A 55616-nucleotide genomic window follows, 5' to 3' on the forward strand; every position below is an offset into this window, starting at 1 on the left:
CGACCGTGACGCGTTGCGGGGCCGAGCAGGAGACTGCGGCGCGCAGTCGCCCCTCCGCCTTGCCATGCCATTTTTCGATCAGGTGCGCGTACAGCGACAGCAGCTCCAGCGAGGACTGGCGCGGCGCGGCGTCCATCGCGGCACGTTGCTCGGGCGTCAGCAGCTCGGCGAGGAAGGGGTACTTTTCGTACTCGACGACGTTGGGTTGATCGATGGCGACCGTGGCGCGGATGCCCACATCGGCATAGGCCTGCATGATGGCGTCGATGCTGCCTTCGCTCGCGATCGGCACATGGTAGGCATCGTCATGCACCGCCGTGATGCCACGCTGGACCATCTCCAGTGCGCCCAGCGCCGTGCGCACGTAGATGAGTCGATCACTGTCGCCGCCACTGGCGAGCGGCGGCACCTCGTGCAGCATGAAGAGTTCGAGCGGCAGCCCGTCCAGGCTGCCTTTCATGAGATTGCCGGGCGAATGGAAGTGCGCGTTGATGAGCCCCGGCATCGCCAGCAAACCCTCGGCATCGATCACGCGTGCGGCACCGGCGAGGTGCGGCAGGCCGGCATCCGGCCCGATGGTGGCGATGCGATTGCCGGTGATCACGATGTCGGCGCAGGGCCATTCGCGATCGGCCGTATCGAGGCACAGTACGCGGGCGTTACGGATGACGATGCTGCTCATGCGAACAGTGAGCCCCAGCGCGGCGCCGCGCCACGCATGTCGACGCCAATGGCGTTCAGCGCGGCCCACACACCCAGCGCCGTGCTGTCGATGACGGGGATGCCCAGCTCGGCTTCAATTGGCGCGGCCAGCGTGGCGGCGGGGAAGTTGGTGCACAGGCTCACGATGGCCTGCGGTTTCGCGGCGCCGACCTTGCGCATCATCGCGGCGATGCGCGGCAGCGGCACGCTGGCGTAGCTGAGGTTGTCGCTCAGATTGTCGCTCGGGTCTGCATGCACTTCGGCGATGCAGTCGAAGCCTTCGCGTGCAAGGCAGTCCAGCGTGGCCTGCTGGCCTGAGTCCTTGTAAGGCGTGACCACCGCAATGCGCGTGATGCCGCGCGCAGCAAGCACAGCCTTCAAGCCGAGTATCGAAGTCGTCGCCTTGATTCCCGTTGCGGCGGTGATGGCCTCGGCCAGGGCCGCATCGTGCGCGATGCCGATGGTGGCGCCCTTGCTGCCGTTCCACACGATCACCTCGGGCTGCATATGTGCCAGCAGCGCGGCGGCGGCGAGTGGGCCGTCGTGGTTGTAACTGTTCGGGTACGGGTCCGTGCTGCCGAACACCGGCGTGCGCGAGAAGTGCGGCGACACCTGAGGCAGATCACGCAGGATGCCCAGCGTGATGCGCTCGACCACGGTGTTGCCCGAAGGCGTGATGACGCCGACGAAGCGCTGCTGCGCGGTCCAGGCCTCGGCGGCAGTGGGGGTGTTGGTAGTCATGAGTCCGAGAAATCCAGAACTGGCTCCGATTCCGTCATTCCCGCCTGGCGGGGTAAGCAGGCATTTCGGCGAATGCCGAAAGCACGCAAAGCGGGAATCGCCGTGAACGCGAAGCCTTGCTTATTGATCCGGGCAAGTGAAGCTTGTTTTTTTCAGAGGTGGCAAGAACAGCCCTCACCCGGCGCTTCGCGCCACCCTCTCCCAAAGGGCGAGGGGTCTTGCACCCTTCTCCCCTTGGGAGAAGGGCAGGGGATGAGGGAGGTTTTGCGCTCACAAGGTTCAAACTGAATCTGGTCGGATCAACAATCACATCGAAGTGGATTCCCGCCTTCGCGGGAATGACGGCATTACTTACTCCTTCCAGCGATACGTGGTGTAGCCCCAGGGCGCAGTGACCAGGGTGATGTGGTAGCGCGTCGCGAGTGTCGGGATCTCGAAGAAATGCACTACGCGGTCAAAGAAGGCCGGCGCGGGCAGGAAGGCGCTGCGCTTGAAGTAATCCGAATGGAAGAACTCCAGCATGTAGCGCCCGGTCTTCAGCGAGTCGCCCGACATCAGGGGCTCCAGCGGGCGGCCGGTCTCCTGCGTCACGGTGCTCTTGATCACCTTCCAGCCCGTGCCATCGGGTACCGAGAGGTCGACGCGCATACCACCACCGGGGCGGCCGGCGTAGGTGTCGAGCACGTGACAGGTGAGCTGACCCGGGCCAGCCGGCGTCTGCGCGCTGGCACTCTCCGGCATGCCCATCAGCGCACCCATCGCACCCATGGCCATGGCGCCGCCGAGGAAGTCGCGACGGTCCATCTGTACATCGTCGAGCAGGCCGCGGAAGAGGAAGTCGCGGCGCGAATCTGTGTTGTCGTTCATGGTCGTGATCTCCGCTTACTGGCCGCGATAGGTGGTGTAACCCCAGGGCGAGAAGAGCACCGGGACGTGGTAGTTCTGCGTGGCATCGAAGACCGTGAAGCGCACCGGCAGTTTGTCGAAGAAGGGGCCGCTTTCCAGCTTGATACCCTTGGTCGCGTAGTACTCGGCCACGTACACCTCGAACTGGTAGCTTCCGGTCGGGATCGTGTCGCCCGTGAACAGCGGCTCGGCTGTGCGGCCAACCTCGTTGGTAGTGATCGTGCGGATCAGCTTGTAGCTGCCGCCTTCGAGTTTCGAGAAGTCGACGCGGATCTTGCCCGCGCCTTCGCCGGACACGGTATCCAGCATGTGCATTGACAGCCTGGCCATGTGGGTGCTCTCTCTGTGAGGTTTTTCAGTAACCCAGCGCACGCGGCAGCGTGAGCACGAGTTGGGGAACAAACATGCACACCAGCAGCAGGGCGTACATGAAGGCGATGAAGGGCCATACGTGTTTTGACAGTTCGCCGAGCTTCAGCCCGCTGACGCCACAGATGACGAACAGCACCACGCCCACTGGCGGCGTGAGCATGCCGATGACGAGGTTGAAGACGAACAGGAAGCCGAAGTGCAGCGGGTCAATGCCGAACTTGAGGGCGATGGGGTGCAGCAGCGGCACGAGCATGATGTAGGCCGCGTTCGATTCGAGGAACATGCCGACGATGAGCAGCGCAACCGCCACCAGCAGCAGATAGCCCGTCGGCGAGCTGGTCAGCGACTGGATGAGCTCCAGCAGCTTGTGCGGCAGCATGTCGATGGTGAGCATGTAGGTCACCACCGAAGCGAAGGCGATCATCGCGCCGACCACTGATGAAGTGATGGCGGTGCGGATCAGGGCTTCAGGCAGATCCGAGATCTTCAGTTTGCGGGTGATGAAGAAGCCGATCACCAGCGCGTAGACCACCGCAATGGCCGAGCCCTCGGTCGCCGTGAAGGCGCCACCGACGATGCCGCCGATGACCACCACGGGCATCATGAAGATGATGATGGAGCGCTTGAGCTCACGCAGCACCGGGCCAAACGAAAAGGGCTCGCCGGTGAGCGGGAAATTGCGTTTGCGCGCAATCCACCAGCACATGAACATCATGCCGATCACGAGGAGGATGCCGGGCACGACACCCGCCATGAACAGCCCGCCGACCGAGACGGTGGGCCCCGCCATGAAGGCATAGACGATCATCGCGCCCGAGGGCGGAATGATGGGGCCCAGATTTGCGGCAGCGGCACACAGGGCCGCCGAGAAGCCCACGCCATAGTGTTTTTTCAACGAAGGCAGCAGGGTCGAGCCCAATGCGCTGGCGTCCGCCACGGCAGCGCCAGAGACGGTGGAGAGGCCCAGCCCGGCGAGAATGGTGACGTGCCCCAGCCCGCCGCGCATGCGCCCGACGATGGTGTTTGCCAGATCGATCAGCCGCTCCATCATGCCGGCCTTGAGCATCAGCTCACCGGCCAGGATGAAGAAGGGGATGGTCATCAGCGGAAAGGCGTTGACCGCACTCATCATGCGTGAGGGCAACAGGTTGAATTCGACATCGCTGGCGATCAGGCCGCCGATGGCAGCCAGACCGAGCGAGAGGGCCAGTGGCATGCCGAACAGCGCGATGCCGAGGAATACGAGAATGACGAGTAGGCTCATCAGGACAGCTCCGCCTGCAGTTCGGGATTGACGTGTTGTGCGCCGGTGATGGCCTGCCAGATGAGGTGCAGTGCGCCATGCACACCACACACTGCCAGCGGCACGATGAACCAGGCCGCGCTGGCGGGCATCGATGCCATCAGCTCGTCCCACTGGTCCCACGCCATCACGGCCGACTCCCAGGCAACCAGCAGCAGCATGGCCGCACCGAGCAGCGCAACCAGCCGCGCTGTGGCGCTGCGCAGGTGGGCCGGGAAGCGCACCACCAGCATCTCGATGCCGATGTGCGCGCCGCCCTTGAGCCCAAGGGGAATCGCCGTGAAGATCGACCACACGAAGCACAGCCTCGCCAGCTCGTCGGCCCAGTTGATCGAGCTGTTGAACAGGTAACGCAGCGCGACCTGGATGGCGACGACGGCCACCATGACCACGATCTCGGCCACCAGGGCCCAGCCCACGGCGACGTCGAAAGCGGCGATGAGCAGGGCCAGCGGGCGCAGCGGCCCGCTGTCGACCATGGGAGTGAAACGTGTTGTGCCGTTCATGGAGATGTCCTCGTGCGAGTAGACAGAAGATCGGTCAGAAGATCGGTCAGGCGATCAGTTGCTGGCCTTCTTCACTTCGTCCAGCACCTGATCGACAAACGCGGCACCGAGGCGCTTCTTCACGTCATCCACCACGTGGGCGGTCGCAGCCTTCATCGCTGCGCGCTCGCTTGCGGGCAGTTCGGTGTAGATCATTCCCTTCTTCTGCAGCTCGACCAGCGAATCCGCATCGGCCTTCACCGACACGCTGCGCTGCCATTTGATGGCGTTGGTCATTGCGGTGCGCAGGATCTTCTGGTGCTCGGGCGAGAGCGCTTCCATCTTTTTCTTGTTGGCGACCACCGAGATGAAGTCGAAGAAGTGGCCCGTATTGGAGACGTACTTCTGCACCTCGTAGAAGCGGCTGGCGAGAATCAGCGCGAAGGGGTTGTCCTGCCCGTCGATGACCTTCTGCTCCAGCGCCGAGTAAACCTCCTTGATGTCCATCGGCAGCGGGTTGGCGCCCAGCGCGCGGAAGGTGGCGAGGTGGGTCTCGATCGGCTGCATGCGGATCTTCAGGCCCTTCAGATCAGCCATGGTCTTGATCGGCTTCTGGCTGTTGGTCACCTGGCGCGAGCCCAGCTCCATGAAACCCAGTGAGGTGAATCCCTTGTCAGCCATCTTGGCTTCGATCAGGTCGACCGTCGGGCCATCCATCACCTTGTAGGCCACTTCGCGGCTCGGGAACATGAAGGGCAGGCTCACTGCTTCGAGCTCCGGCACCGTGCGCGACAGGAAGGCCATGCCCACCCAGCACATGTCGATGGTGCCCGAGCGTGTCTGCGTCACGTTCTCTTGCGCGCCGCCCAGTTGCTGGTTGTCGAACACCTCGACGATCAGCGTGCCCTTGCTGGCCGTGTCGACTTCCTTCTTGAACATCTGCATCGCCATCGACGACGAGTGGTCCGGCGCAAAGTTGCCGGCGATGCGCAGCTTGGTCTGCGCGCTGGCGAGGCCGCTGAAACAGGACAGGGCGAGCGCAAGAACGAGGGCGCGACGGATGGGCTTGTGATGCATGGCGATACTCCTTGACGGGTTGTTGGTGGCGGCGTTTAAAGATTGTATGCAATCTATTATGTCCGCCGTATGCAGCGAGTCAACGTAAAATTTGCTTTATTATCAATATATTATGAGTATAAATGGTGCATGACGTGGTGCATGAGCCCGCTTTTGGTGCAAGATGCAGACGGGCTTGCGAAAAGTCGATGTATGCAATATGTTGGGGTGAAGACAGGGGCATTTCCTGCCTGAGAGCAGCGTCGCGAGGCAGCGACGTCTGCGTGCTTCCACGTCCGACAGCTGTGCGCACTGCCGATGCCGTGCGCCATGGAGACAACAGATCGTGATGCCCACCGGCACAGACCAGCCGACTCAAGCCACCCCACGGAGCCCTCGTGGCCCTCGTGGTAATGGGGCGCTGAGTTCAGAAGCCATTCACCAGCGCATCCTCGCGGCCGTCATGGAGCACAAGCTGCCGCCCGGGACCCAGCTCGTCGAAGAGCGCCTTGCGCGCATCTTCAGCGTCAGCCGCACCAAGGTACGCGAGGCCATCGGCCGCCTCGTGCATGACCGCATCGCCACCAACATCCCCAATCGCGGCGCCTTCGTCAGCAGCCCCACGGCAGACGAAGCGCGCGAGGTCTTCTTCGCGCGCCGCCTCATCGAGCCCAACCTGATACGCACCGTCGCCCGGCTCGCCACCCCGCGCCACATCCAGCAGCTGCGCGCCCACGTGGCCCGCGAGGCCGAAGCGCGCACCACACCGGGCAGGGAGCACGAGCTGATCACGCTGACCGGCGACTTCCACATCCTGCTGGCCGAAATCTCGGGCAACAGCTTCCTCGTGCGCACCCTGCGCGAACTCGAATCGCTCACCGCCCTGATCATCCTGCTCTACGACGCCCCCGACGAGCAGCACTGCGCGCACGACGAACACCCGCGCCTCGTCGACGCCATCGAAGCGCGCGACGGCGAGCGGGCCGCCCTGCTGATGCACACCCACCTCGAACACGTCGAGCATTCACTCAAGCTCGCGCCGCCCGAGGCGGGTGAGGTGGATCTTGAGAGTGTGTTTGCGTGATGGGTGAGTTGGGGCGGGTGCCCGCCATCTGCCCTCACCCGGCCCTGACGGGCCACCCCCGCTTCGCGGCCCACGTCTGGCATTGCACTGCCAGACGGCTGCGCAAGCGTGCGGCATGCCGCACGAAGCCCTTGCTCGCCCCCAGGGAGAGGGGACTGCAACGACCTCCACGGGATCGAACCGGCACGCTCCGCGCCGTTCCCTCTCCCTCGGGAGAGGGTGGCCGTAGGCCGGGTGAGGGTAAATCGTCCCCCTTCAGCAAGCGCCCCTTCAGCGACGCCACTATAAAACTTGATCAAGCCCCGAAAGCCCCCACATGCGCATCCTGCTGATCAACGCCAACACCTCCGACTACGTCACGCAGAAAGTCGCCAGCGTCGCGCGCACCATCGTCTCGCCCGGCACCGAAGTCATCGCCGTCACCGGCGAGTTCGGTGCGAACGTCATCGCCACGCGCACCGAGCTGGCCATTGCCAATCACGCCTGTCTTGATCTTCTCGCCAAGAACGCAGAAGGTTGCGACGCTGTCGTCATTGCCGTCTCATACGACGTCGCCCTGTGGGCCGCACGCGAGATGCTGACCATCCCCGTCATCGGCATCACTGAAGCCGCGCTGCTCACCGCCTGCCAGCTCGGCACGCGCATCGGCGTCGTCATGTTCGGCCCGCGCGTGCTGCCGGTGTATCAGGAGCTTGCCGCGTCCTACGGCTTCGCCTCGCGCATCGCCGGCTGGCGCGGTGTCGACACCAGCGCGCCCTATGCCGCCGGCAACCAGGACGAAGCTGACCGCCTCGCCATCGCCGCCGCCAATTCGCTCGTCGAGCAGGATGGCTGCGAGGTCGTTGTGCTCGCTGGCGCCGTCATGGCCGGCGTGCCGCAGCGCCTGCAGGCACAGGTGCCCGTGCCCCTGCTCGAAGGCGTCAGCTGCGCCATGCTGCAGGCCGAATCCCTCACTCGCTTGAAACCCATCAAGCCGCGCGCCGGCAGCCTCGCCGCGCTGCCTGCGCGCGCGCAGGTCGGGCTCAGCGATGCGCTGGCTGCGCAGTTTGGAAAGAAGGAGTCTGAATACGGCAATGGGGCATGAGTTCGCAATACCCACGAAACTTCGTCATTCCCGCGCAGGAGCACTGCTGTCCGTAATAAATCCAGAAAGACGTTTTTGCTGGGGAGCGAAAAGCTGGCCCTCATCCCTAACCCTTCTCCCGTGGGGAGAAGGGGACAAAAGCCCTCTCCCTATGGGAGAGGGTTGGGTGAGGGCCGCTGCCCGGTCCATTCGACAAGGCGTTCTCGCAAACGCAGCAGCCTTCAAGCTTTCAAAGCAACTTCAAAATTTATTACAGGCAGCGATGTGCGCAGGCGGGAATGAAGACACATCGCAACGCTTCGTAGCCGACGGCACCAAAAAAGGACACCCCATGAAATTCACCAAAGAACCCATGCCCCTGCCGCTGCGCCAGCACGGCCGCTACGACTACAGCCCCATCACCGAGCGCCCCGATTTCAGCTGGCCCGGCGGCAAGCGTCTCGCCGTCTTCCTCGCGCTCAACCTTGAGCACTACGCCTTCAACGAAGGCATTGCCGAAGACCTCGTGCCCGGCATCCCCGCGCCCGATGTGCTCAACAACTCCTGGCGCGACTATGGCAACCGGGTAGGGGCCTGGCGCCTGCTCGATCTGTTCCGCGAGCTCGACCTGCCGGTGACCCTGCTCATCAACTCCGCGCTCTACGACGCCTGCCCGCAGCTCATCGCCGCCTTCCGCGAGGCCGGTGCCGAAGTCGCCGCGCATGGCCGCACCAACTCCGAACACCAGGCCGGCTTCGACGAAGCCACCGAGCGCAGCCTCATCTGTGACGTGCGCGACAGCATCGCCGCGCACGAAGGCACGCCGCCTGCCGGCTGGCTCAGCCCGTGGATTGCCGAGACGGCCGTGACGCCCGACCTGCTGCACGAAGCGGGCTACCAGTACCTCATGGACTGGTGCATGGACGACCAACCCGTCTGGCTCAACACGCGCAGTGGCCGCATCCTCTCCATGCCTTACCCGCAGGAGATCAACGACAGCGCAGCCATCATCGGCCGCCAGATCGGCGCCGAAGAATTTGCCGACATGATCGTCGACCAGTTCGACGAAATGACGCTTCAAGCAATAGACCAACCCCTCGTGATGAGCGTCGCGCTGCATTCCATGATCATCGGTCAGCCTTTCCGCATGCGCCACCTGCGACGGGCGCTCGGCTACCTCGCGTCACAGCGCCAGAATTGCTGGATTGCACGTGCCAGCGATATCGCGACACACTTTGTGGCGCAGTCGGGCCGCTGAGTGGGGCGCTATGGGCTGCACGCTTGCGGCATCATGCCGCGTGTCTACTTCAGTGTGCGCCCATGAAAGCTGTTTCCCGAACTTGCGTCGTGAAGTTGTGACTTGCCTCGTGAGCTGATGCGCAGGCGGCGGATGCGGCAGGCGAGTGGATAATCGGCATCCGGGGCGGACATCAGGCCGACGGTGACTGGCCCGCATTCGAAGGGCGCCAATGCGTGCGCCCAATGCCGGCAGCTATGGCCATGGCTGCGCCTGCATCAAGCCGGACGGCTTCAAGGCTGCGCGCATTGTCAGCGCACGTGCTGCGCGAGCGGTCTATGCGCATGATCGTCGCGCATGAACGGGCCCCGCGACGCGAGCACCGGCACGACAAGGCGCTCTACCCGACGGGGCAAGCGAATTGGATGTGATGCAGTGTGCACGTGACCGCCCGGGCCGCCTTGCCCGGCGAGAGAGGGTGGAGGAACTGCAATGTCGATCTGGATGCTGATCGGAGGGCTGCTGTTGCAGGGCATGCTCGGCTACATGCTCTTCATGGTGGTGGTGTTCTGGGGCGGTGGGCTCGCCAATGGCCGGTCCTTGGCTCTCTGGCAGATCCGCGTGCTGGACCTGTTCATGTTCATCGTGCCCGGTGCGTCGTTCGCGCTGGGTGTAGTCCTCGTTGTGCGCTATGCGCTCGACCTGCCAGCGTTCAGCGGCTGGTGGCATCTGTTGCCGCTGATGCTTTTCCTGATATTCGCTGTCTATGCGGCACGCCTGCCAAGGCGATGATGCGAGGCGGAAGGATGTAGTCCGCTGCGCGTGTGGGCGTGTGCTCAGACAGGCTGATCAGTCGATGGTGGTTGTGTGCGACGACGCGGCAGAAAGCCGCGCACCTTGCAGAAATGGATGCGGATGTCGAAAGTGGAGCGAGGTCAGGGCGCGCCATCCAGCCAGGAGAAGATGGGCGCCGCCGGGGCCTCCTCATTCGTCATCACGGTGACCGGGGTCAACCATTGTCACCTTGTGCCACGCATGGCCTGCCCGATCTGGCGCTGTACAGGGTGACCGGGCGGGGCTATTTTGTGGGCTTGCTCCGCTGGAGAAGCGCCATGAAACGCTCATTCACTGCTGCCGAACTGCAGGTCGCGCAAAGCGTCTTCCAGAAGACCCTGCCGTATGACCGCATCGCCATCTCAGACCGCGCCGGCCTCGACGGCAAGCCCTACACCATGGGCGGCGGGCGGGGCGACCCGGACTGGGAGCGCGCGCCCAGCTTCACGCTGAACGTCGGTCCCGCGCACTACAGCAACGGCATGCACACCGGGCCAAAGCCGGCACCTGCGGCGAGCGGCACGCGTATCGTCGGTGTGAGCGTGGCCGTCTCGCCGAGCGCGACGCCGGCGTGGTGCCTGATTCACGAACTCACCCACGTCTGGCAGAGCCTCAACAGCAGCTGGCCTGCGTCCTACATTTTCGGGTCAGCCATCAACCAGCTGGCCTCCGGCGCAGCGGCCTACAGCTATCAGGCTGGCGCACCGTGGGAGAGTTACAACGTCGAGCAGCAGGCCAGCCTCATCGCTGACTGGTACGGGCAGGGGGCGAGTCCGGATTCCGCGCTGTTTCCCTACATCCGCGACAAGATCCTGCAGGGCAAGATCTTCTGACGGTGGCGTTGCGCAGCCGGCCCGATTGTTACTTCAGGCCGATGGGCGGGCGTGGCTGCGTCAGCACCTCGGGTTTGAGGATCTGGTCGAGCTGTTCCCTGGTCAGCAGCTTTTTCTGCAGCACGAGTTCGTAGACGCTGCCGCCGGTGATCAGCGCTTCCTGCGCGATTTCGGTGGCGTTGGCGTAGCCGATGTAGGGATTGAGCGCGGTGACGAGGCCGATGGAGTTCTCGACGCTGCGGCGGAGCAGCTCGCGGTTGGCAGTGATGCCGCGCACGCAGCGCTCGGCGAGCGTGAGGCAGCCGGCGCGCAGGTGGGCCACGCTCTTGAACAGGCTGTGCGCAATGATGGGCTCGAAGGCGTTGAGCTGCAGCTGGCCGGCTTCGGCGGCGAAGCTGATGGTGACGTCGTTGCCGATCACTTCGAAGGCGATCTGGTTGACCACCTCCGGGATCACCGGATTCACCTTGCCGGGCATGATGGACGAGCCGGCCTGGCGCGGCGGCAGGTTGATCTCGCCGAGCCCGGCACGCGGGCCGGACGAGAGCAGGCGCAGATCGTTGCAGACCTTGGAGAGCTTGACCGCCACGCGCTTGAGCACGCCCGAGAGCTGCACAAAGCTGCCGCAGTCCTGCGTGGCTTCGACAAGATTGGGCGCGGTCAGCACGGGAATGCCGGTGATGGCGGCGAGGTGCTGGCGCACCAGGCCTGCGTAGTCGGGGTGGGCGTTGATGCCGGTGCCGATGGCGGTGGCGCCGAGGTTGATCTCGCAGATCAGCAGGGCGGCCTCGCGCAGGCGGGCGATGTCTTCGCCAAGCATCTCTTCGTAGGTCGAGAACTCCTGGCCCAGCGTCATGGGCACGGCGTCCTGCAGCTGGGTGCGGCCCATCTTCAGCACGTCGGCAAACTCGCGTGCCTTGTCGCCAAAGGCCTCGCGCAGGATCTGCATGGCGTCGATCAGCTGATGCACGCCGACGTAGCCGGCCAGCTTCAGCGAGGTGGGGTACACGTCGTTGGTGCTCTGGCTCATGTTGACGTGTTCGTTGGGGTGCAGGTGGGCGTACTCGCCCTTGCCATGGCCCAGCAGTTCGAGTGCGCGGTTGGCAATCACCTCGTTGGCGTTCATGTTGGTCGAGGTGCCGGCGCCACCCTGGATCACGTCGACGACGAAGTGTTCGTGCAGGGCGCCAGCGCGGATCTCTTCGCAGGCGCGCACGATGACATCGCAGAGCCGGGCATCAAGCAGACCCAGATCACGGTTGGTCAGGGCCGCCGCCTGCTTGATGGCCGCGAGGGCGCGCACCAGCTCGGGGTAGATCGAGATCGGGGTGCCGGATATCGGGAAGTTCTCGACGGCGCGCAGGGTGTGCACGCCGTAGTAAGCCTCGGCGGGCACGGCGCGGTCGCCGAGCAGATCGTGTTCGATGCGATGTGGAAGTTGCGACATGGCGTGCTCCAGCGGGCGGATCAGGGGATCTGCCGACGCTACCAGCCACAGTTGCCGATGGCACTATCGGTAAACCGCGGCTGGCGTTCGGCCCGCAGTAGACACGGCCTCGTGTCTGTGAGTTGCGTGTTGCCCGCTCAGAGCATGCGCGAGAGGTTGAACACCGAGATGGCGCTGATCAGGCTGCCCACGAGGATGAGCAGCGTGCGTGTCTTGAGGTGGCGCGTGATCAGGGCGGCGAAGGGCGCGGCGAAAAGGCCGCCCACGGTGAGCCCGGCCACGATCAGCCATACCGAGTGATCAAGCACTGCAAAGAAGGCGGCAGCGACGCTGAGGGTGAGGAAGAACTCCGCCAGATTGACCGAGCCAATGGTGGTGCGCGGATCCTGCCCGGCACCCACCAGCGAGGTGGTGACAATCGGCCCCCAGCCACCGCCGCCGGTGGTGTCCATCAGGCCGCCGACGAGGGCCAGCGGTGCGACGCGGGCGGCGCTGATCTGGCGTGCGGCCGCGCGCTTGCGAAAGGCTTTGGAGAGCACGTAAAGCCCCATCAGCAGCAGATAGCCGGTCACGAAGGGCTTGAGCGTCTTGCCGTCGATGTTGGTGAGCACCCAGGTGCCGATCAGGGCGCCGGCAATGCCGGGCAGCAGCAGCGAGAGGAACAGGCGACGGTCAACGTTGCCCAGCTTGAGATGCGAGATACCCGACACGCCGGTGGTGAAGACTTCGGCCAGATGCGTGGCGCCGCTGGCCATGGCGGGCGACACGCCGGCGGCGAGCAGGAAGCTCGACGAGGTGATGCCATAGGCCATGCCCAACGCGCCATCGACGATCTGCGCCAGCAGGCCCACCGCCAGCGCGCTCCAGAACACGGGGCTTTGCAGCGCGTCGCGCACCAGATCCACGCCGGAGCTCACGCCGTTCTGGCCGAACAGCCGATAGAGCAGGTAGGCCGCCATGCCGATCAGAAAGGTGACGACGAGGTAACCTGCAATGCGCAGCACGGGGTGCTCGCCCGCGTGGGTGACGGCGTATTCGACAGGCGGAATGCCCAGTGCCTCATGCTCGGGGTTGATGGTCTGGTCTTGCAGGTCGGGGTAGCGCAGTTTCATCGGTTCAGCGTTCGTGTGCGAAGGAGGCCACGAGCCTATACAGACCACCCTGCGGTGTCACGCATCTGCAGGAATATTCCCCAGACAAACGTTACGTAAGGCTGCGCATGTGCAGTGAAATCGCTCACCTTGCCGGGGTGTTGCGAGGTGAGGCGGCGGTAAGCACCGCCCGCAGCCCGCAGCCCGCAGCCGGCGCTGCGCGCCACCCTCTCCCTGCGGGAGAGGGGTTGGGGTGAGGGAGAGCGAAGGGCAGCGGAGGGAGGGCCGGCAGGGCCGTTCGCGAGAGACCGCCTTACGCCCCATCGTGCCCCTTTGCGCCCCTTTGCGCCCCTTTGCGCTCCATCGCGCGCCATGTGCGCCGCGCAGCGTGGCGGCGTGCAGATTCCAGCCCGCTTCAAGCGCACCAGATCCTGCTTGCCGGCCTCAGGTCAGCGCGAAGCGCACCGCCTGTGCACCCTGCCACAGGCATCGCTCGCCGAGCGCGCGCAGGTTTTCGCGCCCCTCGGTAATGGTGAGGAAGTGATTGCCGGCGAGCTGCCCCAGCTTGCTGGAAAAGCTGCAGGCGCCGTAGGCCAGGATGATTTCGGTTTCGCTGTAGCCGCCGGGGTAGAACAGGATGTCGCCGGGGGCCGGGTGGCTGGTGGCGTTCTCGAAACCCACGCCCAGCTTGAACTCGCCCATGGGAATCCAGCAGCCTTCGCCACTCCAGCGCACATGGATGAGTTGCTGCGCCCAGGGCAGCAGTTTTTCGAAGGCGGCCACCGTGAGCGGGGCGTCGGGATGCGGCTCGGCGATGAAGTGGAAGTCGCCGGCGGTAATCTGCAATCGGTTCATGCGGGCGGGCTCGCAGTTTGGGTGGATGGTCAGGAGAAGGTGACGCGCGCCGCGCCCAGCGTTTCGCCGGCTGCGGTGGTGAAGCGCGCTTCAAAGCTGCGCGGCGCCTCGGCAAAGTGCATGCCGTTCCAGGTGCCGGTCGTGAGCAGGTCGCCGGCCTGGATGCCACCCCAGTCGGTGGCGCCGGCATTTGCCCACCAGGCAAGCTGGCTTAGCGGATCGCCGAGTGGATGACTGCCTTCGCCGCTCGCTACGGCGTGCCCATCGATGTGGCTATGTGCCGTGAGTGCGTGCCATTGCCGCACGATGTCGGGCCAGGCGGCGATTCGTTCGCCAAGTACGAAGCTGCCGTGCAGCATGCTGTCGGCAAGGCGCAGGAAGGGCCCGGCGGCAGATGGATCAGCGAGCGCAGTGTCGACGATCTCGATGGCGACGTAGGCGCTGTCAATGGCGGCGATTACTTCACTCTGCGCGTAGGGTTGCGGGCGTGGTGGCAGGGCACGACCGAAGCGCACGGCGATCTCGGCCTCGATCCCGATGACGCGAAAGGCATTGCGCCGAAGACGTGACTGATTGGGCACCACTGCAGGGAGTGCAGCGCGTACCGGGACGATGCTGTCGGGGCTGATGCCGATCTTCCATGCGGTGGGACGACGTGTTCCCTGCATCTGTCGCCAGGCGGCAGCCTGTATGGCATAGGCGTCGGCGCGATTGCCGGGAAGTGCATCACCGCAAGCGGTCAGAGCCAGTGGCGTGCGTGCGCCACGCGCTGCCAGCAGGCACTGCGCGAAGTGTTCAATGGCGGACGCTTGCATCATCGAGTGCCACGCACGCGGGGTCGAGCGGGGGTCGGCAGATTGCAGGGCAGGAACTGGCCGTGGCCCGATTTGCCGAGAAACTGGCCGCTGTCGGCAACGACCTTGCCGCGCGACAGCGTGGTGCGTGGCCAGGCCGACACGGTCTGGCCCTCATAGGGGGTGTAGTCCACGTCGTGATGCAGGTCGGCGTTGCGGATGGTGCGTGCGATGCCGGTGTCCCAGATCACGAGGTCGGCATCGGCGCCGATGGCAATCGAGCCCTTGCGCGGGTAGAGGCCGTACATCTTCGCGACATTGGTCGAGGTCAGCGCCACGAAATCATGGATGTCGAGCCGCCCGCCCAGCACGCCAGCCGAGAACAGCAGCGCGAGGCGCGTCTCCAGCCCCGGTATGCCATTCGGGATCTGGTTGAAGGCGGCATCCTCGCCGGCGACGAACTTGCCCTGCGGATCGTCGAAGCGGAAGGGCGCGTGGTCGGACGAGAACACCGCGAAGCTGCCCGACTGCAGGCCATCCCAGATCACCTGCTGGTTGGCAGCGTCGCGCGGGGGCGGGCTGCAGATGCATTTGGCGCCGGGGTGGTGGTGGGTGTGTTCGTCCAGCCCGAGGTCGGCGGCGGTGAGAAAGAGGTATTGCGGACAGGTCTCCGCATACACCTGCAGCCCCTGCGCCTGCGCCCACTGGATCTGCGCCACCGCTTCGCGCCCCGACACATGCACGATGAGGATGGGCACATCAACCAGCTCGGCCAGTGCGATGGCGCGATGCGTGGCCTCGCGCTCGACCAGCATGGGGCGCGAGGCGGCGTGATAGGCCGGCGCCGTTTTGCCCGCGGCCAGCAGGCGTTCGGTGAGCCAGGCGATGCAGTCGCTGTTCTCGGCATGCATCATGACCATCGCGCCTTCGGCGCGCGCTACCGACAGCACGTCGAGGATCTCGCGGTCGCCGAGCTTGAGGTCGTCATAGGTCATGTAGATCTTGAACGAGGTGTAGCCCTCGCGGATCAGCGCGGGCAGTTCCTCGTTCAACACCTCGGGCGTCGGGTCGCTGACGATGAGGTGAAAGGCGTAGTCGATGCAGGCCTTGTCACCGGCGCGGCGGTGGTAATCATCGACCGCCTCACGCAGGCTGTGGCCCTTCATCTGGCAGGCGAAAGGAATCACGGTCGTGGTGCCGCCACAGGCGGCCGAGCGCGTGCCGGAGAGAAAGTCGTCGGCCATCACCGAGCCATCGTTCATGGGCTGATCGAGGTGGCAGTGGCCATCCACACCACCGGGCAAGACGTAGCGACCCTCAGCGTCGATCTCTTCGCGCCCCGCTGCGAGCTGCGCACCGAGGGCCACGATGCGGCCGTCGATAATGCCGATATCGGCATCGAAGGTGTCTGCCGCCGTCACGCAGCGCGCGTGGCGGATCACCAGGTCAAAGGTGGCGTCAGTCATTTGTCAGGCAACCTCGCTGAACAGACGACCCCAGCCCTTGATCTGCGCGGTGTCGTAGCCCGTCATGCGCAGCATCTTCCAGATCACCGTGCTGACCGTGTCGTAGACGGGTATGCCGTAAGCGGCCTCCCAGCGCTCGACGAGGTGAGCGGCCTTAAGATTGGTGCAGAAGGTGCTGATCGCAGCGGGGGCGGGCTTTGCACTGGCGACGCTGGCGACCATGTAGGTCAGCTCGGACTCGCTGACTTCGGAAAAATCGAAATTGACGCTGATGCCAAGATGCTTTTCAGCCGTGCACGCCATGTCTTCGCTGGCGAAGTTGCTGAGGATCTTCTGCTGAACGTCGTCGGTGTAAGGCGTGACGAGGCCCAGGGACTTGCGGCCGGTCTTGCGCATGATCTCCTGCAAGGCGAGCGTGGAGGTGGTGGCCGGGATGCCGGTGGCGTCCTCAATGCGCTGGCAGAGGATGCGGTCGGCCTCCAGCCCCAGCCAGCCGGCCGAGGTGCCGCTCCAGCCGATGCACTGCACCTTGGCGTCGGCCAGCAGGCGCGCGGCGGCGAGGATTTTCTCGTCGTCGAACTGGCCCAGTGCTGCCGGCTTGAGCGAGATCTCGGTGACGGGAAAGCGCGCAAAGTGCGCCGATACGCCGGGGGCGGCGGCACACAGGGCGCTGGTGAGGGGTTCCAGCGAGGTGTTGGAGGACGGCGTGAGGATGCCGAGAAGGGTGCGGGAGGAGCTCATGCCGTGTATTTCCAGGAACGCCGCCGGAATGGCGACCAGCAAGCTGAGTGTCCTGCAAGTGGGGGGCTTTGCCAGCCACTCAACGTGAATGAGCTTTATTCGGGCAGTTTGGGGGTGCCGCTGTGTCAGACCAGTTTGCGCAAGGCGTAGAGCGCTTCCAGTGCTTCGCGCGGACTCATGTTGTCCGGGACGACTTCGGAAAGTTTCGTGAGCACGGGATGCTGTACGGCAGTCGGTTCTGGTTCGGGCAGTGACGCGAACAGATCGTCCTGCGGCCCACTGGCGACTTCGCGGGATTCCAGCGCGCGCAGTCGGCGCTTGGCCGACCCGCGAGTGGTGCAGGCAGCCTGGGCCGCCGAGCAGGTGTCGTCGGGCTAGACCAGCTTGCGCGGCGCGCAGAGGGCTTCGAGCGTTCGCACGGGCTCATGCGAAGCACGTGCTTGAACTGTTTTCACGGCGTTGATCTAACCAGGCGAACGCGCCAGGGGGTACCGCGCGGGTCGTGGTTTGTCCCCGACTGCCACGCCGAATCAAACGCCTTGAAAGTCCCGAGTTGGGTATAGACGGGATCTGCCGATGATGACCAGAAAATGAGGGAAAAGGTTGCGCCCGCACTATCCGGAAAATAAGCGGTATTGATGTAAAGCGTTTGCGGCGCGCTGAAACACACAGACAAGGCCGCCGCGCTGAGCGTGCTGCAGAAGTTCGGCTCAACATAGTAGAGTGTGTCAAGTTCTGCATAGCTGGGCAGGCGCCAGTCATTCGATCCACACAAGCCAGCAGCGTTTACGGCGTTGACGAACCCTGCTGCATTGGTGGGGGCATCTATCTCGGCTTGGGAGGGCTTCGTCGGGGCGGTCAAACTGAAGTCTCCTTTCTGCGCGAGCAAGGCATTGTCGTAGTTGGTGTAAGTCTTGTTTTTATCGTGCAAGCCGCCGTCGCTGGTCTTGACCTCCCAGACCAGTTTTGTCGCGTTGTCGCGCACGCAAGACCAGGTTGTTGCTGTGCCGGCTAACGGCAAGCCGGCTGCGTCCAGTTTCGTCATGCCCGTGGCGGGCCAGCCCGAAACAATGCTGACGGTAGCGGGGGGGCTGCCGACTTTTCCGTCATTCACGACCAGCTCGATGACATAGGCTCCCAGTTTGTCTGCGACGAAGGTCGGTTGCATCGCACTTGTGCTGGATAGGGCGGCGACGCTGCCAGCGGGCTTGCTGATGATTGTCCATTTGTAGGTCAGCGCGTCCGCGTTGGCGTCGTGGCTGGCACTGCCGTCAAGGTTGACGGTTGATGTCACCGGGATGTTTTGTGTTGAGCCCGCATTGGCAACGGGTGCCGTGTTGCCTTGTGCTGTGCTGCTGCCGGATGCGCCTCCACCGCCACCGCCACAGGCAGAAACCAGCACAACCGCCATCAACGAAATCGCGAGATGACGTATTCCAGGTTTGTTTCCAATGCGCATTGCGGCTCTCCCCGATTCTTTATGCATTTCATTTACTCATGTGTCGGGAGGCGATCATAGAGTACTTCTTATACCTTTTGATCCCGTTCTTGCTGAGTTCGCACATGATCCTGGCGTCATCGCCAGCTGGAATGCATGCTTTGCGCCATCACAGACTTTTCTTCAATGCATACAGCGTTTCGAGCGCTTCGCGCGGGCTCATGTTGTCCGGTTCGACTTCGGAAAGTTTCGTGAGCACGGGATGCTGTACGGCAGTCGGTTCTGGTTCGGGCAGTGACGCGAACAGATCGTCCTGCGGCCCGCTGGCGACTTCGCGGGATTCCAGCGCGCGCAGGCGGCGCTTGGCGTCGCGCACCACAGCCGGTGGAATGCCGGCGAGGGCGGCGACTTCGATGCCGTAGCTCTGCGAGGCGGGTCCATCCTGCACGGCGTGCAGGAAGACGATGCTGTGGCCATGTTCGACGGCGCCGAGGTGTACGTTGGCGCATTCGGGCGTGTCGTGGCCGAGGCGCGTGAGTTCGAAGTAGTGCGTCGAGAAGAGTGAATAGCTGCGGTTCTGGTCCAGCAACTGGCGCGCGATGGCGTAGGCGAGCGCCATACCGTCGAAGGTCGATGTGCCGCGGCCGATCTCATCCATGAGCACGAGGCTGCGATCGGTCGCGCCGTTGAGGATGGCGGCGGCTTCTGTCATCTCGACCATGAAGGTGGAACGGCCGGAGGCGAGGTCGTCGGATGCGCCGATGCGCGTGAAGATGGCGTCGATGGGGCCGATGCGGCAGGCGCTGGCCGGTACGAAGCTGCCGCAGTGGGCGAGCAGCACGATCAACGCGACTTGCCTCATGTAAGTCGATTTGCCGCCCATGTTGGGGCCGGTGACGAGCAGCATGCGGCGCGTGGGCGAGAGCAGCACGTCGTTGCTGATGAAGTTGTCGACCTGGCGTTCGACGACAGGGTGGCGGCCAGCCGTAATGGCGATGACGGGTTCATCGACGAGTTCGGGTTGGCGGTAGTCGTAGGCGGCGGCGACCTGCGCGAAGGCATTGAGGCCGTCGAGCTGGGCGACGGCGTGGGCAATGCGCTGCAGGCGGGGCACCATGGGCGCGAGCTGCTGCACGATGCCGTCGTAGAGCAGCTTCTCGCGGGCCAGTGCGCGTTCGTTGGCCGACAGGGCTTTGTCTTCGAAGGTCTTGAGTTCGGGCGTGATGTAGCGCTCGGCATTCTTCATCGTCTGCCGGCGGCGGTAGTCCTCGGGCACCTTGTCGGTGTTGGCGTGCGTGACTTCGATGTAGAAGCCGTGCACGCGGTTGAACTCGACTTTCAGGTTGGCGATGCCGGTGCGTTCGCGTTCGCGCGCTTCGAGTGCGACGAGGAACTCGCCGCAGTTGCTCTGGATGTCGCGCAACTCGTCGAGCTCTGTGTCGAAGCCGCGTGCGATGACGCCACCGTCGCGCACCATCGTGGCAGGTTCTTCGGCAATGGCGGCGCGCAGGAGCATCAGGGCGTCTTGCGGCGTGGCGAGTGCAGCGTGGATTTCTGCGAGCAGGCCGACACCGCCCCTCTCCCCTTGGGAGAGGGGTTGGGGTGAGGGTGTTGTCACAGCATTGAAGATGGCGGTCAGCACCGCTTCGGATTGCTGAAGGACATCGTTGTTCCAGAATCGCAGCACGCTGATGCCCTGACCGGCCAGAAATGCACTGCGAACCTCATCGTGCGTTCTGCCTTGGGCTTCGTTGTGTTGGCCGCCATCGAGTTCGATGGCGAGCTTCAGTTCGTGACAGTAGAAATCCAGGACATAAGGTTCAATCGGATGCTGGCGGCGGAATTTTGCGCCAGCCATGCGGCGGTCACGCAGCACGTACCAGAGGGCGCTTTCGGCGTCGGTCTGGTTGTGGCGGAGTTCGCGGGCGAAGTTCTTGAGGTCTTCGGGGAGGGAGGCGTGGTCTGTGTGACCGTCGTTCGCCCTCACCCCTGGCCCCTCTCCCGGAGGGAGAGGGGAAAAGATGGCGGCTTCGCTGGCTTTGCTTATGGGGGCCCGAAGCTCATCCAGCGCAGCCAGACTGTCACGCAAAGCCGCCAGTTCACGCGGGCGCACGCTGGTCAGCGCAATGCGCGTGGCGATGCGTTCGATGTCGGCAATCGGCTTGAGCGCGGCAGCGATGGCGCTCATGGGGCCGTCGCCGGCGTCGCCGAGCAGGGTGGCGACAGCCTGGTGGCGTGCGCGGCAGGTGGTGCGGCTCGACAGCGGGTGGTGCAGGGCGTGGCGCAGCCAGCGCGAACCCATGCTGGTCGCCGTCAGGTCGAGCAGGGAGAGCAGGGTGGGGGCGGGCTCGCCGCGCAGGGTCTCGGTGATTTCGAGGTTTCGGCGAGTATGCGCATCGAGGCGCAGGTAATCGCCTTCGGCCTCGACCTTGAGTGTGGTGATGTGGGCGAGCGACTGTCGCTGCGTACTACGGGCGTATTCGAACAGCGCCGCAGCGGCGGCGAGTGCGACGTCGCGCCCTTCGGCAGCGAAGCCGGCGAGGTCGTGCGTGCCGAAATGCTTCGTCAGCAGTTCGGTGGCGGTCTTGGCGTCGAACTGCCAGTCGGCGAGGCGGCGTAATGCGGGCACGCGGGCTTCCAGCGCAGGCAGCTTGAGGCTGTCGGGGATCAGCGCTTCAGCCGGGCGCAGGCGTTCGAGCTGGGCGATGAGGTTTTCGGGGTCGGTCTCGGCGATGCGGAAGTCGCCGTTGGCAAGGTTCAGCCAGGCCAGACCCAGCACGCCGCGATGCAGTTGCACGGCCAGCAGGGGGGCTTCGGCGCGGTCATCGAGCAGGGCGGCGTCGGTCAGCGTGCCGGGCGTGACGATGCGGCTCACCGCGCGCTCCATCGGCCCCTTGGTGGTGCCGGGGTCACCGACCTGTTCGGCAATCACGGCCGACTCGCCCATCTTCACAATCTTCGCGAGATAGGGTTCCAGCGCGTGGTGCGGCACGCCCGCCATCTTGATCGGGAAGCCACCCGAGGCGCCGCGCGTGGTCAGCGTGATGTCGAGCAGGCGCGCGGCCTTCTCTGCGTCGCCGAAGAACAGCTCGTAGAAGTCGCCCATGCGGTAGAACAGCAGGGTGTCGGGATGCTGGACCTTGATGCGTAGGTACTGCTGCATCATGGGGGTGTGGGAGGTGATCTCCTGTTCGGTGATCTTCCTGAAGTCGTACAAGGCTAACTCTCGCGGTAGGACTGAGCGCCACGGGCGCGTGAAGGGCCGTAGTTTAGCGGTAGAGGGCGCCGTCAGCTGGGGGCGCCGGCTGACGCTGTTCTTCAGGCATCATTTCACCTCGCTGTCGTTCCGGAGTTCCGTATGTCGCAGATTCGTTGCCTTGCCTGCCTTGCCTGCGTTGCTGCCCTGCTGTTTTGCGCAACGACGGTGGCCATAGCTGCGGACAAGCCCGTCACGCGTTGTGGCTGGTTCGAGAATCCGACGCCGGGCAATGCATGGCTCAAGGATGCAGACGGTGAGTGGGTCATCGGTATTCAGGGTGGCCATCAGGCCGAGGGTGACTGGCCCGAGTTTGGCAAGCGGCAGTGGGTGCGCACCAATGCGGGCAGCTATGGCTACGGTTGTGCCTGTCTGCGTGTCGTTGCCGATCCGGGCACGCATCAGGTCAGTCGCATCCTCAGCGGTGGCGCTCGCCCGCTGCAACAGTGCAAGCAGGACGCAAAGCTGCGCAAACCGGCTCCGTGAAGCTCACTTTTCTGGGCGGCTACCCGCCCGATCTGCTAGCCCAGACTGCGGACGCGATTCGTCAAGGTACGCTGGGCCCCAGCCTGTTGCGTCGTTACCCCGAGGCGCACGAGGCGCGCAACGACGCTGCCCTGCGAGACTACGTCATGACGTTCAAGAACCAGTACCTGCGCAGTACACCGCCCTTGTCGCACATCGGCTACGACAATCGTCTGCACGTGATACGCAACGCACTGGGCACGCACGCCACCATTTCGCGTGTGCAGGGGGCGAAGCTCAAGTCCAGACGCGAGATCCGCATTGCCAGCCTGTTCCGCACGATGCCCGAGGTTTTCCTGCGCATGATCGTGGTGCACGAGCTTGCTCACCTGCGCGAACGGGACCACGACAAGGCCTTCTACCAGCTGTGTCGCCACATGGCTCCCGACTACCACCAGCTCGAATACGAGCTGCGCGCTTACCTCTGCTGGCTGGAGATCACGGGTGAGGCACTGTGGACCTAGCCGGCTGCAAGCCCCTGGTACGACGAAAGTCTTAGCGTAAATTTGCATTTCAGCCCTCAATTAGTGCTTTGGCCAGTCGATAACCACCTACCGGCTGCCTCTGGCCGGGCTGAGAGCAAAGACAAGACTTCGGATGAGTCACCCGATCATTGCCGTTGATAACTGGCTGAGCAATCAGGCGATGGCGCGCAAATTGCGCGTGCTGATTGCTTTGGGGGTGGCGCTCCTGGTGGTGCTTTCCAGCGTGCTGCTGGCTGGCGCAGCGCGCTGGTGGCAGGGGCGTTCCGCTTCCCGTGCGCTGACTGCCTTGCAGGTCGATCTGGATGCCGAAGTGCGCCTCGCGGCATCGGGTCTGGCACGCCGACTGGAGTCCGTGAGGCGTGATGCCGAGCTGGTCCATAGTCTGGCTGGCGATGCGCCTGCGCAAGATCTCAAGCGTGTACTCGACCGCCTGGACTCTGCGGACGACATCATCATCGTTGCGCAAGACGATCACGGCACACCCCTCGCGGCACGCGGTGTGGTCGTACGCAGCGGTCTGCAGGCGCTGCAATTGGGTTGGCTGGGCGCGCAGGGGCAGTGGGTGAGGCTGGGAGAGCGCCCGATGCTGGCAGTGCGCGCGCCGATATTCCAGGACTCGCCGGGGCAACGCGTCAAGGTGGGATACGTGGCATTGATGTTGCCTCAGCTGCCGGGGCAGATTGAGCGTCTGGCTGCCCGGCAGGGGTTTGCGGCACGTTGGCTCGGCGGTGATGCTGACCCTGCCCCCATGGCAGACGATCTGAGGATGGCCTTGTGGCGCAGCGATGCCCCTGTGCTGGGCGAGCAGGCGTTCGATGAGGGGGATACCCAGCGTGGTGTGTTGCAGAAGTTCGGTAGCGGTGATGAGGTCCTGTCTGGCGCGATCCTGAATCTGCCAACAGGCAGCGGGCCCGTGCCCATGCGCTTGCTGCTGCAACAGAACGCAGGCTGGTTACAGGACGGTCACGCATTCGTCATTGCAGCGCTGCTGGCGCTGGTGACGGCATGCCTGCTGGTGGCGGTTCCGGTGTCTGGTCTCGCACGGCGATACTTCGTGCAACCTTTCGAGCGGCTTGGCGACGCCTTGCGCGGCGACCACAGTGTGCAGCCCACCTCTTCGCCGACGGCGGGAAGCCCGCACAGCGAATTTGACCGCTTGCGCGACATGGCCAATGTGTTGTCGCGCGAAAACCGCGAATTGCGGCACGACAGCGCCTTGTGGAGCAGCGTGTTCCGCCACGCCCGCGAAGCCATCTGCGTGACCGATCCGCAAGGGCGCATCGAGATTGCCAATTCAACATTCCTAAGTTTGTGTGGCCTCGGTGAGGCTGAAACCCTGGGTCAGATTCCTGGCTTCCTCGTGGGGGGCACGGAGGATGCGACGCAGGCGGAAGAGATCTGGATTGCCTTGCGCAAACAGGGGGAGTGGAACGGAGAAGTACGCCATGTGCGCATCGGCGAGGAGTTCCCGGTTTGCGCGGTGTCGATCTTCGCCATTCGCGACGAGCAGGGTGCTGTGCAACACCTCGCGGCGTTCTTCAGTGACAACACCGGTCATCGCGAACAGGAAGCGCGCATCCAGTACCTGGCGCACCACGACACGCTGACAGGGCTGCCCAACCGTGCGCGCTTCATGGAGCGTCTGCGTACGGCGGTGCAGACAGCCGAGCGTGGCGGCAGGATGGTGGCGTTGTTGTTCATCGATCTGGATCGCTTCAAGGTCATCAACGACACGCTGGGTCACGCTGTGGGCGACGAGTTGCTGCGAACGGTGGCGGATCGCCTTGTTCGCACTTGCGAGTCGGGTGAAGTGGTGGCGCGTTCGGGAGGAGACGAGTTCGTCATCATGCTTGATCGCCTGCGTGAGCCCGCAGATGCCCAGCGCGCCGCCGAGCATATTCTTGCCATCATGGCGCCGACCGCGCGCGTGAGCGGGCACGAACTGGCGATCACGCCATCCATCGGCATCGCGGTCTATCCCGAACACGGCATTGATGCCGAAGAGCTGGTGCGCAACGCGGACGTGGCGATGTATTACGCCAAATCCCAGGGGCGCAATAACTGCCAGCTGTTCAGCCCGCGCATGGCCGAACTGGCCGAAGAAAGCCTTTCGCTCGAGCACGCCTTGCGCACGGCGGCGGACCGCGATGAGTTCATTCTCTACTACCAGCCGCAGATCGAAATGGCGACGCGCAAGCTGGTCGGCGTCGAAGCGCTGATCCGCTGGAACAGCCAGCAATTCGGGATGGTGTCTCCCGCCAAGTTCATCCGCATCGCCGAGGAGTGTGGCCTGATCCTGCAGATGGGGGACTGGGTACTGCGCGAGGCGTGCCGTCAGCGTGCAGAGTGGAACCTCGCGGGTGTGGCTGATTTTCCGATCGCGGTGAACGTGTCGGCCCTGCAGTTCCGTCAGCCCGAGTTCATCCGGCGTGTCGAGGAGGCTCTGCAGATCTATGGCATCTCTACCACGCAGCTGGAGCTGGAGCTGACCGAGAGCATCGTCATGCACGAATCCGGCGCCACGGCTGCGGCCCTGCGCCGGCTGCGCGACATGGGGGTGGCACTGTCCATCGACGATTTTGGCACCGGCTACTCCAGCCTCGGCTACCTCAAGCATCTGCCCATCCAGAAGCTCAAGGTCGACGGCGCCTTCGTGCGTGGCATTGAATCCGATAAGGCCGACCGCGCCATCGTGGAGGCCATCGTTTCATTGGGCCGTGCCCTCGATCTCACCCTGGTGGCAGAGGGTGTCGAGCAGCGCAGCACCATCACGGTGCTGAGCAAGCTGGGCTGCCACGTCGCGCAAGGGTACTACTATTGCCGACCGCTTCCGGCGGAAGAGTTCGTGAGCTGGTTCAGCCAGTTCAACGGAGAGGGCAAGCGGCAATTCCAGTCCGCTACCGTTACGCCCGAGGCGCACTGACCGTCCATCCCCGCGTCGCTGGGCCTTGTGGAGTCCTGCTAGAGTGGCTGCCTTTCCAGCAAACTCCTGACAGGAATTCAACGTGGCCTCCAGCCTGCTTGCTCTGCTTGATGACATCATCACCGTTCTCGATGACGTCGCCATCCTCTCCAAGGTTGCTGCCAAGAAGACCGCCGGCGTACTGGGCGACGACCTTGCGCTCAACGCACAGCAGGTCACCGGCGTGCAGGCCGAGCGCGAGTTGCCCGTGGTGTGGGCGGTCGCCAAGGGTTCTTTCCGCAACAAGCTCATCCTCGTCCCGGCCGCGCTGCTGATCAGCTTCGTCGCTCCCTGGGTAATCACGCCCTTGCTGATGATTGGTGGCGCTTACCTCTGTTTCGAGGGCTTCGAGAAGCTTGCGCATCGCTTCCTGCATAGCCATGAGGAAGACAAGTCCGAGCACGATAAGCTCACTGCGGCCCTTGTTGATCCGGCAGTGGATCTGGTGGCGTTCGAGAAGGACAAGATCGGTGGGGCGGTCCGTACGGATTTCGTGCTGTCTGCGGAGATCATCGTCATTGCGCTTGGCACCGTTCAGTCGGCGCCCATCGCGACGCAGATCCTGGTGTTGTCGGCGGTCGCGATTCTGATGACGGTGGGTGTCTACGGCTTCGTAGCGGGCATTGTCAAACTCGATGATCTGGGGCTGCACTGGCTGCGTAGTACTTCTGCAGCGCTGCGTACGCTGGGCGGCGGCCTGCTGGCCTTTGCCCCGTTGCTCATGCGCACCCTGTCTGTCGTGGGTACGGCCGCCATGTTCATGGTGGGTGGTGGCATCCTCAGCCACGGTTTGCCCTTCCTGCACCACGCGGCAGAGACCATGGCGCACAACCTCGCAGGCATTCCCCTTTTGGGTGCCATGGCGGGCATGCTGTTCGATGGCATTGCGGGCGTTGTGGCTGGTGGTGTCGTCCTTGCAGGCGTGACGCTGGTCAACAAGCTGGTCCAGGCTTTCCGCAAGCCCGCTTGAGTGGCTCGTGAAGCAGTCGTCGCAGATCGCTGCGGCGATTGTCGGCAAAAAGATGCGGGAGATGACCTGCAATGAGCTAGGGACCTGCAAACAACAAGGGCCGCATGAGCGGCCCTTGTTTCATTTGATGCCGTAACTGCTGCCTTCAGCTCAGTTACGGGTTTCGACCTGCTGCAGCGGCTCGTCTTCGGCACGTACCGAGGGACGTTCGATGCGACGTCCGAGCTGCACGGGCGGCGTCTGCGGCACGGCTGCCACGGAGGAGCCCGCAGCCGTTTCAACCATCTCCAGCGGCTCGGCTGCGATGAGGGCTGCCAGATCGATGGGTGAGCGCGGCACAGCAGGCGCTGCCGGTTCTTCGATCTTGGCCGCCGCGCGCACGATGCTGGGCTCTCCAGTCACCACGGGCGTTGCAACGGGTTCTGGTGCCACCACGGGAGCAGCCGCTTCCGCGATCACTGCTGGTGAGACTGCGACGGGCTCTGCCGCGACGGGAGCTGCCGGTTCAGCGTGGCTGAAGCCCAGTTCCTGTTGTGCAGCCACCGGTGCGGCCGCTACAACCGGTGCAGCAACCGGGGTGTCATCGGCGAGCATGGTTTCCTTGATCAGCTCATCCAGCGAGCCGCTGTCACCGCTGTCCTGCGTGTGCGGTGCGGCGTCTGCCTGATCGGCAGTGCTTTCTGCATCGACGCCCGACTCCTGGCCTTCTCCATTACGACCTTCACCGCGACCACGACCACCACGTCCACGACGGTTGCGACGGCGACCGCCTTCGCGTTGCTCGCCACCCTGAGTTGCTGGTGCGCCTTCGCCTTCGGTGGCGGTTGCGTTGAGCAGGGCCTCGTCGGTCGTCTGGGCTTCAGCTGCCTGGTTTTCCATCGCCGTCACGGCAGTGGCCTGATCGCGTTGCTGGCGCTGTTCGCGCGGCTGGCGTTCACGGCGCTGGCGCGGCTGCTGGGCCTCGCCGGATGCCTGTGCCGCTGCTTCTGCTGCTGCCGGAGCGGTGTTCTGACGCTGACGTTCGCTGTTGCGTTCGCGCCCCTCGCGTTGCTCGCCACGTTGTTCGCGCTGTTCGCGCGGCTGGCGTTGCTGCTGGCCTTCCTGCGCGCCACGGTTGCGGTCCTGGTTACGCTCCTTGCCGCCTTCGCGCGGGGTACGCTCTTCGCGGCCCTGACGCTCTTCACGCGGCTTGCGCTCTTCGCGACCCTTGCCCTGGCCTTCGCCGCGGCTCTGGCGCTCTTCGCGCGACTTGCGATCACCGCGACGAGCACCTTCGCGGCGGTTGTTGCTTTCGGCCTTGGCTGGGGCGGCAGCTTTCGGCGCCTCTTCGGGGCCGCTCAGCCAGTCGAGGAAGCGACCGAACAGGCCCTTCTTCGGGGCCTCGGCGGCTGCGACAGGCGCTGCAGCGCGCGGTTCGGCAGCAACAGGAGCCGGCTGCTCGGGCGTGATGCTCTTGATGGCTGCTTCCTGACGCGTGTTCTTGGCGTCGAGGTTGGCCGACGGCGGCGTGTAGTTTGCATCGGTCGGCGTGTGGGCCATCTTGTAGCTCGGCAGGACGATGTCTTCCTGGTTGAGCTGGTCGTGGCGCAGGCGGATGACTTCGTGCTGAGGTGTCTCCATGTGACGGTTCGGGATGATCAGCACGTTCACGCGGTGACGCATTTCGATCTTGGCGATGTCAACACGCTTCTCGTTGAGCAGGAAGGTGGCAACATCAACCGGCACCTGGATGTGGATGGCGCCGGTGTTTTCCTTCATCGCTTCCTCTTCGAGGATGCGCAGGATGTGCAGCGCAGCCGATTCGGTGGAGCGGATGTGGCCGGTACCAGTGCAGCGCGGGCAGGTGATGTAGCTGGTCTCGGCGAGGGCCGGGCGCAGGCGCTGGCGCGACAGTTCGAGCAGGCCGAAGCGGCTGATCTTGCCGGTCTGCACGCGGGCGCGGTCGTAACGCAGGGCATCGCGCAGACGGTTCTCGACTTCGCGCTGGTTGCGAGCGTTCTCCATGTCGATGAAGTCGATGACGATGAGGCCACCCAGGTCGCGCAGACGCAGCTGGCGGGCGATTTCGTCAGCCGCTTCGCAGTTGGTGCGCAGCGCGGTTTCCTCGATGTCGCTGCCCTTGGTGGCTCGACCCGAGTTGACGTCGACCGAAACCAGCGCTTCGGTGTGGTCGATGACGATGGCGCCACCGGACGGCAGGTTGACCTGACGCGAGTAGGCCGATTCGATCTGGTGCTCGATCTGGAAGCGCGAGAACAGTGGCACGTCGTCCCGATACCGCTTCACCCGATGCAGGTTGTCCGGCATCACGGTGCCCATGAAGGCGCGTGCCTGTTCGTAGATGTCATCAGTGTCGATGAGGATCTCGCCGATATCAGGCTGGAAGTAGTCGCGCACGGCGCGGATAACGAGGCTGCCTTCCTGATAGATCAGCCCGGCACCCTCGATTTCCTTGGCTGCGCCGTCGATGGCGGTCCACAGTTGCATGAGGTAGTTAAGGTCCCACTGCAGCTCATCGGCGGCGTGACCGATGGCGGCCGTTCGGGCAATCAGGCTCATGCCGTTAGGCACTTCGAGCGAGTCCATGGCTTCGCGCAGTTCGGCGCGGTCGTCACCCTCGACGCGGCGGGACACACCACCGCCACGAGGGTTGTTGGGCATCAGCACGAGGTAGCGGCCGGCCAGCGAGACGAAGGTGGTGAGGGCGGCGCCCTTGTTGCCACGCTCTTCCTTCTCGACCTGGACGATGAGTTCCTGGCCTTCCTTGAGGGCTTCCTTGATGGTGGCGCGGCTGTCAGCGCCTTCGCGGAAGTAGGAGCGGGCGACTTCCTTGAAGGGCAGGAAGCCGTGACGTTCTTCACCGTAGTCGATGAAGGCCGCTTCGAGGCTGGGCTCGATGCGAGTGATCACGCCCTTGTAGATATTGCTCTTGCGTTGTTCCTTGGTGGCCGACTCGATATCGAGGTCGATCAGTTTCTGACCATCCACGATTGCAACGCGCAGTTCTTCGGCCTGCGTTGCGTTGAAAAGCATGCGCTTCATTCTGTTCTCCCGCGCACGTGCGGGCAGAACGACACGACCGCGGCCATTTCAGGCAGCGGTCAGATCTACTTCAGATTGTGGTGACCAACGAGAAAATCATTGTCTGGGCTGAAGGATGGATCGTGGAGCGAAGTCCGTATCGTTCTGGTTACTGCACGCTCCGGCACGGTGGTCGGAGCGCTTTGGATGTTCTGCGACGTGCGCTGTTTCTATGTTTCGTTCAATCACGTGCGGACACGTGGTTTGGGATACCATCGCGGACTTTTGGCCGCGCTGGCCGTCGTTTTCCGTGACTTGTCCTCGCGATCTGTGTGTCAGACAGACCGGGCGCTTGACTCCCGAACCAGCCGGTCGCTTTGGCGACGTGTGCTGCAGTACAGGGCCGGGACAGCTCCTGCCGCATGAACACCCTTTGGGCTTCATCGTGCTGCTGCGCGACAATGGGGTGACGACTGTATGACAATCTTGTCAGGCCATTGGCGCAGTGCCGGTTTGCTTCCTGGGGACGTTCGGTGCTGCAGAGGCCGTCCTGAACAAGCCCATCGGGGCCCGGAGGGACAGCGCGCCGGACTTTCGCCCGGAAAACCACCCGCAGTATATGGGAAGAACGTGACTTTACGCAAAGCAGCAATTGGCGCCGGAAAGCCGGCTTCTTCGCCCCAACCGGCTGTACGCCGGGTGCTGGTGGGTGAGGAAGATGCGGGGCAGCGCATCGACAACTTCTTGCTGCGGGAGTGCAAGGGCGTCCCGAAGAGTCATATCTACCGGATCCTGCGTAGCGGCGAGGTCCGAGTGAATGGCGGTCGGGTCAGCCAAACTTATCGCGTTGTTGCGGGTGACGAGCTGCGTATTCCGCCGGTTCGCCTGTCGGAACGATCTGAAGGGGCCACAGCCGGTGCGCCGCCACGCGAGTTCCCGATCATCTATGAAGACGACTCGTTGCTGGTGATCGACAAGCCCGCAGGGGTGGCTGTCCATGGCGGTAGCGGCGTCAGTTTCGGGGTCATCGAGCAATTGCGGGCACAGCGCCCAACTGCACGCTTTCTTGAGCTTGCGCATCGCCTGGATCGCGAAACCTCAGGCCTGCTGATCATCGGCAAGCGTCGCGCAGCTCTCAACCACGTGCAGGATCAGATGCGTGATGGCAAGGTCGAGAAGCGCTACCTGACCATGGTGCCGGGGCGTTGGATCAACGCTGTGCAGCACGTAAAACTTTCTTTGCACAAATACCTCTTGCCTGATGGCGAGCGCCGCGTGCGTGTCAGCCCCGAAGGCAAGCCTTCGCACAGCATTGTGCGTCTGCAGGCGCGCTGGGAGCGGGCCGGGCAGTATTGCAGCCTGCTGGAAGTGGAGCTCAAGACTGGGCGAACCCACCAGATCCGCGTTCATCTCCAGCATCTGGGCTTCCCGCTGCTGGGCGATGACAAGTATGGTGATTTCGCGCTCAACAAGGCCTTGATGAAAGAAGGCCTGCCCCGCATGTTCCTGCACGCCGCATTGCTGCGTTTCCATCACCCGGTCAGCGGGGTGTTGCTTGAGTTACGCGCACCTTTGTCGGGCGACCTGCAGGCTTATCTGGATATTGTTAACAGGACACACAAGCAGGATGGCACCCCGAAAGTTTGACCTCATCGCCTTCGACTGGGATGGCACGCTGATCGACTCCACCGCCTTGATCGCCACTTCATTACAAGAGGCGGCTCGTGATCTGGGGCTTGCCGTACCTACCCGCGAGGAGGCGTCGCACGTAATCGGATTGGGGCTGATCCAGGCTTTCATGTGGCTCTGGCCGGATCTGGAAGAGGGGCGCCATCCAGCATTGCTGGAGCGTTATCGTTATCACTTTCTCGGGCGCGACAGGGAAATCACCTTGTTCCCCGGTGTGCGCGAGATGCTGGGAGTGCTGCGCGCGCAGGGTTACCTGCTGACCGTTGCAACGGGCAAGGCGCGTCAGGGTCTGATTCGTGCGCTGGAGCAGGCTGAACTTACTGGCTTCTTCGATGCCACCCGTTGTGCAGACGAGACGGCCTCCAAACCTCATCCCATGATGTTGCTGGAGCTCATCGAGGAGTTCGGTGTCGAGCCTGATCGAGTGCTGATGGTGGGTGACACTACGCATGACCTGCAGATGGCGCGCAATGCAGGTACCGCCGCTGTCGCGGTGAGCTGCGGCGCGCACCCTATCAGTGAACTGCAGCGCGAGCCCTCTTTGGCGATTCTTGACGAGGTAGGTGCCTTGCCGAGGTGGTTGGCATGTCACGGCTGATCTGCGAGTCGGCCGCACTTATCGAGGGGGGGGGCGGGGTGCGTTTCTCCGTCGGAATGGCGCACGGCAACGTACCTGCCTTTGTGGTGCGCTTTAAAGGTTTGCCACGCGCTTACCTCAACCAGTGCGGCCATATCGCGGTAGAACTGGACTGGCAGGAGGGGCGGTTCTTTGATGATGCAGGGATATACTTGGTTTGCGCCACACACGGCGCCCTGTACGAGGCCGATACGGGCCGTTGCGCTGGCGGACCCTGCCGCGGGAACGGGCTGCAGCCACTGCGTGTCGAAGAGCGTGACGGGAATGTCTATCTGATCGAATCCAACGAGAGCCAAAGCACATGAGTGACGAGCAGGAGTTCGCAGGTAATGCAGTAAGTGCTGCGAGCGCACAGAGCAGCAAGTCTGATCCGGGGTGGGAACGCAACGTACTTGAGAAGCTCGCTTTCGAGAGCCTGCGCGAGCAGCGTCGCCGTCGTCGTTGGGGCATCTTCTTCAAGGCGCTCGGCTTTGCGTATTTCGGCTTCATCCTGTTCATGGTGTGGGGCGGCGGAGGCAAGGCAGACAAGGAAGGCAAGGGCGGCGAACATACGGCACTAGTGCAGATTGAAGGTCCCATCGCTCCAGGAGCCGATGCCAGTGCAGAGAACGTCATCGACGCGCTGAGATCCGCTTTTGAGGACAATGGGACGCGCGGCGTCATCCTCCGCATCAACAGCCCCGGTGGCAGCCCCGTGCAGTCCGGCATCATCAACGACGAGATTGCTCGTCTGCGCAAGGCGCATGCGGACATTCCGCTTTACGTCGTTGTTGAAGACATCTGCGCCTCGGGCGGCTATTACATCGCTGTGGCGGGTGACAAGATCTTTGTCGACAAGGCCAGCATCGTCGGTTCCATCGGCGTACGCATGGACGGCTTCGGGTTTACCGAAGCGATGAAGAAACTGGGAGTCGAACGCCGTCTGCTTACAGCAGGCGAGAACAAAGCGCTGCTGGACCCTTTCTCTCCCGAAGTGCCACGCCATGTCGAGCATGCCAAGAGCATGCTTGCCGAGATTCACCAACAGTTTATCGACGTGGTGCGCAAGGGACGTGGCAACCGTCTCAAGGAGACTCCCGAGATGTTCTCAGGCCTTTTCTGGTCTGGCGCCAAGAGTATCGAGCTCGGACTCGCCGATGGTTATGGCACGGTGGATTCGGTCGCGCGTGAGGTGATCAAGGCGCCCGAAGTGCGTGACTACACGGCCCGTGAAAACATTGCCGAGCGCTTCGCCAAGCGTTTTGGTGCCAGCGTCATGTCCGGTATAACCGGCGGTGCAGACGAGGTTCGCTGGCGCTGACTTGGGGTAAACACCAAGGCAAAAAGGCCCTGTTTTCAGGGCCTTGCGTATTGATTCAGCCATTCGCATGGCTTATCGTCACGCACAGCAAGCGCGGGTTGCTTTTGTGTCGTGTACGCCTGACGCCACTTTCCGGTGGATCGCCATCCAGTGTTCGCACTGCTTCCGGTTCGTTTGCTTCGGAAGGGCTGAGTAATCAGCCCGTGTGTTCTACTGAGAGTAAGGATGTTTTGTATGGCAACAGGTATTGTCAAATGGTTCAACGATGCAAAGGGCTTCGGCTTCATCACTCCTGACGGTGGTGGTGAAGATCTCTTCGCGCATTTTTCCGAAATCCAAGGCAACGGTTTCCGTTCCCTGAAGGAAGGTCAGCGCGTCGAGTTTGAAGTGAAGCAAGGCCCCAAGGGCCAGCAAGCTTCGACGATCAAGCCGCTCTGATTGGTATCTGGTAAAGAAAAAGGCAGACCCTCGGGTCTGCCTTTTTTGTTTGTGTGCCAGCCGTCAGGCATTGGTTACGACGATGTTCTTGACCTGCTCGACGCTGACATCGACCAGCAGTGAGCGTTGCGGCAGTGTTTCGATGTTGTCGAAGGCCTCGGGCCGCCAGGGCTTCTGTCCAAGCGCTTCCAGAATGGTTTCCTCGAACTTGGCGGGCAATGCTGTTTCCAGCACCACCAGGGGCACACCAGCCTCGCGGTGTTCCAGGCCGACCTTGAGGCCATCCGCTGTATGTGGATCGATCATGACGCCGTACTTCTCCTGCGTGCTGCGGATCGTTGCGAGGCGATGGCCGTGCGTGCTACGACCGGATACAAAGCCGTATTCCTCGATGCGGGGGAAGTAAGGCGTGCCCGACAGATCGAAGGCGCCGCCCTTATCGACGGATGCCCAAAGCTCGCGCACGACGGCGGGATCGCGTCCGACCAGATCGAAGATGAAGCGCTCGAAGTTCGACGCTTTGGAGATGTCCATCGACGGACTCGATGTCTGTAGCGTCTCGACTGTGCCGCGCGGACGATAGACGCCGGTGCGGAAGAATTCGTCGAGCACGTCGTTCTCGTTTGTGGCGAGGATCAGCTTGCGGATCGGCAAGCCCATCATGCGTGCAATGTGACCTGCGCAGATGTTGCCGAAGTTGCCGGAGGGCACCGAGAAAGAGACCGCTTCGTCATTCGACTTCGTCGCAGCGAAGTAACCCTTGAAGTAATACACGACCTGCGCAACGACACGCGCCCAGTTGATCGAGTTGACCGTACCGATGCGGTACCGAGTCTTGAAGTCGAGATCGTTGGAGACAGCCTTGACGATGTCCTGTGCGTCATCGAACACACCGCGCACCGCAATGTTGAAGATGTTGGGATCCTGCAGCGAGAACATCTGCGCCGTCTGGAAAGCGCTCATCTTGCCGTGCGGCGAGAGCATGAAGACCTTGACGCCCTTTTTTCCGCGCATCGCGTACTCGGCGGACGAGCCTGTGTCGCCCGAGGTCGCGCCGAGGATGTTGAGCTGTTCCCCCGTCTTGGCCAGCGCGTACTCGAACAGGTTGCCGAGCAACTGCATGGCCATGTCCTTGAACGCCAGCGTCGGGCCGTTCGACAGTTCCTGCAGGAACAGGCCGGGCTCGATCTCGCGCAGCGGTGTGATGGCTTCTGCATTGGAATCGGGGCGGCCGTTGCAATACACCTGAGCGGTGTAAGTCTTGTCTACGAGCGCCCTCAGGTCGGCTGCAGGGATGTCGTCGGCAAACTTCGACAGCACGGAAAAAGCCAGCTCTCGGTAGTTCATGTCTCGCATTGCAGCGAGCTCTTCTGCGCTGAGCTGCGGATACTGGACGGGCAGCGAGAGGCCACCATCTTCCATGAGGCCGCCGAGCAGGATCTGCGTGAATGTTTTTTGCGGCGCCCTGCCGCGCGTGGAGAGGTATTGCATGTGATGAGTTCTGTAAAATAACTACTTAGCCACATTCGTTCGTGCGACACATTTGAAGCGCAGGGTGGCTTCAGGCCAACCGCCCAAAGGGCGAGCTTGTTTAGAGTCAACGGACAAGGTTTCGACAACCAAACCCTTGGCCGAGCAGAATTCAGTTGCTTGTGCGTAAATATCCATTTGCATTGACCCGGACGATGAGAAGCCGGTCTTTCCAACGGCCATGATTCGATACCCATCGGGACCGTCCGGCATGACTCCCGAATTGCTCACGCAGCCAAAGGCGCACGTTACAAGTAAAAGAGCAAAAATTCGTTTCATCGCTTGAGTATTTCCCGGTTAATTGAGCTCTTCGAGACGAATCCGCTTGACCGCCCCCAGCACGGTCGGCAACGCTTCGATGCGTGCGATGGCCGAATTCACGTTGCCTTCGACGGCGCGATGTGTGAGCACCACGATGTCGGTTTGTGATTCGCCTTCGGCAGGTTCTTTTTGCAGCATGGCGTCGATGGAGATCGCATGATCGGCGAGTGCGCGCGTGATGTCGGCGAGCACGCCGGGCTTGTCTTCGACACGCAGTCGCAGGTAGTAGGCGGTCTCGACCTGTTCGATCGGCAGGATGGCGAGATCGGAGAGCTTGTCGGCCTGGAAGGCGAGGTGCGGCACGCGATTCTCGGGGTCGGCCGTCGCGAGGCGCGTGACGTCGACGAGGTCGGCGATCACTGCGGACGCGGTCGGCTCGGCACCGGCACCCTTGCCGTAGTAGAGCGTGGCGCCGACGGCGTCGCCCTGCACGAGCACGGCGTTCATCGCGCCTTCTACGTTGGCTATGAGGCGCCTGGTCGGGATCAGGGTGGGGTGCACGCGCAGCTCGATGCCTTGCTCGCGGCGCTTGGCAATGCCAAGCAGCTTGATGCGATAGCCGAGTTGTTCGGCGTACTTGATATCAGTGGCTTCGAGCTTGGTGATGCCTTCGACGTAGGCCTTGTCGAATTGCACCGGGATGCCGAAGGCAATGGCCGACATGATGGTGGCCTTGTGTGCTGCATCGACGCCCTCAATGTCGAAGGTCGGGTCGGCTTCTGCGTAGCCGAGGCGCTGCGCTTCCTTGAGCACGTCGGCAAAGGAGAGACCCTTGTCGCGCATCTCGGAGAGGATGAAGTTCGTCGTGCCATTGATGATGCCGGCAATCCACTGGATGCGGTTCGCGGAGAGGCCTTCGCGCAATGCCTTGATGATGGGAATGCCGCCGGCAACGGCCGCTTCGAACGCAACCATCACGCCCTTCTTCTGCGCGGCGGCGAAGATCTCGGTGCCATGCACGGCGAGCAGGGCCTTGTTGGCCGTCACGACGTGCTTGCCATTCTCGATGGCGGCGAGGACGAGCTCCTTCGCCACGGTGTAGCCACCGATGAGCTCGACGACGATGTCGATGGAAGGGTCCTTGACGAGCTCGAAAGCATCGGTCGTGATGCGTGCTGCGCCGCCGGTGACTTTCTGCGCGAGTTCGACGTTGCGGTCAGCGACCGCCGTGATCTGGATCGGGCGTCCTGCGCGACGGGTGATTTCTTCTGCGTTACGTGCGAGTACCGTCCAGGTGCCGCCGCCAACGGTGCCAATGCCAAGGAGACCTACGTTGATGGGTTTCATGAGAGTGGTTTCTTGAAACTGTGTGAAATGATGGAGAAGCGTTCGCGGAAGCAGAAGCGCTGGGTTTCGTGACGCTGTACACCAACGTCGAGTACGAGATGCGCAGCACCGCCGGCCTTGGCTTTGTCGCAGAGCAGGGCGATCAGCGCACTGCCAATGCCTTGCCCGCGATGTGCTTCGTCGGTGACGAGGTCGTCGACGTAGAACTTGAAGCCGTCATGCGTATCTTCGAAGTGCCGCCATACGGCGAGGGCTACGAGCTTGCCGTCCTTCAGTGCGACAGTCATGCGCGCGCCGGCGTGGAAGACACGCTTGAGCTTCGGCACGTAGTCCTGCGGGATGCGCGTCCGCAGCTGGCGATGGACAGCTTCCGCCTGAACCAGCAGGGCTGGTTGCAGGACTTCGCCGTGCTCGTCGCAAATGTCGATCAGTTGGAGCTCCATCGCCTGAGCACTCATGCCGTGCCGTGCCTCTTGCGGTAGCCCTCAAGGAATCGGGCGATGCGGCCGATGGCTTCACGCAGGTCGTCTTCGTGAGGCAGGAAGACAACGCGGAAGTGGTCGGGCGACTTCCAGTTGAAGCCGGTGCCTTGCACGAGCAGCACGCGTTCGGCTTCGAGCAGTTCGAGGATGAATTGTTGGTCGTCCGCAATCGGGTACATCTTCGGGTCGAGACGCGGGAACAGGTACAACGCAGCTTTTGGCTTGACGCAGGTCACGCCCGGAATGGCGGTGAGCAGTTCGTAGGCGAGGTCACGCTGGCGACGCAGACGGCCGCCTGGTGCGACGAGATCCTTGATCGACTGGTAGCCGCCGAGTGCGGTCTGGATGGCGAGCTGACCTGGCGTGTTGGCGCACAGGCGCATCGAGGCCAGCATATTGAGGCCTTCGATGTAGTCACGGGCATGGCGCTTTTCACCCGAGACGATCATCCAGCCTGAGCGGTAGCCACAGGCGCGGTAGTTCTTCGACAGACCGTTGAATGTGAGGAACAGTACGTCGTCGGCGAGCGAGGCGATGCTGACATGTTCGGCGTCGTCGTAGAGGGTCTTGTCGTAGATCTCGTCGGCGAAGACGATGAGCTGGTGCTCACGTGCTAGCTGCACGATCTGTTCGAGCACTTCACGCGGGTACAGGGCGCCAGTCGGGTTGTTCGGATTGATGATGACGATGGCGCGCGTGTTGGGCGTGATCTTCTGGCGCATGTCGGCAATGTCCGGCATCCAGTCAGAAGCTTCGTCGCAAACATAGTGCACGGGCGTGCCACCCGACAGGGCGACGGCGCCGGTGTAGAGCGGATAGTCCGGTGCCGGCAGCAGGACTTCGTCCCCGGGGTTGAGCAGGGCGTTCATGCTCATCACGATGAGTTCGGACGCGCCATTGCCGAGGTAGATGTCGTCGATGGTGACGCCGGAGATACCCTTCTCCTGCGAGTAATGCATGATCGCTTTGCGCGGCGCGAAGAGCCCCTTCGAGTCCGTGTAGCCTGCCGTGTCGGGCAGGTTGTGGATCATGTCCTGCACGATCTCCTCGGGCGGCATGAGGCCGAAGTGCGCCACGTTGCCGATGTTCAGCTTCATGATGCGCTGGCCTTCGTCTTCCATCTGCTTGGCGCGTTCTAGTACGGGGCCGCGGATGTCGTAGCAGACGTTGGCAAGTTTGGCCGACTTGCTCACCGCTCGCGCCTTGCCACCGACGACAGGCGTGGTGTTGGAATCGGCGACGCGCAATGAACTACCGTGCTTCATGATGGGATTCCCCGGCAAAGGCGCCGGTGCAGGAGGCACCGGGGCGTGAAAACCGCTTATGATAACAAGCCCTACATGCGATTCGTGCGAACACCTGCACGACGCTGAGCGCAGCATTTTTGCCCCATGAAACTGTATCGCGACGAGGATGCCGGCCTCAATCTCGTAACCGGCTACGACGCGGCGCACATCGCCATCCAGCGTGAACGCCATGAAATGAGTCTTGTGGTCATGCCGAAGCGTGCGCCGCAGGCTTGGGGGCAGGCTGGATTCGAAGGGCTGACCGAGGCGGACTTTGCAGCAATAGTGGCGTTATCGCCAGCACTCGTGCTGATTGGTACAGGGGCTCGCCAGCGCTTCCCGAAGCCAGCGTTGTTGCGCCCGCTGATCGATGCGCGGATCGGTTTTGAGGTGATGGATACCGGGTCGGCTTGCCGGACCTACAACATCCTGGCCGGGGAGGGGCGTGTGGTGGCGGCCGCGCTCTTGCTGGACGCTATCTGATCCGCCGCTTGGTGTCAGATCGGACTGCCAGTATGCCACCATGCCGCGCGGTTGCGGGGTGCGTCGAATGCGGTTACGGTGGACTCATCGTCGTTTAGGAGTCCTGAATGCTTGGCAAGGCTGTTCCCGATTTTTCTGTGGCCGCAACGAGCGGCCAGACCGTGACCCTCTCCGGCCTGCGCGGCAAGATCGTAGTGCTCTATTTCTACCCCAAGGACAATACGCCCGGCTGCACGACCGAAGGCGAGGATTTCACCGCGCTCAACGGTGACTTCGACAAGGCAGGTGCCGTGATCTTCGGCGTCTCGCGCGACAGTCTCAAATCCCATGAGGGCTTCAAGACCAAGCTGTGCATGCCCTTCGAGCTGCTGTCTGACACAGACGAGGCGCTGTGCAAGCTGTTCGATGTGATCAAGATGAAGAACATGTACGGCAAGCAGGTGCTGGGCATCGAGCGCAGCACTTTCGTGATCGACAAGGCTGGCAAGCTCGCTCGCGAGTGGCGCAAGGTCAAGGTCGATGGTCATGCAAGGGAGGTACTTGAATTCGTCAAAACCCTGTAAGCGCACACGTGTCCTTCCTGTGAGCCACATCAGCTCACCCCCCGACAACGGATAGATTCGATACGAGACCTATGGCCACCAAGCGCACCCCCATTACCAAGGCAGGCATTGCAACCAAGCTTTTCGTGCTCGACACCAATGTGCTGATGCACGATCCGACCAGCCTGTATCGCTTCGAGGAGCACGATATCTACGTGCCTATCATGACCCTCGAAGAACTCGATAACAACAAGAAGGGTATGACCGAAGTGGCGCGCAACGCGCGCCAGGCCAGCCGCACGATGGATGAAATCGTGTCGGGTTACATGAACGGAATTGAGGAAGGCATCCCGCTGGAAGGGCCGTCCAAGGATCTGGCTTCGGGCCGCTTGTTCCTGCAGACCGAGGCAATTGCACCGAACTTGCCGGAAGGCGTGCCGACCGCCAAGGCCGACAACCAGATCCTCGCAGTGGTGATGTTCCTCAGCGAGCGTTTTCCGGGGCGTGAGGTCATCCTGGTGTCGAAAGACATCAACATGCGCATCAAGGCCCGTGCTTTGGGTCTGGCGGCGCAGGACTACTTCAACGACAAGGTTCTCGAAGACTCCGACCTGCTGTACTCCGGCATGCGCGAGCTGCCGGTGGACTTCTGGGAAACCCATGGTCGCGAGATGGAGTCCTGGAAAGAGGGTGGCCGCACCTATTACAAGGTGAAGGGGCCGATGTGCGCCGACCTGTCGATCAATGAACTGGTGTTTCAGGAAGGCGAGAAGCCGCTGCACGCTATCGTCAAGCAGCGCACCGGGCCGAGCGCCATCCTCGAGACCTTGATCGACTACGGCCATCAGAAGAACAATGTCTGGGGCATTGTGGCGCGCAACCGCGAGCAGAACTTCGCACTGAACCTCTTGATGAACCCGGAGGTGGATTTCGTCTCCCTGCTTGGGCAGGCCGGTACCGGCAAAACCTTGCTGACCCTGGCCGCAGGGCTCACTCAGGTGCTGGAGACCAAGCGCTACTCCGAGATCATCATGACCCGCGTGACCGTGCCGGTCGGCGAGGACATCGGCTTCCTGCCTGGTACCGAGGAAGAGAAGATGGCGCCATGGATGGGGGCGCTCGAGGATAACCTCGACGTGCTCAACGGCGGTGTCGATGACGGTGGTGGCTATGGTGGCGAGTGGGGCAGGGCGGCGACGCGCGATCTGATTCGCACCCGCATCAAGGTCAAGTCGCTCAACTTCATGCGCGGCCGAACCTTCATCAACAAGTTCCTCATCATCGACGAAGCCCAGAACCTGACGCCCAAGCAGATGAAGACTTTGATCACCCGCGCTGGCCCCGGAACCAAGGTGATCTGTCTGGGCAACATTGCCCAGATCGATACGCCGTACCTTACCGAGGGCAGTTCAGGCTTGACCTACGTGGTCGATCGCTTCAAGGGATGGCCGCATAGCGGGCACATCACGCTGCAGCGCGGTGAGCGTTCGCGTCTGGCGGACCACGCTGCCGACATTCTTTGATAGACAGGCTTTATGGTGCTCGGGCGGGGGCGGACGCATGTCTGCCCCCGCTTGCCATTTGTCCTGTAACAAATCCTGCGGGTTTACCTATCCGCCAGTGACAGCTATAGTCCGGGGCATGATTCGCAAGAGCCTGATTATCCTGAGCCTTTTGGCGCTGCATGGCGCGGCCCTGCACGCCCAAGAGGTGAAGCAGGACGCTACGCAGACGCAAGCTACGGAGCCGTCACGTCTTCAGCGTTATGTATTGGGCGCGAAAGAGGTGCTGACTGCATCCAAGAGCGGGTTGGAAAACATCTTCGACGAAGGTTTTGCGCTACTCGGTGTCAAGTACCGCTTGGGCGGCAACAGCCCCGAAGATGGCGGGATTGACTGCAGCGGTCTGGTGCGAAAGGTTTTTGGTGATGCGTTGGGCATGAATCTGCCGCGGACCGCAGCCGAGATGGCCAAGGTTGGAGATCGCATCAACAAGGAAGAACTGAAGCCGGGCGACCTGGTGTTCTTCAACACGATGCGCCGGGCGTTCTCGCACGTCGGCATCTATCTGGGCGAAGACAAGTTCTTGCACTCGCCTTCCAAGGGCGGTGTTGTGCGCGTCGAGCGCATGGACAATTCCTACTGGACCAAGCGCTTCAATGGGGGTCGCCGCCTGATCTCTGAAGCGCAGGCAGCCGAGGCGAGCGCGGTGGCGGAACCGCCCGTGCCTGCCTCTGATCCGCAAAAACGCAGCGCGACGCGCTGACGCTACTTTCCCGATTTACTTCAAGGCTGCGTACTGACGGGGATAGATGCCCAGGCCGCGTAGCCACTCAGGCATTGCTGCAATCGCGGCGTTGGCCTCTTTCGCTGTTTCGAAATCCCCGAATATCACTCCGTAGCGTGTCTTGCCGGCAATGACTGCGCTGTATAGACGCGTCTGCTCGGCGGGAATTGCCTGGCGGAGTCGCTGCAGAAATGCTTCCAGTGAGGCTGCGTCGGCCTCTGAAACGCGCTGGATCTGGACGAAAAAGCGACTCGCCGGGGCCTGGGCGATATGTGACTTCGAGGCTTGCAGCAGGCCGGCGGAGATGGGCCCCAGACCCGCCTGCGTGACAGCCTGAGGCACAAGCGTTGGCGCCGCCGGGGTGGCAAGAGGGGCAGAGACCTGAGGCAGTGCTGCTGGCACAGGGGGCGGAGTCGAGGTGGCGACAGGTACGGATGTTGCCGCCGGTGAACTGGCGATCCCAGGGGCGGGCTCAGAGGATGCGACGGCTGGCGCAGCCGCAACTACTGCGGAAATCGTATTCGTTGCCGGGGTGGTCGTCTTGCTGTGGAGCCACCACCAGCCCAGCAAACCCAGTGCGCTAATGCCAACGAGTACGCCGAGTGCAGGCAGAGCGAGGCGGCGGGCGGGTGGCAGCGTGTAGCGTGCATCCTGGGCTGCAAGTCGCACATGGCGCGGAGCAATATTGCGTGTTTTGTCTGCAAAAGCAGCCATCAGCGTCTTGTCCGCCAGGATGTTGATGCGCCGGGTCAGGCCCCGTGACGCCTGAGCGATCAAGCGGGCGTTGCGGGTGTTGAACAGGTCCGGCCCGCGGTATCCGGCGGCTTCGAGGCGGTGGCGCAGATAGGCGGCTACGTCGGGCTCTGCCAGTGGGCCGAGTGCAAAGTGCTGGGTGATGCGGTCATGCAGGGAGCGCATTTCGCGCAGGGCCAGCAACTCATCAAGTTCCGTCTGCCCAAACAAAACCAGTTGCAACAGTTTGCGGCTTGCACTTTCCAGATTGGAAAGAAGCCGGATCTGTTCCAGCGATTCGCGCGGCATGGCGTGCGCTTCGTCGATGATGGCGACAACGCGCTTGCCCGCTTCATAGCTCGCTATCAGTGCTTGTTCGATCTGCCGCAGGACGGTCAATGGTTGCGTATCGGCAATGCCAAGTTCGAGCGCGATGGTCTTCAGCAAGGCCTCGGGCGTCAGGCTGGGGTTGGACAGGTAGATGACCTGTACATTGGCCGGCAGTCGCTCGATGAGCATGCGGCACAGCATGGTCTTGCCTACGCCGACTTCGCCGCTGATCTTTATGATGCCTTCGTCGTGCGCAATCGCGTACAACAGTGCATCAAGCAGCGCACCGCGTTGGGCTCCGGCATAGAACCAGGCAGTTTGCGGTGTGATGCGGAAGGGCGCTTCACTCAGCCCGAAGTGCTCAAGGTACATGGCGCGATCTCGATCCGGCGTGGGCCGGAGCACAGAAATGGATGAGGTCTACGGTCATTGCATGCTGCCGGGACTGACGGTGCCGAAATCCTCGCCATTTCGTGCGAGGGTTTCCATGCGGTTATACAGCGTAGAGCGATTGATGCCTAACAGGCGTGCGGCCTGGCTCATGTTGCCGCGGCTTTGCTGCAGGGCTGCCACGATGTAGTCACGCTCGATGCGACGAAGTACGGCGGGCAGGTCCATACCTTCCGTGGGCATCGGCATGGCTGCAGTAGAGGTGTGCAATGCCTCCTCGCGGGCAATCGGAGTCTGCGCCAAGGCTGCGGATTGGTCTGTGTCGCTCTCCATTTCGGCTTCGAGTGCCATGCGGGAAACCGGTTTTCCCGCATGCCGTACCAGCAGTCGTATGACGATGTTGCGCAATTCACGTACGTTGCCGGGGAAGTCGTAGCATTGCCAGACGGTTGCCGCTTCGGCGTCCAGTTCGAACGCTTTGACGTTCATCTGACCGGCAAACAGTCGGGTGAAATGCTGCAGCAGTGCCATTCGATCCCGTCCTGTCTGTCGTAACGGCGGGACGCGGATACGCAGCACGGACAGGCGATGGAACAGGTCGGCACGGAAGCGTCCCGCCCGGACTTCCTGCTGCAGGTCGCGATTGGTCGCTGCGACAACACGCGCCCTTGCTTGACGACTGGTGGTTTCGCCTACACGCTGGAATTCGCCGTTTTCCAGCACGCGCAGCAATTTTGGCTGCAGGTCCAGTGGCAGTTCGCCGATTTCATCGAGGAATAGGGTGCCGTCCTCGGCCTCCTCGAAGTAGCCGGGTTGTGCAGTCTGCGCACCGGTAAAGGCACCGCGTGTGTGGCCAAACAAGGTCGCTTCGATCAGCCCCGGCGCAATCGCCGCGCAATTGAGTGCTACGAAGCGGCGTTCACGGTTGCCGTTGCTAGCGAGTTCGTGCAGGGCGTGTGCAGCCAGTTCCTTGCCTGTGCCGGACTCGCCCTCGATGAGTACCGGAAAGGGCGAAGTGGCCGAACGCTGCAGCTGCTCGCGCAACCCGGTAATGGCTGCGCTGGCGCCAACAAAGCGGTCGAGTGCGCGTTGGCGTGCGTCGGCAGCCTGTTCATCACGCTGCAGGCGCAGGGCGCCGTGCAGGGCTGCGCGCAGTGCCTCAGGGCGTGCCGGCTTGGCGATGAATTCCAGTGCGCCAAGCGTGCGGGCATGGCGAGCATGCATCTCTTCGTTCTGCCCCGAGAGGACGATGATCTTGCAGGCTGGATTGTGGGCCAGCAGGTCACTAATCAATGTCAGACCTTCATCCGGGCGATTCGGCACCGGCGGTAGCCCGAGGTCGATCAGGGCCAGATCGAAAGGTTTGTCATGGGCCCGAATGATTCCGATGGCATCCTTGCGGTTGCTTGCGCAGTGCAGGGAGAAGTCGGGTTCGAGGATGTAGCGCATCGTTTCCACGATGAGTGGATCATCATCGACCAGCAGGATGTCGGGGAGCGCAGGGCGCGTCATGCCGGTTACGGGGCTTCGGTTGGCCGGTGGTATGGTTGGTGATTTCGAGTTTATCGCATTCCTGCAAGTGCCCGGATGTGCATTCCTGCTGAGACGGGGTGGTGGTGGCCGCGTGCTATCATTGACGCGCGTTTTCGACCCGAGATCCGACTTGAACAACTCTCCTGCACAAGAAACGCCGGCGCTGGTCGAGGTCAACGACCTGCGCTTCGGTTACGGCTCCCGACCTGTCCTGCACGGCGTCAATATCCATGTTCCGCGCGGCAAGGTGGTGGCCATCATGGGTGGTTCGGGGTGCGGTAAAACCACCCTCTTGCGTCTCATTGGCGGCCAACTGAAGGTGCCAGGTGGGGCGGTGAAGGTGTTCGGCGAATCCATTCACGATCTCGACAATGACGGTCTCTACCGTCTGCGCCGCCGCATGGGCATGTTGTTCCAGTTCGGCGCACTATTTACTGACATGTCGGTATTCGACAATGTTGCGTTCCCCATGCGCGAGCACACGGATCTGCCGGAAGAGGTCATCCGAGATCTGGTGCTCATGAAGCTGCATGCGATTGGTTTGCGCGGCGCGGCATGGCTCAAGCCCAGCGAACTTTCCGGTGGCATGGCAAGGCGGGTGGCCTTGGCGCGCACTGTGGCGCTGGATCCCGGCATCATCATGTATGACGAGCCGTTTGCCGGCCTGGACCCCATCTCGCTGGGCGTGATCGGCCAGTTGATCCGCAGGCTCAACGATGCACTGGGGGCGGGCTCTATCGTGGTGACCCACGATGTGCAGGAATCCTTGAAGATCGTCGATTACATCTATTTTCTCTCCGAGGGGAAGGTCGTGGCAGAAGGTACGCCAGCCGAGATTCAGGCGTCGGCCGACCCTTGGGTGCATCAGTTCGTGTGGGCCGAGGCGGACGGTCCAGTGCCATTCCAGGTGCCGGCTGCACCCTATGCGGAATCTCTGGGGGTGCGCAGTGTTTGAGGGTCTGAGCGATTTTTTCCAGACTGCGGGTGCGCGTGTCGTCAACGCAGTCTGGCGTATGGGCTATGCCGCCAGGTTTTTCCTTGCCGTCATCCTGCAGTCCGGGGCGAGTTTTCGTCGTATCAATTTGACGTTGCGGGAGATCTACTTCTCCGGCGTGCTGTCGCTGATCATCATCCTCGTGTCCGGGCTTTTCGTCGGCATGGTGCTGGGGCTGCAAGGTTATGACACCCTGCAGCGCTATGGTTCTGAAGAAGCGCTGGGGGTTTTGGTGGCCTTGTCACTGGTGCGTGAGCTGGGTCCGGTCGTGGCGGGGCTTCTGTTTGCCAGCCGTGCAGGCTCGGCCATTACTGCTGAAATAGGTCTCATGAAAGCCACGGAGCAGCTTGATGCGATGGATATGATGGCCGTCAATCCGCTGGCTCGTGTGGTCGCTCCGCGATTCTGGGGGGGCGTGATTTCCATGCCTTTGCTGGCGGCGATGTTCTCCGCCATGGGTGTGTTGGGAGGTTATCTGGTTGGTGTCGTCCTGATCGGTGTGGACTCAGGATCTTTCTGGGCACAAATGCAGTCATTCGTCGACTTCAAGCGCGATATCCTCAACGGCGTGGTGAAGAGCGTGGTGTTCGGATTCGCGGTGTCGCTGATCGCAGTTTTCGAAGGCTACGATGCCGATCCGACGGCCGAAGGGGTGTCGCGCGCAACGACGCGGACCGTGGTCACGTCCTCCCTGGCTATTCTGGGGCTGGATTTCATTCTTACTTCTTTCATGTTCCGAGGCTGACGTGAAGCGTTCAACTATCGATCTGTGGGTCGGAATCTTTGTGGTGTTGGGCGTTGCGGCCCTGATTTTCCTCGCCATGAAGGTCGGTAATCTCGCTGGCTCCAAATTGCAGGATCCCTATCCCTTGTCGGCCGAGTTTGACAACATCGGTGGTCTCAAGGTGCGTGCGCCTATCAAGAGCGCGGGGGTCGTAGTGGGGCGCATCGAATCCATCGAGCTGAATCCGGAGACTTTCCGGGCGCTGGTCAAGATGCGTGTCGATAGCCGCTTCAGCTTTCCGCGCGATACCTTTGCCACGATCAATACCTCGGGTTTGCTGGGTGAGCAGTACATTGGTCTTGAACCTGGCGCTGACGATCAGGTGCTAAAGCCGGGTGAGAAGATGAAGAAGACCCAGTCTGCTGTGGTGCTTGAAAAACTGATCAGCCAGTTCATGTTCTCCAAGGCTGAAGAAGGTCCGGCCAAGAAATGAACGCGGTGCGGCCCATACTGCGCTGGTTGTTTGCGCTCTGTATCGCTGGGGTACTCGCTGGCTGTGCTACGGGTTCCAATCCGCGCGATCCTTGGGAGAAGACAAACCGCGTGGTGTTCGACTTCAACCAGCAGGTGGATGCCACCTTTCTGAAGCCGGTCGCCCAGATATACGACCACGTGGCGCCGCTGCCAGTCCGTACTGGCGTGTCCAATGTGTTTTCAAATGTCGAGGATGTTTGGATCGGTATCAACAACCTTCTGCAGGGCAAGCCCCTGGATGGTCTGAGTGATATTGGGCGATTCGCCATCAACACAACCTTTGGCATCCTCGGTATTTTCGATGTGGCCACCGAACTGGGGCTGACCAAACACGAAGAAGATTTCGGCCAGACTTTGGCTGTGTGGGGTGTGCGCAGCGGGCCATATCTGATGTTGCCGTTCTTCGGTCCGCGCACACTGCGTGATACGGGCGGGATGGTGGTAGACATGATGGCATCGCCATATGGTTTCATTCCATCCGTGCCTGCACGCAATGTATCCCGCGCCATCAAGCTCATCAGCGAGCGCGCTGATCTGCTGGGCGCCGAGAAATCACTGGATGACGCAGCGCTGGACCGTTATGCCTACCTGCGCGATTTTTACCTGAATCGTCGTGAAAGTCTGATTCGTGATGGCCGTCGTGTCCGCAAAACCGACGATGATGCGTTGAATGGCGGTGCTCGTCCCTTCTACAGTGTGAAGGATCCCGACATCGAGCTGGCTTCACGACGCCTGTTGCTGGTGGAACTGGATCGTGCTTTGGCTGGTCGTAATGCGCAGGTTTCGCCTTCTGCGGATGACGCCCCGTGAAATTCTCCTGACTGGAAGAAACATGCTGAAATTTTTCTCGAAACTCGTTCTGATTGCGGGCCTTGTTGCCTCGGCGCATGCCCAGGAAGGGCCGGATCAGATGATCAAGACGGTGACTGGCGAGATCATCGAGCTGATCAAGTCTGACAAGGCCATCCAGGCCGGTGACCAGAAACGCATTCAGGAAGTCGTGGAGGGCAAGATCCTGCCGCACTTCGACTTTACGAAGATGACTGCTTCGGCAGTGGGGCGCGAGTGGCGCAACGCGACGCCAGATCAGAAGACTCAGCTGACAAAGGAGTTTCAGGTCCTGCTGGTGCGTAGCTACGCGAATTCGCTGTCGCAGTACAAGAACCAGACCGTGGATGTGAAGCCCTACAAGGCGTCGTCCGACCCCGAAGTGACCGTCAAGACCGAGGTCAAGCAGCCGGGTGCCAAGCCGGTGCAGATTGACTATGACCTGCACAAGCCCTCGGGTGAGTGGAAGGTGTTTGATGTCTATGTAGCGGGCGTCAGCCTGATCGCCAACTATCGCGACAGCTTTGGACAGGAGATCAAGGCAAGCGGTATCGATGGTCTGATCAAGTCCCTGCGCGACAAGAACTCAGCCAGGGCGACCGACAAGAAATGATTGCCGAGCGCAACGTCGACGGCCAGTGCCACCTGTGTTTGCAGGGGGCTTTGACTATAGATGAAGTCACCGCAGTGCTGGCGGAGGCGGACCATCGCGTGCGCGCCGCAGACTGTACGCTGGATCTGGCTGAGGTAACGACGCTGGACTCGGCAGCGGTGTCGCTGGTGCTGGCGCTGTTACGGGCCTCACAGGCGTCGGGGCGTCGTCTCTCGCTCATCAACGCTCCAGCAAGTTTCTCATCCCTTGCCAGCCTGTACGGGGTGGACTCCCTATTGGTGGAAAGCCTGACGACGCATGTCCAGCACTGATGGCATTGCCATCCGGGTGCAAGGGGCAGTCAAGCGGTACGGCAATCTCCAGGCACTGGCGGGTGTAGATCTCGATATTCGCCAGGGCGAATTCTTCGCCTTGCTGGGCCCCAATGGGGCTGGCAAGACCACGCTGATCTCGGCGTTGGCCGGGCTGGTTCGCCTTGACGAGGGGTGTATCCAGGTCAGCGGACACGACGTGGTCAGCGACTATCGTGCGGCGCGAGCGGCCTTGGGGGTTGTGCCACAGGAACTGGTTTTCGACCCATTCTTCTCTGTGCGCGAAGTTCTGCGCATACAGTCCGGCTATTTCGGTATCCGCAGCAACGATGCCTGGATCGATGAGTTGCTGGAAAGCCTCGACCTGACAAGCAAGGCGGGCGCCAACATGCGTGCTTTATCCGGCGGCATGAAGCGTCGTGTGCTGGTCGCGCAGGCACTGGTGCACAAGCCGCCCGTTATCGTGCTGGACGAGCCGACGGCGGGTGTCGACGTCGAGTTGCGCCAGACCCTGTGGAAGTTCATCCGCAAGCTCAATGCTGATGGGCACACCATTGTGCTGACCACGCACTATCTCGAAGAGGCCGAGCAACTCTGTTCGCGTATCGCCATGTTGAAGTCTGGGCGCGTCATCGCGCTGGACTCCACGCAGAACATCCTGCGTCGCGTCAGTGGGCATGCCCTGCGCGTGCGAACGTCGAACCCGATAGCGCTTCCGGCATTGTTTGAGGGGCGCAAGACGAGGCAGGAAGGCGGTTGGCTGACAGCTGTATTCGATCGTTTCGAAGAGGTCGAGCCCATGCTGGCTGCATTGCGCGAGGCCGGGGCAAGTGTGCAGGAAGTCGAGATCATCAAGCCTGATCTTGAGCAGGCTTTTGTCGACATCATGAACAAGGCCTGAGCATGCTGGCATTCCGTACCCTGCTGTACAAGGAAACGCTGCGTTTCTGGAAGGTCGCCTTCCAGACTGTTGCTGCGCCTGTTCTGACGGCCGTGCTCTACCTCATGATCTTTTCGCACGTGCTGTCGGACCGTGTGCAGATATACGAGTCTGTTCGCTACACGGACTTTCTGATCCCCGGGCTCGTCATGATGTCGGTGCTGCAGAACGCGTTTGCCAACAGCTCTTCGTCGCTGATCCAGAGCAAGATTACCGGCAACATCGTGTTCGTTTTGCTGCCGCCGATTTCGTACCGTGAGTTCTATGCGGCCTATGTGCTGGCGTCGGTCATGCGAGGCGTGTTGGTCGGTTGTGGCGTCTGGCTGGCTTCCCTCCCGTTCGCCCAGCTTGGGGTGGCCCACCCGCTGTGGGTGCTGACCTTCGTTCTCTTGGGCGGCGCCATGTTGGGGACACTGGGCATCATTGCCGGCATCTGGGCAGACAAATTCGACCAGCTGGCCGCGTTCCAGAACTTCCTGATCATGCCGCTGACCATGCTCTCCGGCGTGTTCTACTCAATTCATTCCTTGCCGGAATTTTGGCAAGGGGTCTCGCATCTGAACCCGTTTTTCTTCATGATTGACGGTTTCCGTTTCGGTTTTTTCGGTGTCTCGGACGTATCTCCCTGGCTAAGCCTTGCTGTCGTGGCATGTGCGCTGGCTGGATTTGCCGGGGTTTGCCTCGAAATGCTGCGGCGCGGTTATAAACTCAGGCACTGAAGGCAATCCAGTGCGTCAGGCAAAGTGAGAATCATGTTTCAGGCAGCAGAAATCCAGCGTTTGATCGAGGCAGGCTTGCCCTGCGAGTTCGTCGCCATCGAGGGCGACGACGGTGTGCATTTCTCGGGAATCGTCGTCAGTGCGAGCTTCGAGGGACAAATGCGCGTCCGCCAGCACCAGGCGGTGTACGCCACGCTGGGCAAACTGATGGGCAACGAAATTCACGCACTGCAATTGCAGACTTACACGCCGGCTCAGTGGACCGAGTTCCAGAAGAGCCTCTGAGCGAAAGCATCCATGGACAAATTGTTGATTGAAGGCGGCGCTCGCTTGTCGGGCGAGATTGCCATTTCCGGCGCCAAGAACGCGGCGCTGCCCATTCTGTGCTCAGCACTGCTGACGCGCGAGCCGGTGACCATCACCAACGTGCCACGCCTCAATGACACACTGACCTTGCTCAAGCTGCTCGGCCAGATGGGCGTCAAGACGCAGTACGAAGGTGACACGGTGCAACTCGACGCCAGCGAAATCACGAATCCCTATGCGTCGTACGATCTCGTCAAGACCATGCGTGCTTCGGTGCTGGTGCTGGGGCCGCTGACGGCACGTTGCGGTGAAGCCAAGGTCAGCTTGCCCGGCGGTTGCGGCATCGGGGCGCGGCCTGTCGACCAGCACATCAAGGGCCTGCAGGCCATGGGCGCGACGATCAATGTCGAGCATGGCTACATGCACGCCACGGCCAAGCGCCTCAAGGGCACGCGCATCCTCACCGACATGGTGACGGTGACCGGCACCGAGAACCTGCTGATGGCAGCTTGTCTGGCTGAGGGCGAGACCATCATAGAGAACGCCGCGCGTGAACCCGAGGTGGTCGATCTGGCCAACTGCCTGATCGCCATGGGCGCACAGATTTCCGGCGCGGGCACTGACATCATCCGCATCCGTGGCGTTGAACGTCTGCATGGCGCAACACATCGCGTGATGCCGGACCGCATTGAGACGGGCACCTATCTGTGTGCTGTCGCCGCTGCAGGTGGTGAGGCTCGTCTGACCAATACCTCGTCGGCGTATCTCGACGCAGTGGTCGACAAGCTCATGGATGCTGGTTGCGAGATCAATATCGAGCGCGACGCCATCGGCATAAAGGCCCCGCAGCGCCTGACTGCGGTGAGCATCCGCACAGCGCCGTACCCGGCTTTCCCGACCGATATGCAGGCGCAGTTCATGGCCATAAACAGCGTGGCCAACGGCACCGGCGTGATCCGCGAGACCATCTTCGAAAACCGCTTCATGCACGCGGTCGAGCTGCAACGTCTCGGCGCCAACATCCGCATCGATGGCAATACGGCCGTTGTGACGGGTGTGGAGCGTCTGCAGGGGGCGACCGTGATGGCAACCGACCTGCGCGCTTCGGCATCGCTGGTCATTGCCGGTCTGGTGGCTGAAGGTGAGACGATCATTGATCGCATCTATCACCTGGACCGCGGCTACGAGAAGCTGGAGCAGAAGCTCGCTGCGTTAGGCGCACGGGCACGCCGCCTGAACTGAACGAACAGACCATCATGGCAAACGGAATTACCCTGGCCCTCTCCAAGGGTCGCATCTTCGAAGAGACCCTGCCGCTGCTCGCGGCGGCTGGCATTGTGCCGAGCGAGAACCCGGAGTCTTCGCGCAAACTCATCATTGGCACCAATCGCCCCGAGGTGAACCTCGTCATCGTGCGCGCCAGCGACACGCCGACCTATGTGCAATATGGGGCGGCTGACCTCGGCATCGCAGGCAAGGATGTACTGTTCGAGCATGGTGGTGTGGGTCTGTATCAGCCGCTAGACCTCAATATCGCCAAGTGCCGCATGAGCGTCGCCGTGCCGGAGGGCTTCGACTACGCCGCCGCTGTACAGCGTGGTGCGCGCATTCGCGTGGCGACCAAGTACATGCAGATGGCGCGCGAGCACTTTGCCGCCAAAGGCGTGCACGTTGACCTCATCAAGCTTTATGGCTCGATGGAACTGGCGCCGCTGGTGGGTCTGGCTGACGCCATCGTCGACCTCGTCTCTACTGGCGGCACCTTGCGTGCTAACAAGCTCGTCGAGGTCGAAGAAATCATGCAGATCAGCTCGCGCCTGGTCGTCAATCAGGCCGCACTCAAGCTCAAGCGCGAATTGCTGCAGCCTGTCATCGAAGCTTTCGCAGGGGCGGTCAAGCCATGATCAATCGTCTGTCGAGTACCGATGCGGATTTCCGCTCGCGGCTGGAGGTTCTGCTGGCGTTCGAGGCAGCACTGGATGCCGGCGTGCAGCAGGCCGTGACGGACATCATCCACGATGTGCGCACGCGTGGCGATGCGGCCGTGCTTGACCTGACACGTCGTTTCGACCGACTTGACGCCAGCAGCATGGGCCAGCTCGAAGTGCCCAAGGCCGAATTGCAGCGCGCACTTGAAAGCCTGGGCGCGGAGCAACGTACGGCACTTGAAACAGCCTGCCAGCGCGTGCGCGATTACCACGCGCATCAGGTGCAGCAGGATTGGAAAATTGTGGAAGCCGATGGCACGCGCCTCGGCCAGCGCGTCACCCCGCTGGACCGCGTCGGCATTTACGTGCCGGGCGGCAAGGCCAGTTACCCCAGTTCGGTACTCATGAACGCAATGCCGGCCAAGGTGGCGGGGGTGGGCGAAATCATCATGGTGGCGCCGACGCCCGGTGGCGAGCGCAATACGCTGGTGCTGGCTGCTGCTGCGCTGGCTGGCGTGGACCGCGTGTTTACGATTGGTGGTGCGCAGGCCGTAGCAGCGCTGGCCTATGGCACGCAAAGCATCCCGGAAGTCGACAAGATCGTGGGTCCGGGCAACGCCTATGTCGCTGAAGCCAAGCGCCGCGTGTTCGGCCGTGTGGGCATCGACATGGTCGCTGGCCCGTCCGAAGTGCTGATCATTGCGGACGGTTCTGGCGACCCGGACTGGGTGGCGATGGACATGTTCGCGCAGGCCGAGCACGACGAGCGTGCCCAGTCCATCCTGCTGTGCCCGGACGCGTCTTATCTCGAACGCGTTGCCGAATCCATAGCAAAGCTGCTGCCGACCATGCCGCGCGCCGATATCATCCGCGCTTCGCTGCAGGATCGAGGCGCCTTGATTCTTGTACGCGGCCTTGATGAAGCCTGCGAGATTGCCAATTACGTGGCGGCTGAGCACCTTGAACTATCAGTGCATGACGCTGAGGCGCTGTTGCCGAAGATCCGCCACGCAGGTGCCATCTTCATCGGTCACTGGTCTGTAGAGGCACTGGGCGACTACTGTGCCGGCCCCAACCACGTGTTGCCGACTGGCCGCAGCGCGCGCTTCTCGTCGCCGCTGGGCGTATACGACTTCCAGAAGCGTACGAGCCTGATCCGCATGTCGCGTGAAGGGGCTGCGACCTTGGCCCCGGTGGCCGCGGCGCTGGCCTACGGCGAAGGCCTGCAGGCGCATGCCTTGTCGGCCCTCTACCGCAAATAACCGTACAATTCCGTCGTTCTCTCAGCGAGTCCTTTCATGACCAGCGACGCGCAAGCGCTTGTGCAGCAACTCATCCGTCCGGAAATCCAGGCCTTGTCGGCTTATCACGTGCCTCCCGCAGCCGGCATGATCAAGCTCGACGCAATGGAGAACCCTTTCCATCTGCCCGAAAAGTTGCGTGATGGTGTGGCCGAGATTGCGCATGGTGTGGCCCTCAATCGGTATCCCGACGCGTCGGCGGCGCAACTCAAGGTGGCGCTGCGCGACGCGATGAAGATTCCCGCCGATAGCGGTGTAATGCTGGGCAATGGCTCGGACGAGCTGATCCAGATTCTGGCCATGGCGATTGCACGGCCAGGCGCAACGATTCTTGCCATTGAGCCAGGTTTCGTCATGTACCGCATGATCGCGACCTTTTGTGGGCTGCGTTACGTCGGGGTGCCGCTGAAAGAAGATCTCAGTCTGGATGTTGAAGCCACCCTGGCTGCCATCGAACGCGAAAAGCCCTCGCTGGTGTTCGTGGCCTATCCCAACAACCCGACCGGCAACCTGTTCGGTGCTGACGATATCGCGGCGATCATCCGTGCTACCCCGGGCATCGTCGTGGTCGACGAGGCCTACACGCCGTTCGCGGCAGGCAAGAGCTTCATGCCTCGCTTGGCAGAATTCCCCAATCTGGTTGTGATGCGCACGCTCTCCAAGCTGGGTCTGGCAGCGCTGCGCTTGGGTTACATGGCTGGAGCGCAGGCGCTGATCAACGAACTCGAAAAGCTGCGCCTCCCTTACAACATCAATTCCCTGACGCAGGCCATTGCCACTTTGGTCCTGAAATCGAGCAGCGCGCTGGAAGCACAGGCAGAGATCATCGTCGGCGAACGGACCCGTGTTTTTCACGAGCTCGCCGGGCTCGCCGGTGTCACCGTGTTCCGCAGTCAGGCCAACTTCCTGCTGCTGCGTGTGCCGGATGCCCGCGCGAGCTTCAACGCTCTCAAGGACCGACAGATCCTCGTAAAGTGCCTGCACGGCGCGCACCCCTTGCTCGACAATTGCCTGCGCGTCACCATCGGTACGCCGGCCGAGAATGACGCCTTCCTCAACGTGCTGTCCGAAATCCTCTGAGAGAACTGCAATGACTGCCCCGAACAGCCGCAAGGCCGAGATTGTGCGCAACACCCTTGAGACGCAGATCAGCGTGGCGATCAACCTTGATGGTACGGGTGTTGGCAAGCTGGATACAGGCGTGCCTTTCCTTGACCACATGCTTGACCAGATCGTGCGTCACGGCCTCATCGACCTCGAGATCGAAGCCAAGGGCGACCTGCACATCGACGCACACCACACGCTGGAAGACGTCGGTATCACGTTGGGCCAGGCCTTTGCCAAAGCTGTCGGCGACAAGAAGGGCCTCGTGCGCTATGGGCATGCCTATGTGCCGCTTGATGAAGCGCTGTCCCGTGTCGTGGTCGATCTCTCCGGCCGCCCCGGTCTCGTACAGAACGTCGAATTCACGCGTGCGCGCATTGG

General features: G+C 62.3%; 55 protein-coding genes (2 of these 55 cut by a window edge). 33 read left to right on the top strand and 22 right to left on the bottom strand.

The window, feature by feature from the left end:
* The 7 genes from ABEA02_RS01375 to ABEA02_RS01405 form a co-directional block, all read right to left on the bottom strand.
* Nucleotides 1-682, bottom strand: the beginning of a protein-coding gene (locus ABEA02_RS01375; protein WP_345531031.1) for an amidohydrolase family protein. Its footprint begins 830 nt before the window's first position; the window shows 682 of its 1512 coding nt (coding positions 1-682); its start codon is at nt 680-682; its stop codon lies off the left edge, out of view.
* Complete coding sequence (locus ABEA02_RS01380; RefSeq protein WP_345531032.1) at nt 679-1443, bottom strand: maleate cis-trans isomerase family protein; 765 nt, start codon at nt 1441-1443, stop codon at nt 679-681. The genes ABEA02_RS01375 and ABEA02_RS01380 overlap by 4 nt, the downstream gene beginning before the upstream one ends.
* 351 nt (nt 1444-1794) lie before the next feature.
* Nucleotides 1795-2310 (bottom strand): hydroxyisourate hydrolase, encoded by a 516-nt coding sequence (uraH, locus tag ABEA02_RS01385; protein ID WP_345531033.1) that lies wholly within the window; start codon nt 2308-2310, stop codon nt 1795-1797.
* 15 nt (nt 2311-2325) lie between these two features.
* A complete protein-coding gene (gene uraH, locus ABEA02_RS01390; protein ID WP_345531034.1) occupies nt 2326-2679 on the bottom strand; it encodes a hydroxyisourate hydrolase in 354 nt (117 codons plus the stop codon).
* 25 nt (nt 2680-2704) lie between these two features.
* Nucleotides 2705-3985 carry a TRAP transporter large permease gene (locus ABEA02_RS01395; protein ID WP_345531035.1) on the bottom strand — a complete coding sequence of 427 codons (1281 nt, stop codon included), beginning with the start codon at nt 3983-3985 and terminating at the stop codon, nt 2705-2707.
* On the bottom strand, nt 3985-4530 hold the full coding sequence (locus ABEA02_RS01400; RefSeq protein ID WP_345531036.1) for a TRAP transporter small permease: 546 nt from the start codon (nt 4528-4530) through the stop codon (nt 3985-3987). Before ABEA02_RS01400 ends, ABEA02_RS01395 begins: the two co-directional genes overlap by 1 nt.
* 54 nt (nt 4531-4584) lie before the next feature.
* Entirely contained in the window at nt 4585-5586 is a 1002-nt protein-coding gene (locus tag ABEA02_RS01405; RefSeq protein WP_345531037.1) for a TRAP transporter substrate-binding protein, read from the bottom strand.
* 328 nt (nt 5587-5914) lie between these two features.
* Here ABEA02_RS01405 and ABEA02_RS01410 point away from each other — a divergent pair, with 328 nt between their 5' ends.
* From ABEA02_RS01410 to ABEA02_RS01435, 6 genes are all read left to right on the top strand, one after another.
* Nucleotides 5915-6649, top strand: a complete 735-nt coding sequence (locus tag ABEA02_RS01410) for a GntR family transcriptional regulator (protein ID WP_345531038.1) — start codon at nt 5915-5917, stop codon at nt 6647-6649.
* 316 nt (nt 6650-6965) lie between these two features.
* Nucleotides 6966-7733, top strand: coding sequence for an aspartate/glutamate racemase family protein (locus ABEA02_RS01415; protein WP_345531039.1), 768 nt, complete (start codon nt 6966-6968; stop codon nt 7731-7733).
* A gap of 331 nt (nt 7734-8064) precedes the next feature.
* Nucleotides 8065-8970 (top strand): polysaccharide deacetylase family protein, encoded by a 906-nt coding sequence (locus ABEA02_RS01420; RefSeq protein WP_345531040.1) that lies wholly within the window; start codon nt 8065-8067, stop codon nt 8968-8970.
* A 211-nt stretch (nt 8971-9181) separates the two neighbouring features.
* A complete protein-coding gene (locus ABEA02_RS01425; protein ID WP_345531041.1) occupies nt 9182-9310 on the top strand; it encodes a hypothetical protein in 129 nt (42 codons plus the stop codon).
* A gap of 131 nt (nt 9311-9441) precedes the next feature.
* Nucleotides 9442-9741 (top strand): hypothetical protein, encoded by a 300-nt coding sequence (locus ABEA02_RS01430; protein ID WP_345531042.1) that lies wholly within the window; start codon nt 9442-9444, stop codon nt 9739-9741.
* Between the two features lie 320 nt (nt 9742-10061).
* On the top strand, nt 10062-10616 hold the full coding sequence (locus ABEA02_RS01435) for a hypothetical protein (protein ID WP_345531043.1): 555 nt from the start codon (nt 10062-10064) through the stop codon (nt 10614-10616).
* A gap of 28 nt (nt 10617-10644) precedes the next feature.
* Here the strand turns inward: ABEA02_RS01435 and aspA are convergent, their stop codons facing one another.
* The 8 genes from aspA to mutS form a co-directional block, all read right to left on the bottom strand.
* Nucleotides 10645-12063, bottom strand: coding sequence for an aspartate ammonia-lyase (gene aspA, locus ABEA02_RS01440; RefSeq protein ID WP_345531044.1), 1419 nt, complete (start codon nt 12061-12063; stop codon nt 10645-10647).
* A gap of 137 nt (nt 12064-12200) precedes the next feature.
* Nucleotides 12201-13175, bottom strand: a complete 975-nt coding sequence (locus tag ABEA02_RS01445) for a sulfite exporter TauE/SafE family protein (protein WP_345531045.1) — start codon at nt 13173-13175, stop codon at nt 12201-12203.
* Between the two features lie 423 nt (nt 13176-13598).
* Nucleotides 13599-14009 carry a DUF3830 family protein gene (locus ABEA02_RS01450; protein WP_345531046.1) on the bottom strand — a complete coding sequence of 137 codons (411 nt, stop codon included), beginning with the start codon at nt 14007-14009 and terminating at the stop codon, nt 13599-13601.
* Between the two features lie 29 nt (nt 14010-14038).
* Nucleotides 14039-14827, bottom strand: a complete 789-nt coding sequence (locus ABEA02_RS01455; protein ID WP_345531047.1) for a fumarylacetoacetate hydrolase family protein — start codon at nt 14825-14827, stop codon at nt 14039-14041.
* The gene (gene hydA, locus ABEA02_RS01460; protein WP_345531048.1) at nt 14824-16269 is read right to left on the bottom strand and encodes a dihydropyrimidinase; all 1446 of its coding nucleotides are present in this window, start codon (nt 16267-16269) and stop codon (nt 14824-14826) included. Before hydA ends, ABEA02_RS01455 begins: the two co-directional genes overlap by 4 nt.
* A 3-nt stretch (nt 16270-16272) precedes the next feature.
* Nucleotides 16273-17010 (bottom strand): maleate cis-trans isomerase family protein, encoded by a 738-nt coding sequence (locus ABEA02_RS01465; protein WP_345531049.1) that lies wholly within the window; start codon nt 17008-17010, stop codon nt 16273-16275.
* Nucleotides 17011-17461: 451 nt separating this feature from the next.
* Nucleotides 17462-18496 carry an Lcl C-terminal domain-containing protein gene (locus tag ABEA02_RS01470; RefSeq protein WP_345531050.1) on the bottom strand — a complete coding sequence of 345 codons (1035 nt, stop codon included), beginning with the start codon at nt 18494-18496 and terminating at the stop codon, nt 17462-17464.
* Nucleotides 18497-18617: 121 nt separating this feature from the next.
* A complete protein-coding gene (mutS, locus tag ABEA02_RS01475; RefSeq protein ID WP_425584658.1) occupies nt 18618-21611 on the bottom strand; it encodes a DNA mismatch repair protein MutS in 2994 nt (997 codons plus the stop codon).
* Nucleotides 21612-21806: 195 nt separating this feature from the next.
* Between mutS and ABEA02_RS01480 the strand changes: the two genes are divergently transcribed.
* The 4 genes from ABEA02_RS01480 (at nt 21807) to ABEA02_RS01495 (ending at nt 26646) form a co-directional block, all read left to right on the top strand.
* Nucleotides 21807-22190 carry a DUF4087 domain-containing protein gene (locus tag ABEA02_RS01480; protein WP_345531051.1) on the top strand — a complete coding sequence of 128 codons (384 nt, stop codon included), beginning with the start codon at nt 21807-21809 and terminating at the stop codon, nt 22188-22190.
* Nucleotides 22187-22693: a M48 metallopeptidase family protein gene (locus ABEA02_RS01485; RefSeq protein WP_345531052.1), complete on the top strand. Its 507-nt coding sequence runs from the start codon at nt 22187-22189 to the stop codon at nt 22691-22693. The genes ABEA02_RS01480 and ABEA02_RS01485 overlap by 4 nt, the downstream gene beginning before the upstream one ends.
* A gap of 133 nt (nt 22694-22826) precedes the next feature.
* Nucleotides 22827-25637, top strand: a complete 2811-nt coding sequence (locus ABEA02_RS01490; protein WP_345531053.1) for a putative bifunctional diguanylate cyclase/phosphodiesterase — start codon at nt 22827-22829, stop codon at nt 25635-25637.
* An 82-nt stretch (nt 25638-25719) separates the two neighbouring features.
* Nucleotides 25720-26646 carry a DUF808 domain-containing protein gene (locus ABEA02_RS01495; RefSeq protein WP_345531054.1) on the top strand — a complete coding sequence of 309 codons (927 nt, stop codon included), beginning with the start codon at nt 25720-25722 and terminating at the stop codon, nt 26644-26646.
* Nucleotides 26647-26796: 150 nt separating this feature from the next.
* Here ABEA02_RS01495 and ABEA02_RS01500 read toward each other — a convergent pair whose 3' ends face one another.
* Nucleotides 26797-29688: an Rne/Rng family ribonuclease gene (locus ABEA02_RS01500; protein WP_345531055.1), complete on the bottom strand. Its 2892-nt coding sequence runs from the start codon at nt 29686-29688 to the stop codon at nt 26797-26799.
* A gap of 609 nt (nt 29689-30297) precedes the next feature.
* Between ABEA02_RS01500 and ABEA02_RS01505 the strand changes: the two genes are divergently transcribed.
* From ABEA02_RS01505 to ABEA02_RS01525, 5 genes are all read left to right on the top strand, one after another.
* On the top strand, nt 30298-31314 hold the full coding sequence (locus tag ABEA02_RS01505; protein WP_425584646.1) for an RluA family pseudouridine synthase: 1017 nt from the start codon (nt 30298-30300) through the stop codon (nt 31312-31314).
* A complete protein-coding gene (locus ABEA02_RS01510; RefSeq protein ID WP_345531056.1) occupies nt 31295-31954 on the top strand; it encodes an HAD-IA family hydrolase in 660 nt (219 codons plus the stop codon). The genes ABEA02_RS01505 and ABEA02_RS01510 overlap by 20 nt, the downstream gene beginning before the upstream one ends.
* Nucleotides 31942-32298, top strand: a complete 357-nt coding sequence (locus ABEA02_RS01515; RefSeq protein ID WP_345531057.1) for a Rieske (2Fe-2S) protein — start codon at nt 31942-31944, stop codon at nt 32296-32298. Before ABEA02_RS01510 ends, ABEA02_RS01515 begins: the two co-directional genes overlap by 13 nt.
* Nucleotides 32295-33293: a S49 family peptidase gene (locus ABEA02_RS01520; protein WP_345531058.1), complete on the top strand. Its 999-nt coding sequence runs from the start codon at nt 32295-32297 to the stop codon at nt 33291-33293. The genes ABEA02_RS01515 and ABEA02_RS01520 overlap by 4 nt, the downstream gene beginning before the upstream one ends.
* Before the next feature lie 234 nt (nt 33294-33527).
* Complete coding sequence (locus tag ABEA02_RS01525; protein WP_345531059.1) at nt 33528-33731, top strand: cold-shock protein; 204 nt, start codon at nt 33528-33530, stop codon at nt 33729-33731.
* Nucleotides 33732-33794: 63 nt separating this feature from the next.
* Here ABEA02_RS01525 and thrC read toward each other — a convergent pair whose 3' ends face one another.
* From thrC to ABEA02_RS01545, 4 genes are all read right to left on the bottom strand, one after another.
* Nucleotides 33795-35222: a threonine synthase gene (gene thrC, locus ABEA02_RS01530; RefSeq protein WP_345531060.1), complete on the bottom strand. Its 1428-nt coding sequence runs from the start codon at nt 35220-35222 to the stop codon at nt 33795-33797.
* A gap of 336 nt (nt 35223-35558) precedes the next feature.
* On the bottom strand, nt 35559-36869 hold the full coding sequence (locus tag ABEA02_RS01535; RefSeq protein WP_345531061.1) for a homoserine dehydrogenase: 1311 nt from the start codon (nt 36867-36869) through the stop codon (nt 35559-35561).
* Nucleotides 36866-37312, bottom strand: coding sequence for a GNAT family N-acetyltransferase (locus ABEA02_RS01540; protein WP_345531062.1), 447 nt, complete (start codon nt 37310-37312; stop codon nt 36866-36868). Before ABEA02_RS01540 ends, ABEA02_RS01535 begins: the two co-directional genes overlap by 4 nt.
* A gap of 11 nt (nt 37313-37323) precedes the next feature.
* Nucleotides 37324-38616 (bottom strand): pyridoxal phosphate-dependent aminotransferase, encoded by a 1293-nt coding sequence (locus ABEA02_RS01545; RefSeq protein ID WP_345531063.1) that lies wholly within the window; start codon nt 38614-38616, stop codon nt 37324-37326.
* A 126-nt stretch (nt 38617-38742) separates the two neighbouring features.
* Here ABEA02_RS01545 and ABEA02_RS01550 point away from each other — a divergent pair, with 126 nt between their 5' ends.
* From ABEA02_RS01550 to ABEA02_RS01565, 4 genes are all read left to right on the top strand, one after another.
* Nucleotides 38743-39120: an Mth938-like domain-containing protein gene (locus tag ABEA02_RS01550; protein WP_345531064.1), complete on the top strand. Its 378-nt coding sequence runs from the start codon at nt 38743-38745 to the stop codon at nt 39118-39120.
* Between the two features lie 107 nt (nt 39121-39227).
* Nucleotides 39228-39683 (top strand): peroxiredoxin, encoded by a 456-nt coding sequence (locus ABEA02_RS01555; protein ID WP_345531066.1) that lies wholly within the window; start codon nt 39228-39230, stop codon nt 39681-39683.
* Nucleotides 39684-39754: 71 nt separating this feature from the next.
* The gene (locus ABEA02_RS01560; RefSeq protein ID WP_345531067.1) at nt 39755-41185 is read left to right on the top strand and encodes a PhoH family protein; all 1431 of its coding nucleotides are present in this window, start codon (nt 39755-39757) and stop codon (nt 41183-41185) included.
* Nucleotides 41186-41303: 118 nt separating this feature from the next.
* Complete coding sequence (locus ABEA02_RS01565; RefSeq protein ID WP_345531068.1) at nt 41304-41927, top strand: C40 family peptidase; 624 nt, start codon at nt 41304-41306, stop codon at nt 41925-41927.
* A gap of 15 nt (nt 41928-41942) precedes the next feature.
* Here ABEA02_RS01565 and ABEA02_RS01570 read toward each other — a convergent pair whose 3' ends face one another.
* Nucleotides 41943-43382, bottom strand: coding sequence for an AAA family ATPase (locus tag ABEA02_RS01570; RefSeq protein ID WP_345531069.1), 1440 nt, complete (start codon nt 43380-43382; stop codon nt 41943-41945).
* A 54-nt stretch (nt 43383-43436) separates the two neighbouring features.
* Nucleotides 43437-44912: a sigma-54-dependent transcriptional regulator gene (locus ABEA02_RS01575; protein WP_345531070.1), complete on the bottom strand. Its 1476-nt coding sequence runs from the start codon at nt 44910-44912 to the stop codon at nt 43437-43439.
* A gap of 31 nt (nt 44913-44943) precedes the next feature.
* On the opposite strand from ABEA02_RS01575, the gene ABEA02_RS01580 reads away from it, so the two are divergent.
* The 14 genes in view from ABEA02_RS01580 to hisB are tightly spaced (at most 36 nt apart) and all read left to right on the top strand, a layout consistent with a single transcriptional unit that may run on beyond the window.
* Nucleotides 44944-45888 (top strand): ABC transporter ATP-binding protein, encoded by a 945-nt coding sequence (locus ABEA02_RS01580; protein WP_345531071.1) that lies wholly within the window; start codon nt 44944-44946, stop codon nt 45886-45888.
* Nucleotides 45881-46672, top strand: coding sequence for a lipid asymmetry maintenance ABC transporter permease subunit MlaE (gene mlaE / locus ABEA02_RS01585; RefSeq protein ID WP_345531072.1), 792 nt, complete (start codon nt 45881-45883; stop codon nt 46670-46672). Before ABEA02_RS01580 ends, mlaE begins: the two co-directional genes overlap by 8 nt.
* Nucleotide 46673: 1 nt before the next feature.
* Nucleotides 46674-47144 (top strand): outer membrane lipid asymmetry maintenance protein MlaD, encoded by a 471-nt coding sequence (gene mlaD / locus ABEA02_RS01590; RefSeq protein ID WP_345531073.1) that lies wholly within the window; start codon nt 46674-46676, stop codon nt 47142-47144.
* Entirely contained in the window at nt 47141-47995 is an 855-nt protein-coding gene (locus tag ABEA02_RS01595; RefSeq protein ID WP_345531074.1) for an MlaA family lipoprotein, read from the top strand. Before mlaD ends, ABEA02_RS01595 begins: the two co-directional genes overlap by 4 nt.
* 22 nt (nt 47996-48017) lie before the next feature.
* The gene (locus ABEA02_RS01600; RefSeq protein WP_345531075.1) at nt 48018-48626 is read left to right on the top strand and encodes an MlaC/ttg2D family ABC transporter substrate-binding protein; all 609 of its coding nucleotides are present in this window, start codon (nt 48018-48020) and stop codon (nt 48624-48626) included.
* Nucleotides 48623-48937 carry an STAS domain-containing protein gene (locus tag ABEA02_RS01605; RefSeq protein ID WP_345531076.1) on the top strand — a complete coding sequence of 105 codons (315 nt, stop codon included), beginning with the start codon at nt 48623-48625 and terminating at the stop codon, nt 48935-48937. Before ABEA02_RS01600 ends, ABEA02_RS01605 begins: the two co-directional genes overlap by 4 nt.
* Nucleotides 48924-49838, top strand: a complete 915-nt coding sequence (locus ABEA02_RS01610; protein ID WP_345531077.1) for an ABC transporter ATP-binding protein — start codon at nt 48924-48926, stop codon at nt 49836-49838. The genes ABEA02_RS01605 and ABEA02_RS01610 overlap by 14 nt, the downstream gene beginning before the upstream one ends.
* 2 nt (nt 49839-49840) lie before the next feature.
* On the top strand, nt 49841-50596 hold the full coding sequence (locus tag ABEA02_RS01615; RefSeq protein WP_345531078.1) for an ABC transporter permease: 756 nt from the start codon (nt 49841-49843) through the stop codon (nt 50594-50596).
* A gap of 33 nt (nt 50597-50629) precedes the next feature.
* Complete coding sequence (locus ABEA02_RS01620) at nt 50630-50881, top strand: BolA family protein (RefSeq protein ID WP_345531079.1); 252 nt, start codon at nt 50630-50632, stop codon at nt 50879-50881.
* A 12-nt stretch (nt 50882-50893) separates the two neighbouring features.
* Entirely contained in the window at nt 50894-52144 is a 1251-nt protein-coding gene (gene murA, locus ABEA02_RS01625) for a UDP-N-acetylglucosamine 1-carboxyvinyltransferase (protein ID WP_345531080.1), read from the top strand.
* Between the two features lie 14 nt (nt 52145-52158).
* Nucleotides 52159-52806: an ATP phosphoribosyltransferase gene (gene hisG / locus ABEA02_RS01630; protein WP_345531081.1), complete on the top strand. Its 648-nt coding sequence runs from the start codon at nt 52159-52161 to the stop codon at nt 52804-52806.
* Nucleotides 52803-54092 (top strand): histidinol dehydrogenase, encoded by a 1290-nt coding sequence (hisD, locus tag ABEA02_RS01635; RefSeq protein WP_345531082.1) that lies wholly within the window; start codon nt 52803-52805, stop codon nt 54090-54092. Before hisG ends, hisD begins: the two co-directional genes overlap by 4 nt.
* A gap of 36 nt (nt 54093-54128) precedes the next feature.
* Nucleotides 54129-55211, top strand: coding sequence for a histidinol-phosphate transaminase (hisC, locus tag ABEA02_RS01640; protein ID WP_345531083.1), 1083 nt, complete (start codon nt 54129-54131; stop codon nt 55209-55211).
* A 10-nt stretch (nt 55212-55221) separates the two neighbouring features.
* Nucleotides 55222-55616, top strand: the 5' portion of a protein-coding gene (hisB, locus tag ABEA02_RS01645; protein WP_345531084.1) for an imidazoleglycerol-phosphate dehydratase HisB. Its footprint extends 208 nt past the window's final position; 395 of the gene's 603 nt are visible here — the first part of the coding sequence; its start codon is at nt 55222-55224; the stop codon falls past the right edge of the window.

Source organism: Viridibacterium curvum, from assembly GCF_039544165.1.
In the GTDB taxonomy this organism is placed as follows: domain Bacteria; phylum Pseudomonadota; class Gammaproteobacteria; order Burkholderiales; family Rhodocyclaceae; genus Viridibacterium; species Viridibacterium curvum.

What these genes read in the sequence shown, in the direction of transcription:
- ABEA02_RS01380 (WP_345531032.1), bottom strand. Translation starts at nt 1,443, where the DNA reads ATGACTACCAACACCCCCACTGCCGCCGAGGCCTGGACCGCGCAGCAG.
- uraH (WP_345531033.1), bottom strand. Translation starts at nt 2,310, where the DNA reads ATGAACGACAACACAGATTCGCGCCGCGACTTCCTCTTCCGCGGCCTG.
- uraH (WP_345531034.1), bottom strand. Translation starts at nt 2,679, where the DNA reads ATGGCCAGGCTGTCAATGCACATGCTGGATACCGTGTCCGGCGAAGGC.
- ABEA02_RS01395 (WP_345531035.1), bottom strand. Translation starts at nt 3,985, where the DNA reads ATGAGCCTACTCGTCATTCTCGTATTCCTCGGCATCGCGCTGTTCGGC.
- ABEA02_RS01400 (WP_345531036.1), bottom strand. Translation starts at nt 4,530, where the DNA reads ATGAACGGCACAACACGTTTCACTCCCATGGTCGACAGCGGGCCGCTG.
- ABEA02_RS01405 (WP_345531037.1), bottom strand. Translation starts at nt 5,586, where the DNA reads ATGCATCACAAGCCCATCCGTCGCGCCCTCGTTCTTGCGCTCGCCCTG.
- ABEA02_RS01410 (WP_345531038.1), top strand. Translation starts at nt 5,915, where the DNA reads ATGCCCACCGGCACAGACCAGCCGACTCAAGCCACCCCACGGAGCCCT.
- ABEA02_RS01415 (WP_345531039.1), top strand. Translation starts at nt 6,966, where the DNA reads ATGCGCATCCTGCTGATCAACGCCAACACCTCCGACTACGTCACGCAG.
- ABEA02_RS01420 (WP_345531040.1), top strand. Translation starts at nt 8,065, where the DNA reads ATGAAATTCACCAAAGAACCCATGCCCCTGCCGCTGCGCCAGCACGGC.
- ABEA02_RS01425 (WP_345531041.1), top strand. Translation starts at nt 9,182, where the DNA reads ATGCGTGCGCCCAATGCCGGCAGCTATGGCCATGGCTGCGCCTGCATC.
- ABEA02_RS01430 (WP_345531042.1), top strand. Translation starts at nt 9,442, where the DNA reads ATGTCGATCTGGATGCTGATCGGAGGGCTGCTGTTGCAGGGCATGCTC.
- ABEA02_RS01435 (WP_345531043.1), top strand. Translation starts at nt 10,062, where the DNA reads ATGAAACGCTCATTCACTGCTGCCGAACTGCAGGTCGCGCAAAGCGTC.
- aspA (WP_345531044.1), bottom strand. Translation starts at nt 12,063, where the DNA reads ATGTCGCAACTTCCACATCGCATCGAACACGATCTGCTCGGCGACCGC.
- ABEA02_RS01445 (WP_345531045.1), bottom strand. Translation starts at nt 13,175, where the DNA reads ATGAAACTGCGCTACCCCGACCTGCAAGACCAGACCATCAACCCCGAG.
- ABEA02_RS01450 (WP_345531046.1), bottom strand. Translation starts at nt 14,009, where the DNA reads ATGAACCGATTGCAGATTACCGCCGGCGACTTCCACTTCATCGCCGAG.
- ABEA02_RS01455 (WP_345531047.1), bottom strand. Translation starts at nt 14,827, where the DNA reads ATGATGCAAGCGTCCGCCATTGAACACTTCGCGCAGTGCCTGCTGGCA.
- hydA (WP_345531048.1), bottom strand. Translation starts at nt 16,269, where the DNA reads ATGACTGACGCCACCTTTGACCTGGTGATCCGCCACGCGCGCTGCGTG.
- ABEA02_RS01465 (WP_345531049.1), bottom strand. Translation starts at nt 17,010, where the DNA reads ATGAGCTCCTCCCGCACCCTTCTCGGCATCCTCACGCCGTCCTCCAAC.
- ABEA02_RS01470 (WP_345531050.1), bottom strand. Translation starts at nt 18,496, where the DNA reads ATGCATAAAGAATCGGGGAGAGCCGCAATGCGCATTGGAAACAAACCT.
- mutS (WP_425584658.1), bottom strand. Translation starts at nt 21,611, where the DNA reads ATGCAGCAGTACCTACGCATCAAGGTCCAGCATCCCGACACCCTGCTG.
- ABEA02_RS01480 (WP_345531051.1), top strand. Translation starts at nt 21,807, where the DNA reads ATGTCGCAGATTCGTTGCCTTGCCTGCCTTGCCTGCGTTGCTGCCCTG.
- ABEA02_RS01490 (WP_345531053.1), top strand. Translation starts at nt 22,827, where the DNA reads ATGAGTCACCCGATCATTGCCGTTGATAACTGGCTGAGCAATCAGGCG.
- ABEA02_RS01500 (WP_345531055.1), bottom strand. Translation starts at nt 29,688, where the DNA reads ATGAAGCGCATGCTTTTCAACGCAACGCAGGCCGAAGAACTGCGCGTT.
- ABEA02_RS01510 (WP_345531056.1), top strand. Translation starts at nt 31,295, where the DNA reads ATGGCACCCCGAAAGTTTGACCTCATCGCCTTCGACTGGGATGGCACG.
- ABEA02_RS01515 (WP_345531057.1), top strand. Translation starts at nt 31,942, where the DNA reads ATGTCACGGCTGATCTGCGAGTCGGCCGCACTTATCGAGGGGGGGGGC.
- ABEA02_RS01520 (WP_345531058.1), top strand. Translation starts at nt 32,295, where the DNA reads ATGAGTGACGAGCAGGAGTTCGCAGGTAATGCAGTAAGTGCTGCGAGC.
- ABEA02_RS01525 (WP_345531059.1), top strand. Translation starts at nt 33,528, where the DNA reads ATGGCAACAGGTATTGTCAAATGGTTCAACGATGCAAAGGGCTTCGGC.
- thrC (WP_345531060.1), bottom strand. Translation starts at nt 35,222, where the DNA reads ATGCAATACCTCTCCACGCGCGGCAGGGCGCCGCAAAAAACATTCACG.
- ABEA02_RS01535 (WP_345531061.1), bottom strand. Translation starts at nt 36,869, where the DNA reads ATGAAACCCATCAACGTAGGTCTCCTTGGCATTGGCACCGTTGGCGGC.
- ABEA02_RS01540 (WP_345531062.1), bottom strand. Translation starts at nt 37,312, where the DNA reads ATGGAGCTCCAACTGATCGACATTTGCGACGAGCACGGCGAAGTCCTG.
- ABEA02_RS01545 (WP_345531063.1), bottom strand. Translation starts at nt 38,616, where the DNA reads ATGAAGCACGGTAGTTCATTGCGCGTCGCCGATTCCAACACCACGCCT.
- ABEA02_RS01550 (WP_345531064.1), top strand. Translation starts at nt 38,743, where the DNA reads ATGAAACTGTATCGCGACGAGGATGCCGGCCTCAATCTCGTAACCGGC.
- ABEA02_RS01555 (WP_345531066.1), top strand. Translation starts at nt 39,228, where the DNA reads ATGCTTGGCAAGGCTGTTCCCGATTTTTCTGTGGCCGCAACGAGCGGC.
- ABEA02_RS01560 (WP_345531067.1), top strand. Translation starts at nt 39,755, where the DNA reads ATGGCCACCAAGCGCACCCCCATTACCAAGGCAGGCATTGCAACCAAG.
- ABEA02_RS01565 (WP_345531068.1), top strand. Translation starts at nt 41,304, where the DNA reads ATGATTCGCAAGAGCCTGATTATCCTGAGCCTTTTGGCGCTGCATGGC.
- ABEA02_RS01570 (WP_345531069.1), bottom strand. Translation starts at nt 43,382, where the DNA reads ATGTACCTTGAGCACTTCGGGCTGAGTGAAGCGCCCTTCCGCATCACA.
- ABEA02_RS01575 (WP_345531070.1), bottom strand. Translation starts at nt 44,912, where the DNA reads ATGACGCGCCCTGCGCTCCCCGACATCCTGCTGGTCGATGATGATCCA.
- ABEA02_RS01580 (WP_345531071.1), top strand. Translation starts at nt 44,944, where the DNA reads ATGGTTGGTGATTTCGAGTTTATCGCATTCCTGCAAGTGCCCGGATGT.
- ABEA02_RS01595 (WP_345531074.1), top strand. Translation starts at nt 47,141, where the DNA reads ATGAACGCGGTGCGGCCCATACTGCGCTGGTTGTTTGCGCTCTGTATC.
- ABEA02_RS01600 (WP_345531075.1), top strand. Translation starts at nt 48,018, where the DNA reads ATGCTGAAATTTTTCTCGAAACTCGTTCTGATTGCGGGCCTTGTTGCC.
- ABEA02_RS01605 (WP_345531076.1), top strand. Translation starts at nt 48,623, where the DNA reads ATGATTGCCGAGCGCAACGTCGACGGCCAGTGCCACCTGTGTTTGCAG.
- ABEA02_RS01610 (WP_345531077.1), top strand. Translation starts at nt 48,924, where the DNA reads ATGTCCAGCACTGATGGCATTGCCATCCGGGTGCAAGGGGCAGTCAAG.
- ABEA02_RS01615 (WP_345531078.1), top strand. Translation starts at nt 49,841, where the DNA reads ATGCTGGCATTCCGTACCCTGCTGTACAAGGAAACGCTGCGTTTCTGG.
- ABEA02_RS01620 (WP_345531079.1), top strand. Translation starts at nt 50,630, where the DNA reads ATGTTTCAGGCAGCAGAAATCCAGCGTTTGATCGAGGCAGGCTTGCCC.
- murA (WP_345531080.1), top strand. Translation starts at nt 50,894, where the DNA reads ATGGACAAATTGTTGATTGAAGGCGGCGCTCGCTTGTCGGGCGAGATT.
- hisG (WP_345531081.1), top strand. Translation starts at nt 52,159, where the DNA reads ATGGCAAACGGAATTACCCTGGCCCTCTCCAAGGGTCGCATCTTCGAA.
- hisD (WP_345531082.1), top strand. Translation starts at nt 52,803, where the DNA reads ATGATCAATCGTCTGTCGAGTACCGATGCGGATTTCCGCTCGCGGCTG.
- hisC (WP_345531083.1), top strand. Translation starts at nt 54,129, where the DNA reads ATGACCAGCGACGCGCAAGCGCTTGTGCAGCAACTCATCCGTCCGGAA.